Raw genomic sequence first — 55,297 nt, forward strand, 5'->3', positions numbered from 1 at the left:
AGCATCGGCTCGGCCTCAGGGAAAGGCGTGAGCTGATGGCGGGCGTGAATGAACGCTTCGAAACACACATCGGCCATTTCCGTGGCCTCAGGCTGTGGATAACCGGCCTCTTCAAACGCATGTATCAACACCCGATGGCGCAGGATACTGATGCGGTGTTTGAGTTCGGGATGCCGTTGCAGCACCTGTTGGCGCAGGCTGGCGAAATGCTCCAGGGGCAGGTCGCCCACCTTGGCGGCATGGGTGGCCAGCCATTCGCGCATAGACGCTTCGGCGCTGATGATGACGGGTACGTTGTCCCAGAGCGTGTCGTCCAGGTCGAAGGTGATCAGCTTGATGCTCATGAGTCGCCGTCCTTGATGCGTTTGGCCCGTGGATGGGCGCTGTCGTAGACCGTTGCCAGGTGCTGGAAGTCCAGATGGGTATAGATCTGTGTGGTCTTGATGTCGGAATGGCCAAGCAGTTCCTGCACGGCGCGCAGGTCCTGGGACGATTCCAGCATATGGCTGGCAAAGGAGTGCCGCAGCATATGTGGATGCAGGTTCTGCCCCAGCTCGCGTGCGCCGGCAGCCTTGACCCGTACCTGGATGGCGCGCGGCCCCAGGCGCCGCCCTTGCTGGCTGATAAACACCGCGTCGTCCACCGGGTTGGCCAGGGCGCGCAGCGGCAGCCACAGTTGCAGGGCTTCGCGGGCTTTCCTGCCTACCGGCAGCACCCGGGTCTTGCTGCCTTTGCCGAGTACTTGCACCAGGCCGTCGGCCAGGTCCAGTTGATCGAGGTTCAGGCCTGTCAGCTCCGACAGGCGCAGGCCTGAAGAGTAGAACAGTTCGAGGATCGCCTGGTCGCGATGGGCGAGGAAATCGTCCTCCACGGCGCCATCGAGTAATTGCAGGGCACGGTCGGTGTCCAGGGTCTTGGGCAGGCGTCGCTCGCCTTTCGGCGGGGCCAGGCCATTGGCCGGGTCGTGGTCGCAGAGGCCTTCGCGATTGAGGTAGTGATAGAGACCGCGCACCGCCGACAGCAGTCGCGACAGGCTGCGCGAGGACTGGCCCGCCTGGTGCAGCCGTGCGATCAGGCTGCGCAGGCCCTGGATATCCAAGGCCTTCCAGCTGGTGACCTGCTGCTTTTCGCAATACGCCATGACCTTGTTCAAGTCCCGTCGGTAAGCCTCCAGGGTATGGGGTGACACCTGGCGCTCGTTACGCAGGTGAGCGCAGTAAGCGTCCAGTTGCCGTTCCATGGCTAGCGCACCGCGCGCAGGGCGGTGGTGTGGCGCGGAAGGACGCGGCCCAGTACTTCGGCGATATAGGTGAGGAACAAAGTGCCCACCGAGCTCTTGTAGTGCGCGGGATCGCGGCTGGCGATGGCCAGTACGCCGTGCAGGCCTTGATGGCTGAGGGCGACGACGGCGGTAGAGCCGATCTGCTTGCGCTGTTCGGCGCCGAACAGGAAGTCCAGCTCGTGCTCGCGCAGGGTGCCGCTGATGGTCTTGCCTTCGGAAAGCAGGCCGCCGATCGCGGTTTGCGCGTCGCCGCCACTGACCCAGCGACCCACCGGCATCGGGTTGTCGCTGAACAGGATCAGGCTGACAAACGGCACCTGGAAGTCCTGGCGCAGGCTGTCTTCCACGGCGATGACCGTTTCTTCCAGGCTGGTGGCGTCCATCAGGGTAAGAATCAGGCGGCGGGTTTTCTCGAACAGACGGTCGTTGTCGCGGGCGACATCCATCAGGTGCGAGAGCTTGTGGCGCATTTCGATATTGCGCTCGCGCAGGATCTTCATCTGTCGCTCCACCAACGACACGGTGTCGCCGCGCTGGTGGGGGATGCGCAGGGCCGGGAGCAGTTCTTCGTGTTCGACGAAAAAGTCCGGATTAGCCTCAAGGTACGCCGCGACGGCAGCGGCCTCCAGACTTTCGCTCGGGGTTGCTTGTGCGGGTACTTGAGGCTTATCGGTCATTGGCTTGGCTCACTCATAGACGGACCTGTCCTTCGTATACGCGCGAGGCCGGCCCGGTCATCATCACCGGGTGGCCAGGGCCTGCCCACTCGATGGACAGGCGTCCACCGGGCAGGTCGATCAACAGGGGCGAATCCATCCACCCCTGGCTGATCGCGGCCACGGCAGCGGCGCAAGCACCGGTACCGCAGGCCTGGGTTTCGCCGGCGCCACGTTCCCACACGCGCAATTGCGCACGGGAACGGTCGATCACCTGCAAAAAGCCCACATTGACCCGCGCCGGAAAACGCGGGTGGTGTTCGATTTTCGGCCCCAGTTCATGCACGGGGGCAGTGTTGATGTCGTTGACCCGTAGCACCGCATGGGGGTTGCCCATGGACACGGCAGCGATGTCGACGGTCTGGCCGTCAACGTCCAGCGGGTAGCTGGCGGCCTGCTCGGTCGCCTGGAACGGGATATCCGCCGGCACCAGGCGTGGCGCGCCCATGTTGACGCTGATCTGGCCGTCGCTGCGGATATCCAGCTCGATCACGCCGCTCTTGGTCTCGACGCGAATCTGCCGCTTGGCGGTCAGGCGCTTGTCGAGCACAAAGCGTGCAAAGCAGCGCGCACCGTTGCCGCACTGTTCCACTTCGGAACCGTCGGAGTTGAAGATCCGGTAACGGAAATCCACCTCCGGGTTGCTTGGCGCCTCGACGATCAGCAATTGGTCGAAGCCAATCCCGGTATGCCGGTCGCCCCACTGTTTAGCGTGCTTGGGCAGGATGTGTGCGTGCTGGCTGACCAGGTCGAGGACCATGAAATCATTGCCCAGCCCGTGCATCTTGGTAAAACGCAGCAGCATGGCTTACTCCGGCAGCAGGCTTTCGCCAGCATACAACTCGGCTACCGTCTCGCGGCGACGCACTTCAAACGCTTGATCACCGTCCACCAACACCTCGGCGGTACGTCCGCGGGTGTTGTAGTTGGAACTCATGACAAACCCGTAGGCACCGGCCGAATGCACGGCCAGCAGGTCGCCTTCTTCCAGGGCCAGTTGACGATCCTTGGCCAGGAAGTCGCCGGTCTCACAGATAGGGCCGACAATGTCGTACGCGCGGGCTTGGGTGTCACGAGGCGTCACGGCGGTGACATTCATCCAGGCCTGATACAGCGCCGGGCGGATCAGGTCGTTCATCGCCGCATCGACGATGGCGAAATCCTTGTGCTCGGTGTGCTTGAGGTACTCGACCTGGGTCAGCAGCACGCCGGCGTTGGCGACGATATAGCGCCCCGGCTCGAACATCAGCGTCAGGTCGCGGCCTTCGATACGCTCGCGCACGGCCTGGATATAGTCGGCGATCGCCGGTGGCTCTTCATCGCGATAACGCACGCCCACGCCACCACCGAGATCGATGTGGTGCAGGTAGATGCCGCATTCGCCCAGGCGGTCGATCAATGCCAGCAGGCGGTCGAGGGCATCCAGGAACGGCGGCAGTGTGGTCAGTTGCGAGCCGATATGGCAGTCGACACCCAGCACTTCCAGGTTCGGCAACTGGGCGGCGCGGATGTACACGTCTTCGGCGTCGGCAATGGCGATGCCGAACTTGTTCTCTTTGAGACCGGTGGAAATGTACGGGTGGGTGCCGGCATCGACGTCCGGGTTGACGCGCAGTGAGATCGGCGCACGAACACCCATCTCGGCCGCGACGACTTGCAGGCGTTCCAGCTCGTCGGTGGATTCGACGTTGAAGCAATGTACGCCGACTTCCAGGGCCCGGCGCATGTCCTCGCGGCTCTTGCCGACGCCGGAGAACACGATCTTGTCGGCCTGGCCGCCGGCGGCCAGGACCCGTTCCAGCTCGCCACGGGAGACAATGTCGAAACCGGCGCCCAGACGCGCCAGGACATTCAGTACACCCAGGTTGGAGTTGGCCTTGACTGCGTAGCACACCAGGTGCGGTACGCCATCGAGCGGGTCGGTGAACGAGCGGTATTGGGCTTCGATATGCGCACGGGAGTACACGTAGGTCGGGGTCCCAAAGCGCTGGGCAATCGCGGACAACGCCACGCCTTCCGCGAACAGCTCGCCGTCCCGGTAGTTAAAAGCGTCCATGGAGCTCCCTTATTCGTAGGTGTCGTGCTTATGCGCTTTGGAGGGCTTTTGCGACGATTGCGCCTGTTCATTCGGGTCTTTGCTGTCATCGGGCAGGTACAGCGGGCCTTTTTGACCACAGGCACTAACGAGGCAAGCGACCGCGACGAGCGCAGCAAGGGAAGAGATCAGGCGCTTCATGGCGAAATCCTTGAATATGCATTAATTGCGCCCGAGTATACCGACCACCCGCCAGCTTGCCTATGCGCTGAAATACCCGTCCGGCGGGGGTTTGCCGAGATGGTCGGGAAGCGGACTACGCTGGTTGAGGATATTTCACGCCGTCAATCGTGTTGAAATCGGTATCCTTTGCAATCGGCGGGGCTCGTCCGTATCGTGCGGCGCTTGAGCAAAACCAGACACTTTCGAGGTTGCCACAATGAGTTTGACCGAAGCCCGTTTTCACGACCTGGTGGATGCCACCCAAGAGAAGCTGGAAGATATTTTCGACGACAGCGACCTGGATGTGGATCTGGAAAACTCGGCCGGTGTGCTGACCGTCAAGTTCGAGAGTGGCCAGCAACTGATCTTCAGCCGCCAGGAGCCGCTGCGGCAGCTGTGGCTGGCGGCGCGCTCCGGGGGCGTTCACTTCGACTACGACGAAGAAAGCGGCAAATGGCAGTGCGACAAGAGTGAGGAGTTGCTGGGCGAGATGCTCGCGCGCCTGGTCCACGAATATACCGGCGCCGAGCTGGATTTCGACGAGATTTGACCGTGACCCAGCCTGCGCCCGTACGCCCGCCCAAGCCGCTGTTCAGTAATGTCAGCCCGGCGGTGCCGTCACCTTGTATCAGTTTGTGTCGCCTGGACGAGCAAAAAGTCTGCCTCGGCTGCTTCCGTCATGTGGAAGACATCCGTGAATGGCGCTCCGCCGATGATCAGCGGCGTCGAGTGATCGTGGCCCAGGCCGAGCAACGCAAGGCCGCGCTTTGAGCCCGTCTTGTTTATTTACGGTGCTGTGGTAGTGTCCGGATACGCCTCAACTCATCGAGGCCCGTGAGAACCCCGCCTTTTCCTGGCGGGGTTTTGCTTTTTTGTGCAGAAAAAAGGAGTCTGCCTGAATCATGACCACCGCACCTTCCATCATTCTTACCCGTCTTGACGTGCAGCGTCTGGAGCAACTGATCGACCGCTTGGGCGACGAGTCTCCCGGCGTCGAAGCGTTGCAAGCCGAACTCGACCGCGCCGACGACGTGGTTGGTCACGATGAAGTACCTGCGGGTGTCGTGACCATGAACTCCAGCGTGCATTGCCGTGAGCAAGGCAGCGGCAAGGACTACCACCTGACCTTGGTCTATCCGAAAGACGCGAATGCCGATGCAGGCAAGATCTCGGTCCTGGCCCCGGTGGGCAGTGCCTTGCTCGGCTTGCAGGTGGGTCAACACATTGATTGGCCAGCACCCGGCGGCAAGACCCTCAAGCTTGAACTGCTCAGTGTTGAAGGCCAGCCCAAAGACGGCGGTGCCTTCCCGCTCTAAACCTGATTCAACGCCGCATTGAGTGCCTGTTCCAGCTCGGCCTTGTAGCGCAGGTACAGGTTGCTCGGGCTTTGCACATCACCGAGCAGGCCCGACAGGTCGAGGTCGGTGATGTAGCAGCGATAGCGTTCGGTTTCCCGGCGTTGACCGACGATCTCCTGGGCGACCACCGCAAACAGTTGGTCGCCAAACTCCAGCTCGGAAAACTCCCGCTGATTGCAGTACAGGGTAATGCCCACCTGGCCCGGCGCCGCCTTGCCGATAATCGCCTGCACGTCATAAAACGGTTTGTTGGCAGGGTTCTGCGGGGCTGGCCGCGGCTCCACCCCACGCGCGCGCGTGCTGCCTGACGGCAGCAGTTGGTAGTACAAGATTTGCACCTCACCCAACGGTTGTTGCGTGTCCAGGGGCGACAGTGCTTCCCGGCGATAGATGATCGACTGCAAAAAGCGCTGCAACGGCGCCAACAGGCTCTGCTCATCATGAAACGGCAAGCGTTGCTGCCAGAGCGCGTTGAATTCATCCAGCACATACAGCTCGGCGAAGCCTTCGTTGACCCGGTAGAACACCTGCACGCAATTGGCCATGCCCATGGGCAGCAACAGCGCCAGGTCGTGGTCTTCCAGGGCCATGGCGTCCAGATGCAGCGGGCTGTAGCTGGCCAGTTCTTCGCTGAGGTAGGCCACCAGCGCATCCTGGGTCGCCAGTGAGACGTGGGTGGCCTGGCCCGGCATCAACTCCATCACGTGATAGTGCTGCTGCACCTGGAGCACGTAGCGGTGATTGCCCTGTCCCAGCAACAGGTGCTGCGCGGTATTGAAGATTTCTTCCACGCGCTGGGCAATGAACTGCGCACGGTTGTGGCAGAAGCAGCGCACCCGCAGCCGAGGCAGATGATCCGGCGGCAATTGGTTGAGGTAGTCGCGCAGGCAGTCGAGCAGCGCATGGGGGCCGTCGTAGCGGCTCACCATCACCTCGTTCCAACTGTTGAGCGTGACCTGGTCCAGGGTCAGTACCAGGTTGTCGCGCACACCGGCATAACTCAGGGAGTCGGTGCGCTCGGTGGTCATCAGGATATTCAGGTCGCGATGATGCTTGAGTGGGTCGACGCCGACGTTGATCAGCAGCAACACTTCCTCGGGCACCGCCGAGCGCAGCAGGCGCGCTTCATCAACGCTGGCCAGGGGCAGGGCGATAGCCTGCTGCAGGCTGCCCAGCAGGTTGAACAGCTCGAACTCGGTCATGTCGCTGGTGCCGGGGTGCAGCGCCAGGCGTGTGCTGCTGTCGATGACGCCGTTGCGGTGGCACCAGGTGAGCATCTCCAACAGGTCGCGGCTGCGCTTGATCGGCGCGAAGTGCTCCCATTCCAGGGCCGTGAGGTTACCGTTGTACAGGCCCCAGTGGTGCTGGCCGGGCTCCTTGCGGTTGGGCGATTGCACCAGGGTCAGGGTGTCTTCGGCCAGGTCCGGGGTGATGCCGGGGTTGATGAATTCAACCTTGCCGGCCTTGCGTTCAAAGGCGGCATACAGGCGCCGCCCCAGCACATTGAGGTCGCGCTTGTTGATCAGGCTGACCGTCTGTTCGGTCCGGGCGAACTGGGTCAGGAAGCGATAGCTGTAGTTCAGCTCGCTGACCAGGGCGCGGCGCTCGGAGGCCACCTGCCGCACTTTCCACTGGCTGCGGCTGTCCAGCAGCGCCAGTTGGCGTGGGTCCCAGCCCCACTCGTGGGCCAGGCGCTCCAGCAGCAGGCGTTGCCAGCCGGTGGCGCGCTGGCCCGTGCTGAGCTTGCGGTTGACCTTCAGGTACAGGGCACGACGCACCAGCTCCAGGCGCTCCGGTTCGTTGCGTGCCTTGAGGTATTCCTCGATACGGCGGTACACCACGATGTACGGGTCCAGCTCATCCAGGTCCATGTGGTTGGCGAACACCGCGCGCTTGAAGCGCAGGCTCAGGCAGTGCACGTTCGGGTGTTCGCTGGCGTAGACCTCGGTCAATAACAGCTTGAGTACCGACTTGTAGGGCGACTCGATGCCCTTGAACAGTTGCCACAGCCCGGCACCGATGAATTCACCGGGAGGGATACGCGCCAGGTGGCCGAGGTCGAGGGTTTCATCGGCGCGGATAAAACGCTTGGAGAGCAGCGTGTGGGTGAACTCCGCATAGCGGGTCTCTTCATACACCGGCACCAGCCACCAGATCGGCGTACGCCCGGCCAGCCAGATCGCTGTGCGGTAGAACTCGTCCAACAACAGGTAGTGCTGGGTCGTGCCGCAGTCGTCGGAGCTGAGTTGGGTATCGCGCTCGCCAAGCACAAAGCGAGTCGGCTCGATCAGGAAGAAGTGCGCTTCTGCGCCCATGCCCAGGGCCCAGGCTTCCAGCAGTTGGCATTTTTTGCGCAGCTCGGCGAGCTCGTTTTCGCCCAGGTCGGGGGCGTGGCACACCCACACATCCATGTCGCTCTGGTCGGCCTGGGCGAGGGTGCCGAGGCTGCCCATCAGGAACAGGCCGTGGATCGGCTTGGGTTGATTGACCGGGCGCGGCTTGTAGGAGAACGAGCGGGTCAGGCGCTGGGCTTCCGTGAGTGCCTGGGCGTCGGGCTCGAAATTCGACAGCCCGGCCGGTGTACTGCCCGATACATAACCCGGCAACAGTGGATGATTGACGTGAAAAAACAGCGGCAGCAGGGTCAGTACGCTTTGCTGGCGCGGCGTCAGCCCTTCGATGGCACGAGCCATGCGACCTTCATTGAGAGCCATGAAGCGCGCGCGCAATTGGGCCAGCACCTTGCGGTCGATGCCTTCGTCCAGGTCAGGGCGGATTTCATGGGTGCGGGTCATGTCGAACTCGGTGGCTCGCAGGGCCCGACGCGGGCGGCCATGTGGGAGTTTACAGCCAGTCGCGTAGGAGGTTTAGAGGGAAATGGTTTTTGACGTCAATAATCGGGCCATTCCACAGCAGCGCCCTCGGAATCCGCGAGAGGCGGACTCCATGGGCGGTATACGGTATCAGGCGGCTTCTTTGGTGTTGGCGGTGCTCAGGATGGTCAGCAGGGTTTGGGCCTGCTCTGCAGCGTCCCGGCCAAGGCTGGTCAGGTAGCCTCCGTCCGGTTGGTCGATAAGCCCTTTCGCATGGAGACGCTTGGCAGCGGCGATGGCAGAGGGAGCAGCGGTCTGATGGACTTTCAGACCTTCCTTGGTGCTGTCCAAGGGGAAGAGTACAAGGATTTCCAGTTCGGCAACCAACTCAGGGGTATACGACATAAGGACTCCAGACTTTCTAAAATTTATTAGAGGCTAGCAGGCCATAAGGTGAACGCACTTTGCCGAACTGTCCAGCGTGTTGCGGTGTGCCGGGATTATTCCTTTTCGGGCGGCAGCTCAGGCAGTGCCCGCAGCGCTGTTTCATACCATTCGGTATTGAAGGCGCGGTCCTCATCCAGCATCGCGTCGATTTCGAAAGCCAACACGTGAGCCATGAGATTCAGGATCTCTTCACGCTCATAGCCCACCAGGGTCAGCTTATTGAACGTGGCCTTGGCGGCAGGCGGATTGTCGCTTTCGATCTGGTTTTCGATCGCTTCGATCAAGGTGTTTTCGGTGAACGCTTCTTCGTCGCTGTCGATATCGGTCGGCTCGCTCATGGCAGGCTCCTCAAGGAAAGGGCGCCAGTCTACCCCCATTCAGGCAGGTGATGCTGCTGGTCAGGCTGGCCCCGGGGATCTATAACTCCTGCAGCCAACCCCGCACACGGCCTGGAGGCTTTGCGATGCTCAAGCTTTACGGATTCTCGGTCAGCAACTACTACAACATGGTGAAACTGGCACTGCTGGAGAAAGGCCTGGCTTTTGAGGAGGTGCCCTTTTATGCCGGGCAAACCCCTGAGGCCCTGGCGGTCAGCCCGCGTGGCAAGGTGCCGGTGCTGGGCGTGAAGCAGGGGTTTATCAACGAAACCAGTGTGATCCTCGAATACATCGAGCACTCCCAGGAAGGCCCGTCGCTGTTGCCGGCCGACCCGTTCCAGCGTGCCCAAGTGCTGGCATTGTGCAGGGAAATCGAGCTGTACATCGAATTGCCCGCCCGCGCGTGTTTTGCCGAGGCGTTTTTCGGTATGCCGGTGCCGGAGGCGATCAAGGAGAAATCCAGGGCTGAGTTGCTGCTGGGGATCGGCTCTTTAGGCCGTCACGGCAAGTTCGCGCCTTATGTGGCGGGGGAGGGCTTTACGATTGCGGATCTGTATTTCATGTACAGCGTGAACCTCGCCTGTGCGGTGGGCGAGAAGCTGTTTGGCCTGGACCTGTTGGCTGAATTGCCGGCGGCCAGAGTGTTGCTGGAGCGACTGCATGCCATGCCTAATGCGCAGAAGGTGGCGGCGGACAGGGAGGCCGCGATGCCGGCGTTCATGGCGATGGTTGCGGCCAAAAAGTGATCAAATGTGGGAGAGGGTTGCCCCCCTCCCACCTCTTTCAGCGGCTGGCGAGCAGGGCCTGGCCGCGAGCGACCGCAGCCTTCACCTGTGCCGGCGCGGTACCGCCCACGTGGTTACGGGCATTCACCGAGCCTTCCAGGGTCAACACGGCAAACACGTCCTGTTCGATCTGGTCACTGAACTGGCGCAGCTCTTCCAGGCTCATTTCCGCCAGGTCCTTGCCGGTGTCGACGCCGTATTTCACCGCATGGCCAACGATCTCGTGGCAGTCGCGGAACGGCAGGCCACGGCGTACCAGGTAGTCCGCCAGGTCAGTCGCCGTGGAGAAACCGCGCAGGGCCGCTTCACGCATGATCGCGTGCTTGGGCTTGATCGCCGGGATCATGTCGGCAAACGCGCGCAGCGAGTCGCGCAGGGTGTCGGCGGCGTCGAACAGCGGTTCCTTGTCTTCCTGGTTGTCCTTGTTGTAGGCCAAAGGCTGGCCTTTCATCAGGGTCAGCAGGCCCATCAGTGCGCCGAATACACGGCCGCTCTTGCCCCGCACCAGTTCGGGCACGTCGGGGTTTTTCTTTTGCGGCATGATCGAGCTGCCGGTGCAGAAGCGGTCCGGCAGGTCGATGAACTGGAATTGCGCACTGGTCCACAGCACCAGCTCTTCGGAGAAACGCGACAGGTGCATCATCGCGATGCTGGCGGCGGCGCAGAATTCGATGGCGAAGTCGCGGTCCGACACGCCGTCCAGGGAGTTGCCGCCGACGGCATCGAAGCCCAGCAGCTGCGCGGTGTATTCGCGGTCGATCGGGTAAGTGGTGCCGGCCAGGGCAGCGCTGCCGAGCGGCATGCGATTGGCGCGCTTGCGGCAATCCACCAGGCGCTCGTAGTCGCGGCTGAGCATTTCGAACCAGGCCAGCAGGTGGTGGCCGAAGGTCACGGGTTGTGCGGTTTGCAGGTGGGTGAAGCCAGGCATGATGGTGTCCGCCTCACGCTCGGCCTGCTCCAGCAAGCCTTTCTGCAAGCGGGTGATTTCGGCCAGGATCAGGTCGATTTCATCGCGCAGCCACAGGCGGATGTCGGTGGCCACCTGGTCGTTACGGCTGCGACCGGTGTGCAGTTTCTTGCCGGTCACACCGATACGGTCGGTGAGGCGCGCCTCGATGTTCATGTGCACGTCTTCCAGGTCGACACGCCAGTCGAACGTACCGGCTTCGATCTCACCGCGGATGGTGGTCAGGCCATCGATGATGCTGTCGCGCTCGGCGTCGGTCAGCACGCCGACCTTGGCCAGCATCGTCGCGTGGGCGATGGAGCCCATGATGTCGTGGCGGTACAGGCGCTGGTCAAAGGTGACGGAGGCGGTGAAGCGGGCGACGAAGGCGTCGACGGGTTCACTGAAGCGGCCGCCCCAGGACTGGTTGGTCTTGTCGGTGCTCATGGGTTCGCTCGTGGTCTGCTTATTAAGAGGCATGAAAGTGTGGCGGCGATAATAACAGGGTTGCCCTTGGAGGCGGTGCTGCGGGCCGTCGGCATTTTTATTTGTGCAAAGGATGGCTAAGTGCCTTGCCGCCGACCGCGTCCGGGACGAGACTGGAGGCAGCTGCTTATTGATACGATATTTGACGATTGAGCAATATCGTCTCGGCGAGCGTCTACAGTTGGACTGATAGTGTGTGAATGCACCAAAGTCGGGTAATGCGGTCAGAGCCTGACTATCCATTTAAAAGGGGGGTATTCGGATTGTGTATCAGCAAACCCTACGACGATGCCCGAAGGCAGCAGGTCTTGGGCGCTATTGAACAGGTCCGGGTAAATATGGGTGCCGCTGTCAGGGCACTTTTTGCCGCTCGCGCTAGTCTTAGCGTGGATCGCTGTGACGCAAGTCACCGCACCTGTCTACGCTATCCTTGTGCGAGACTCACGCAGGAATCCAGCGCTATATGAATGTCCTGATCGTTGATGACGAACCCCAAGCCCGCGAGCGACTGAGCCGTTTGGTCAGTGAACTCGAGGGTTATACAGTCCTTGAACCGAGTGCCACCAGCGGCGAGGAGGCGTTGACGTTGATCGACAGCCTCAAGCCGGACGTGGTGTTGCTCGATATCCGCATGCCGGGCCTCGATGGCCTGCAAGTTGCTGCCCGCCTGAGTGAGCGCGAATCGCCACCTGCCGTGGTGCTGTGCGCCGCTCAAGAAGAGTTTGCCGCGCAGACACTGGAAGCCAGTGGTGTCAGCTTCGTAGTCAAGCCAGTGACTGCCGAGGCCTTGCTCAGGGCCCTGAAGAAAGCCGAACGTCCCAATCGCGCCCAACTCGCTGCCCTGACCCAGCCGGCCGCCCAAAGCGGCAACGGGCCGCGCAGCCATATCAGCGCCCGCACACGCAAAGGCATCGAGTTGATCCCCTTGGACCAGGTGGTCTACTTCATTGCCGATCACAAGTACGTGACCCTGCGGCATGAGGCTGGCGAAGTGTTGCTCGATGAGCCGCTCAAGGCCCTTGAGGATGAATTCGGTGACCGCTTCGTGCGAATCCACCGGAACGCGCTGGTGGCCCGTGAGCGAATCGAGCGCCTGCAGCGCACGCCCCTCGGGCACTTTCAGTTATTCCTCAAAGGGCTTAACGGGGATGCGTTGATCGTCAGCCGTCGCCATGTCGCCGGCGTGCGCAAGATGATGCAGCAGCTTTAGCCCGAGGGTTTTGGCAAGCCTGCATTCATTATCCCGGTGCGACGTGGCCAGGGAGGCCCCGCACTTGCTGATTCAAATCAAAGCGTATTTGCCTGAGCTGTTATTATCTGCCGTATCTATTCAGTACGGATTGATCCATGTCCTCTCGCGAAATCCGCATCGCCACCCGTAAAAGCGCCCTGGCCTTGTGGCAGGCCGAATACGTCAAAGCACGCCTTGAGCAGGCCCATCCCGGCCTCAAGGTGACCCTGGTGCCCATGGTCAGTCGCGGCGACAAGCTGCTCGACTCGCCGCTGTCGAAGATCGGCGGCAAGGGCCTGTTCGTCAAGGAGCTGGAAACCGCGCTGCTGGAAAACGAAGCCGACATCGCCGTGCATTCCATGAAAGACGTGCCCATGGATTTCCCCGAAGGCCTGGGCCTGTTTTGCATCTGTGAACGTGAAGACCCGCGTGACGCCTTCGTTTCCAATACCTTTGCGTCTTTGGATGATTTGCCTCTGGGCAGCATTGTCGGCACCTCCAGCCTGCGTCGCCAGGCACAACTGTTGACCCGTCGTCCGGACCTGCAGATTCGCTTCCTGCGTGGCAACGTCAACACCCGCCTGGCCAAGCTGGATGCCGGTGAGTATGACGCGATCATCCTCGCCGCCGCCGGCCTGATCCGTTTGGGCTTCGAAGACCGTATCACCTCGGCCATCAGCGTCGAAGACAGCCTGCCTGCTGGCGGGCAAGGCGCCGTGGGCATTGAATGCCGTACCGCCGATAGTGAAATCCACGCGCTGCTCAAACCCCTGGATCACCATGAGACCGAAGTGCGTGTCACGGCCGAGCGCGCCCTGAACAAGCACCTCAACGGTGGCTGCCAGGTGCCGATCGCCTGCTACGCCGTGCTCGAAGGTGAAAACCTGTGGCTGCGTGGCCTGGTTGGGGATCCGGATGGGGGCACTCTGCTGACTGCCGAAATCCGTGGTCCGCAGCGTGACGCCATCGCCCTGGGTGTCCAGGTGGCTGAAGAGCTGCTGGACAAGGGCGCTGGCGCCATTCTGCAAAAAGTCTACGGCGAGGCCGGCCCGCAGTGACCGATTGGCGCGTGCTGCTGACACGGCCTGCCGAGGAATCGGCGGCCCTGGCGGCGGCGTTGTCCGAAGCCGGTATCTTCAGCAGCAGCTTGCCTTTGCTGGACACCGAACCGTTACCCGTTACCCCCGAACAACAGGCTGTCTTCGGTAATCTTGGCCGCTACTGTGCGGTGATCGTGGTGAGCAAGCCGGCCGCGCGGCTTGCCGTGCAGCAGTTGGATCAAGCCTGGCCGCAACTGCCGTGGTTCAGCGTCGGTGCGGCCACCGCGCAGGTCCTGGCTGATCACGGCCTTTGCGTTCACTATCCCCAAACCGGCGACGACAGCGAGGCCTTGCTTCAATTGCCTGCGTTGCGCGAGGCTATCGCACGGCCCGGTGCGCGGGTGTTGATCCTGCGCGGCGAGGGGGGGCGGGAGCTGCTGGCTGAGCGTTTGCGCGAGCAAGGTGCTAGTGTCGACTACCTGGAGTTGTATCGCCGTTTCCTACCGGATTACGACACGGGCGTACTGACCCAGCGCATCCAGTTGGAACGCTTGAACGGCCTGGTGGTCAGCAGTGGGCAGGGTTTTTTGCACCTGCAGGCCCTGGCCGGACCCGATTGGCCACAGGTGGCGCAGCTGCCGTTGTTCGTGCCCAGCCCGCGAGTCGCCGAGATGGCGCGGGCCGCTGGCGCAGAAAAAGTTGTGGATTGTCGCGGCGCGAGTGCCGCGGCTTTGTTAGTGGCGTTACGGAGTCATGCCGTTCCCACTCTCTGATACGCAAAGGACGGATACGTGAGCGAAACAGCCTTGCCTAAAGATGAAACCCAACCCGCACTTGATGCGCCGGTTGAGTCACCGGTCACCGCGCCGCGCCGCGGCAATGGCCTGGCAGTTGTCGCCCTGCTGCTTGGCGCTGCGGGTGTTGCGGCCGGCGGTTGGGGTCTCTGGCAGGTTCGTGCCCTGCAAGCCAGCAGCCAGCACCAGCTGGGCCAAGTGCAGACCCTGGATGACCAATCCCAGGCCCTCAAGCAAAGCCAGCAACAACTGGCTGCACGCCTGGCGCAACTGCCGGGTGCGGATGAGCTCGAGGAGCGCCGTCGCCTGGTGGCCCAGTTGCAGGGTGACCAGCAGCGCTTGAGCCAGCGCCTGGAAACCGTGCTGGGTGCCAGCCGCAAGGATTGGCGCCTGGCTGAGGCCGAGCACCTGATTCGCCTGGCGAGTTTGCGCTTGTCTGCCTTGCAGGACATCAACAGCGCCCAGGCGTTGGTCCAGGGCGCCGATGAGATTCTTCGCGAGCAAAGCGATCCGGGCTCCTACGCCGCGCGCGAGCAGTTGGCCAAGAGCCTTGCTGCGTTGCGCAGTACTGAGCAGCCGGATCGCACCGGGCTGTATCTGCAATTGGCAGCCTTGCGTGATCAGGTCGTGCAACTGGCGGCCATCGCCCCTGAGTACCAACTGACTGAACCCGCATCCCAGGGGCGTCCAAGCACCGATACGGACAATCGCTGGAGCCAGTGGTGGGAGCAGATTTCCCGGTACTTCCGCATCGACTTCAACCCCGACGACAACATTCGTCCACTGCTCGCCGGTCAAGGCCTGAACCAGGTACGCCTGGCCCTAAGCCTGGCCTTGGAGCAAGCACAATGGGCGGCGCTCAATGGTGAATCGGCGGTGTACAGCCGCTCCCTGGGTGAGGCACGCAGCGTGTTGCAGGACAACTTCAACCAGGACAACCCGCAGAGCAAGGCGATGCTGGCGCGTATCGCCGAGCTTGAGCCCAAGGCTGTCTCGGTGGTGACACCGGACCTGGCGGCGAGCCTGGCTGCGGTACAGGCGTACCTCGAACGTCGTCATCTATCTGCCGACGAAGCCAAGGCAGCTGCCACGCCGGCGGCCACGTCGGCGAAGCAGGAGTAGAGCCGATGAAGCGTTTCTATGTGATCCTGGTGCTGGCGATTGCAATCGCCCTGGCACTGGCTGTGGGCATTTCGAAACACACCGGCTATGTGTTGATTACCTATCCTCATGTGCTGCACTACGAGTCGAGTCTATGGGCTACCGTGGTGGCGGTGTTTGTCTTCGGCCTGGCCATCTACTTGATCCGCGTATTGCTGAGCCTGGTTACCACCTCGGGTGGCGTGGTCAACCCGTGGTCGCGACGTAACCGCAGTCGCCGTGTGCAGATCGCCATCGAACAGGGCCAGATGGACCTCGCCGAAGGCCGTTGGGCCAGTGCCGAACGTCACCTGCACCGTGCCGCCGAGGCGGAGCGCCAGCCATTGCTGTACTACCTGGGCGCGGCCCGGGCGGCGAATGAGCAGGGCCGTTATGAAGAATCGGACGGCTTGCTCGAGCGCGCCCTGGAGCGTCAGCCCCAGGCCGAGCTGGCGGTTGCCTTGAGCCATGCGCAGTTGCAATTGGACCGTGGCGACACTGATGGCGCCCTTACCACCTTGCAGGCCATGCACGAGCGCCATCCTCACAACGGCCAGGTGCTGCGCCAATTGCAGCGTCTGCACCAGCAGCGTGGCGACTGGTCGTCGGTGATCCGCCTGTTGCCGGAGCTGCGCAAGGACAAGGTACTGCCCGCCGGCGAATTGGCCGAACTGGAGCGACGTGCCTGGGGGGAGAACCTGAGCCTGGCGGCCCAGCGCGAAGAGCAGGGCGAAGCCGGCTTGCAGTCTCTTGAGCGGGCCTGGCAACAACTGACTTCCGCCCAGCGCCAGGAGCCGCAACTGGTCCTGGCCTATGCCGAGCAACTGCGTCAACTGGGCGCCGATGCCAACGCGGAGGAAGCATTGCGCGGTGCCATCAAGCGCGGCTACGACAGCCACCTGATTCGTCTCTACGGCCTGCTGCGCGGCAGTGACCCTGCCCGGCAATTGAAGTTTGCCGAAGGCTGGCTCAAGGATCACCCGGGCGATGCCAGCCTGTTGTTGACATTGGGTCGTCTGTGCCTGCAAAACAGCCTGTGGGGCAAGGCGCGGGATTACCTGGAAAGCAGCCTGCAGGTGCAGCGTAATCCCGAGGCCTGTGCCGAACTGGCGCGGCTGTTGGCCCAGTTGGGTGACACTGAGCGCAGCAACCAGCTGTTCCAGGAAGGCCTGGGCTTATTGGATAACCGCTTGCTGGCGTCTCCGCTGCCAGCTCCTGCCCGAGTTTGATGCAGGAAGAAGTCTAGGGTTGGCTCAGATATTTCTGATGGCCAGCCCTTCAATGCTGAGCGTATGCCGGCCCTGAGGGGCTTTGAAGCAAACTCCTACGTTCATGCGCTTCAAGTCTTCCATTCTCTGACGGGATGTCCCTACGTTCTCACGGAATCGTCTGCTCTGGCGCGTATTGAAAGGGGTCAGGCCTTTCCTCTAACGTAACGACCTATCTCTCGCGATGCGGATAAAGCATGTCTTTGGCCCCTTCACGCTCCTTGTTTTTCCTTGCGTTCATGGCGGGTGCGCTGACGTTGGGTGCGTCCTTCTATCTTGAGTTCGGTGCCTCGTTACGCCCTTGTTTCCTGTGCCAGATGCAAAGGGCCTTTTTGGCTGCCTTCACGCTGATCAATCTGGTCGCCGCCATCCACAACCCCAGGCGTTCCACTTTTTACCTATATGGGGTTACGAGCATGGTCTGTGCGTTGCTGGGTGCCATCACCGCAGTACGCCAAGTGCTGCTGCAAAATGCCGCAGCGGATCAGGCCGCCGAATGCTGGCCCAGTCTCAGTCACATGCTCGAGAACCTGTCGCTGTGGCAGGCGTTGCAATTGACGGTCAAAGGCACGGTCGATTGTATGGAAATAAGCTGGACGCTATTTGACCTGAGCCTTCCCGAGTGGAGCCTGTTGTTCTTCCTGAGCATGTTGATCCTCGGTGTCATGCAATTTTTCCGACTGTTTTTGAGCCGTCCATTGCGCTCAGCGAGGCGCTGATCGGAGGCCGCAGTTTGTAGGACGGGATTAAACACTTGTATGAACTTTCTCTCCTGCGTACCTTGAAGCCATAGTCATGGGGGCATAATCTGGCCCGCACGCGTTATTGAAACCGTTTGTCAGACGCGGCCTTGTCCCGCTGCTGTTTTATCCTTGAAGTGTTGCGCGGGCATCAGGCGGCAGCGCCCCTATAGGGAAGAGAGATCATCATGTTGGAACGTTGCAAGAATGCTCGGGAACGCTGGGGTGGGGTGCATACCCTGATCGACAAATGGCTGGATGCACGACGCAAATTGGTGCTGGCCTTTGATGACCTGGGTGCCGAGCCCGAAGCATTGAGCCAGAAGCGTGAACCGCTGCAAGATTTCTGTGTTGTGTTGGTGGATTACGTATCCGCAGGGCACTTGAGCATTTACACCCAGCTAACCAAGGAGGCGGAAGCCTTCAAAGACCAGCGCGGTCTGGATTTCGCCAAGACCCTTTACCCACGTATCGATGTGATCACTGAGAAGTTGCTAGCGTTTACCGACCTGTGCGATCAAGGCAAGTGTGTCGCCGAGAAATTCAAAGAGTTGGGCGTGCTGCTTCACGAGCGTTTCGAGCTGGAAGACTGCCTGATTGAAGTGCTGCACAACGCTCACAAGGAACACACTGTCGCCCAGGCCTGACCGAGGGGGATGCGATAAAGAACGGTGCACAGGTTGCACCGTTTTTTATTGGGTTAAGAACGGGTATCTAGCAATTCGATCTCAAAAACCAATGGCGTATTAGGCGGGATCAACTCTCCAGCACCGTCGGCGCCATAGGCCTGCGCCGATGGAATCACCAGGCGCCACTTCGCACCTACCGGCATCTGCTGCAACGCGCTGCTCCAGCCGCTGATCACACTGTCCAGGCGAAACCACTGGGGTTGTGTGCTCTGATCGAAGACCGTGCCATCGGGCAGTCGTCCGATGTAGTTCACCTGAACCTGATCATTCGCGCCAGGCTTGTTACCCGTGCCGGGTGTCAGTTCCGTGAGCAGGATGCCATCGGCCAACTCACGCACTCCTTTCGCGGCTTTTTCCTTGGCTAAAAACTGTTGCTCGGCGGCAAGTGCCTTTTCACTTTTAGGCGCTTGGGCATCGGCTTCGGTCTGCGCTTCGTGCTTGGCAAGAATCTGTTCGATGCGCGCGTTATCCAACGCCAGCGGCTTGCCTTGATAGGCTTGCTTGAGGCCGTCGATCAAGGCCTGGATCTGCAGGTTCGGGACTTCCTGGCGCAGGCGCTCACCGAGGCTGGCGCCCAGGCTGTAGGCGAGGTCGTGCTGGTCTTGGGGCGTGGTTTTTGACGGTGATTGCTCGCTCGCATTGGCCGCGGAAATCGCCAGGCCCAGCACAAGGAAAAGGTAACGCGACATGGGCATTCTCCTGCCGAAAGTGCGACGGATTATGCCAGTGCGTGTACGTAAAAAGTGCCGTGTGTTTTCGTTATATCGATAAGAATTTTCGCACGTTGCAACGCAACGCAAACGATACTGTCAACATGCCCTAGCGGCGGTAAGAGCAGAGGGCTAGTATGAGCCGCACCCACGTCAGCCAGGAGGTAAACCATGTCGGCCAAACAGAAGCCTGTAAATACCCCGTTGCATTTACTCCAACAATTGTCGGGCAGCTTGCTCGAACATCTGGAAAGCGCATGTTCCCAAGCGTTGGCCGATGCAGAAAAACTGCTCGCCAAGCTGGAAAAACAACGCGGTAAAGCGCAAGAAAAACTGCATAAATCCCGCACCAAACTGCAAGACGCCGCCACTGCCGGCAAGGCCAAGGCACAAGCCAAAGCCAAAGACGCGGTAAAAGAACTCGAAGACCTGCTGGACGCTCTCAAGGATCGTCAAGCTGAAACCCGCACCTACATTTCCCAACTCAAAAAAGATGCTCAAGAAAGCCTGAAACTGGCCCAGGGCGTTGGTCGTGTGAAGGAAGCCGTAGCTAAAGTGCTGGGTGCCCGTGCACCGGCTAAAGCGCCAGCCAAGCCAGCGGCTAAAGCCACTGTTGCAAAACCCGCTGTGAAGCCAGCTGCCAAAACTGCTGCTGCAAAACCGGCTGCCAAGCCAGCTGCTAAAACCGCTGCTGCAAAACCAGCCGCCAAGCCGGTTGCCAAAACTGCTGCTGCAAAACCAGCCGCCAAGCCAGCTGCCAAAACCGCTGCTGCAAAACCAGCCGCCAAGCCGGTTGCCAAAACCGCTGCTGCAAAACCAGCCGCCAAGCCAGTTGCCAAAACCGCTGCTGCAAAACCGGCTGCCAAGCCAGCTGCTAAAACCGCCGCTGCAAAACCAGCTACCAAGCCAGCTGCCAAAACTGCTGCTGCAAAACCAGCTGCGAAGCCAGTTGCCAAAACGGCTGCAGCAAAACCAGCTGCGAAGCCAGTTGCCAAGACCGCTGCAGCAAAACCAGCTGCGAAGCCAGTTGCCAAGACCGCTGCAGCAAAACCAGCCGCCAAGCCAGTTGCCAAAACCGCCGCTGCAAAACCAGCCGCCAAGCCAGCTGCCAAAACCGCAGTTGCAAAACCAGCCGCCAAGCCGGCTGCCAAACCTGCAGTTGCAAAACCGGCCGCCAAGCCAGCTGCTGCGAAACCAGCACCGGCCAAGCCAGCAGCACCTGCTGCTACCCAGGCAGCGACCACCGCTCCAACCGCATCGCCCAGCAGCACCCCTGCACCGGTCGCGCCAAGCACTACCCCAACCAGCGCTTCCTAAGTGCCGGTGACCATGACGCGCAGCTGCTGCAGCGCGTCATGGTCAAGGTCGGCGGCATCCTCAGCCGCCAGTCCTTCCAGCCACCGCGGTTGAGTCATCTCCCCTTTCGGCCATGCCTGCGTCAACGCTTCCAGGCGCGTCAGCAATTGCCGTTCGGCATCCAGTTCCAGGGCTTTGACCCGTTCGCGCAGCGCCGCCAGTTGCTCATCCTGCTGCACCATGGCACGCCATTGCACCCGCAACTGCCGCAAGGGTTCGATCACCTGCGCCTGCCACGGTCGCGCCAGCTGTTGCAGGGTGCGCATACGCTCCGGCTCGAGTGCCACACCCCGCTGTTCCAGCCATGCGCCGCAGAGCAACAGGCACACGTCCGCCCCTTGCTCCTGCAAGCGCAGGCAGGCGGCTTCGACGCCCGGGCGGGCGTAAGTCGAGAGAGCAAAGCTCCATAGGTCAGCGTTCATATTCACACCCAAGCCAGCGGCCAACGAAGCTGGTAGACTCCGCCGCCATTATGATCCGACTTCAAAGCCTAACATTACAGCGTGGCCCGCAACGTCTTCTCGAAGACGCCGAGCTGACCCTGCACGCCGGTCACAAAGCCGGCCTGATCGGTGCCAACGGCGCCGGCAAATCCACGTTGTTCGCCCTGTTGCTGGGTGAGCTGACCCCGGATTCCGGGGACTGCTTGCTGCCGGCCGACTGGCGCATCGCCCATATGCGCCAGGAGATCGACACCCTGGACCGCATCGCGATCGACTACGTGCTCGATGGCGACCTGCGCCTGCGCCAGGTGCAACACGACCTGGCCGAGGCCGAGAAAGCCCAGGACGGCGCCGCCCAGGCCCGCCTGCACGCGGAACTCGACAGCGCCGACGGCTACACCGCCGACGCCCGCGCCCGCAAGATGCTCGCCGGCCTTGGCTTCACCAACGAACAGATGGATCGTCCGGTCGCCGACTTCTCCGGTGGCTGGCGCATGCGCCTTAATCTGGCCCAGGCGCTGATGTGCCCCTCGGACCTGCTGCTGCTCGACGAACCGACCAACCACTTGGACCTCGATGCGATCCTGTGGCTGGAGGACTTCCTCAAGAGCTATCAGGGCACCTTGCTGCTGATTTCCCACGACCGGGATTTCCTCGACGCCGTGGTCGACAACATTGCCCACGTCGAACAGAAGAAGATCACCCTCTACCGTGGCGGCTACACCGCGTTCGAACGGGCGCGTGCCGAGCGCCTGGCCCAACAGCAGCAGGCGTTCGAGAAGCAGCAGGCGCAGCGCGCGCACATGGAAAGCTACATCGCCCGGTTCAAGGCCCAGGCCACCAAGGCCCGGCAGGCCCAGAGCCGGATCAAGGCCCTGGAGCGCATGGAAGAACTGTCGGCGGCCCACGTCGATTCGCCGTTCGACTTTGTGTTCCGCGAATCGGTGAAAATCTCCAGCCCGTTGCTGGACCTCTCCGATGCACGCCTGGGGTATGGCGAGAAAACCATCCTGGAGAAGGTCAAGCTGCAGCTCACCCCGGGTGCGCGCATCGGTTTGCTCGGTCCGAACGGCGCGGGCAAGTCGACGCTGATCAAGAACCTATCGGGCGAGCTGCAACCCCTGGCCGGTCGTTTGACCCGTGGCGAGAACCTGGTGGTGGGCTACTTCGCCCAGCATCAGTTGGACTCCCTCGACGCCAAGGCCAGCCCGCTGCTGCACCTGCAACGCCTGGCGCCGACCGAGCGCGAGCAAACCCTGCGCGACTTCCTCGGTGGCTTTGACTTCCGTGGCGCGCGCATCGATGAGCCGGTGCTGAACTTCTCCGGTGGTGAAAAAGCCCGCCTGGCCCTGGCGTTGATCGCCTGGGACCGCCCGAACCTGCTGCTGCTCGACGAACCGACCAACCACCTCGACCTGGAAATGCGCCTGGCGCTGACCATGGCCCTGCAGGAATTCAGCGGTGCGGTCCTGGTGGTGTCTCACGATCGCCACTTGCTCAAGAGCACCACCGACAACTTCCTGCTGGTAGCGGATGGCAAGGTCGAAGAGTTCGACGGTGACCTGGACGACTACGCACGCTGGCTCACGGACTACCGCCTGCGCAATGCGCCGGTCAGCAACACCCCGGTCAACCCGGACAAGACCGACAAGAAAGCCCAGCGCCAGGCCGCTGCCGCACTGCGCCAGCAGTTGGCGCCGCACAAGCGCGAAGCCGACAAGCTTGAGGCCGAGTTGGGCAAGGTCCACGAGCGCCTGGCCAAGATCGAAGCCAGCCTGGGCGACAGCGCCGTGTACGAGGCTGCGCGCAAGGATGAGCTGCGCGACCTGTTGGCCGAGCAGGCCAGGCTCAAGGTGCGCGAAGGGCAATTGGAGGAAACCTGGATGGAAGCCCTCGAACTGCTGGAAACCCTACAAGCGGAGCTGGAGGCGCTGTCCTGATGGAGGCCTTGCAACTGCCGTTGCCTGCGCAATGGATCGAGCCTGTATGGATCGGCGTGCAAATCCTGCTGATCCTGCTGGCCGGCTACCTCGCCCAGCGGTTTGTCGCCAAGGGCCTGACGCGCCTGGGTGAGCGCTACCCGTTTCCGCCGCAACTGCTGATGCCCCTGCGTGGCGGATTGCGTTGGCTGATCATGGGCAGTGCGTTGATCTTTGTGCTGGGCCGGCTGGGTGTTTCCGCTACGGTGTTGTGGACCGCGCTGTCGGGGTTTGTCGCAGTGGCGGCAGTGGCGTTTTTCGCCATGTGGTCGGTGTTGTCCAACCTGCTGTGCGCGATCCTGATCTTTACCGTCGGACCGTTTCGCCTCGGTGACATCGTCGAGTTGGTGGATACCGTCGACAAGCCCGGCGTGAAGGGCAGGGTAGTGGCAATCAACTTGCTCTACACCACACTGATCGAAGTGGAAGCGGCAGGCACCGACAGCGCCATCGTACAGGTGCCTAACAGCCTGTTCTTCCAGCGCTCGGTGCGGCGTTGGCCCGGCACCCATGTGTTCCCGGGCGACCGCTAGCGTTTACATCCTGTAAAAATTTATAGCCAGCCTCTGCTCGGCGGAGTTAGCTTAAGGCACAACATTCGCTGACTCATTCCCGAGGTGTGCAATGGCACTCGACACGTGGCTGGCCTTTTTCCTGGCCAGTTGGATCATCTCCCTTTCCCCTGGCGCCGGCGCCATCGCTTCGATGTCCAGCGGCCTGCAATACGGCTTCCTGCGCGGTTACTGGAACGCCATTGGCCTGCAACTGGGCCTGGCCATGCAGATTGCCGTGGTGGCGGGCGGTTTGGGTGCCATTCTGGCGGCGTCGTCGACCGCGTTCTACGCGATCAAGTGGTTTGGCGTGGCGTACCTGGTGTACCTGGCCGTCAAGCAATGGCGTGCCTTGCCCATGGACATGGCCGATGACGCGGCGATACGCCCGCTCGGCAAGCCGATGGCGATGATGTTCCGTGGTTTCCTGGTCAACGCCAGCAACCCCAAGGCCCTGGTGTTCATGCTGGCGGTGCTGCCGCAGTTCGTGAATCCCCAGGCGCCGTTGCTGGTGCAGTACCTGATCATCGGTGCGACGATGATCAGCGTCGATATGATCGTGATGGCCGGGTATACGGGGTTGGCGTCCAAAGTGCTGCGCCTGTTGCGCACGCCCAAGCAGCAGAAACGCGTGAACCGGACGTTTGCCGGATTGTTCGTAGGGGCCGCGGGTTTCCTGGCCAGCTTGCATCGCGCAACGGCGTAAACCTCGGTACTTGAACGTGTGGGAGGGGGCTTACCCCCGATGGCGGTGTCTCAGCTACAGCTAGGCTGACTGACACCCTGCTATCGGGGGCAAGCCCCCTCCCACATTGGTTTGTGTTGCCTTGAGGATTACCGTTCAGTGCAAGATCTTCGGCGCTTCATCCCGTGGCAGGTGGTTGCGCGGCACCGGCTGGCCCGGGTCCTGATACCCACCGCCCAACTGTTCCGCCAACTGCCTGGCGACGTCCTCACCCAGCGCCTTCGACACCTCCTTCACCACCCGCGGCCGGTTCAGGCTTACGCGTATGTCGCGGCTGTTCACCAGCTTGGTGTCCTGGCCTTCGCCCATGGCGGTAAACGCCGAGGTGATTTCGTAGGTGCGCGTATTGATCAGGCTGAAATCCGCCACCAGCGTCAGGCCCAGCACTGCCGAGTAGCTGTTGGTGTGGTCCAGGGCGTTGATGTCCTGGGTGAAGTCGATGTCCGACAGCGTACCGAACAGCACATAGTCCGCGCCCTTGAAGTGACCGGCCTTGATGCGCTTGATCACGTCATAGACGTCACCCTTGGCATCGGCGGTGTAGGGCGTGCCCTGTACCAGCTGGAACTGGCGGGACTTGAGAATCTCCCCCTTGATATCACCGCTGAACTTGCGCAGCTCGATCTGCTCGATGTAGCTGCTACGGCTCTCGTACTCGCTGTAGTTCGATGCACCGCTGGCGTTATAAGCGCTGGCCTGGAAGTTGTTGCTGGCCGAAACCTGGTGGATGTATTCCTCGACCTGCGCCTGGTAGGCCAGGTCGGTCACCGCGATCTTGGGGGCGGCCGAGGCGCCAAAGGCACACAACAGGCCGATCAAACCAATCCATGCACGCATTGCCTAGCGCTCCGTGGTCTTGCGGATTTCTTTTTCGTCCATCCATTCTGCCAGGCCGCTCTCGACGTCGATCAGCTGCAGGCTGAACTTGTAGAACACGTCCTTGTAGTCCGAACTGCGCTTGACGATGGAACTGATGGAGCCTTCCAGGCGGTACTTGGCGGCGACCATGTTGCCGGTCTTGCTGACGCTGGACTTCTTGTACAAGCCGCTCTGGTTCTGCAGCTTGAGCTGGTCGACCTGGCTCTGCATGTCGGTGTTGTCGCTGGCGAAGCGGGCGGTGCCCGTCTTCATCAGCTGGGTCTTGATCGACGTGGTGATCTCGCGGGTGTCGATGTACTCGCTGGTCTTGTTCTTCACGTCATACACCTGCACCACCGGGCGGCCTTGCAGGATGCCGGACTGGGCCAGGGAGCGGGTCATGCTTTCGGCGATCATCTGCAGGTCGGTGGAGCCGAACTCGTTGGTCACCAGTTCCACCGCCTTGGTGTCGCCGTAGCTGATGTTTTTACCCCCCAGTACCGGGGAGGTATTCGCGCAACCGTTGGCCAGGACGGCAACCACGGCGAGGATCGAGAAACGTGCAAGCATGGGGAAATCTCTCAGCAGCAAAAAGAATGAACGGCTCAAGGGGTTTTGACTTCAAGGCGGAAGTCCGCGGCCTGGGGCACATTGGCAATGGCGGGCAGGAAGGTCGCCTGGTTGGCGTACAGGTTCAGCACCTTCCAGGTCTCTTCATCGCCCACCGGGAAACCATCGGCGCCCAGCCAGGCGAAGCGGTAATACATCATCTGGTTACTACTGGTGATGTTGCTCAGTTGCACCTTGGCGGTGAGGAAGCCGTTCTCGCGGGCTACACGAATGGCGCCGACCGCGATGCCCTTGAACTTGCCCATCACCACGATCTTGCTCGCGGCGCTGCCAGGTTCCGGTGGTGGCGGGGTGGCGCAGCCGGCAAGCAGGACCAGCGCCAGTGCGCCGAGGATAAAGTGACGCATAGGGTGCTCCTTAAGGTTGTTTGAGGGCGATGGCCTGGGTTGTCGAACCGGGCAGCACATGGGCGGCGAGGCCACCGGCGAACACTTGGTTGCCGACCATGCGCAGGGTGATCACCTGGTAGCGCTGGTCGGCCTTGATCGTTACCAGCGTGCCACCGAGGGCGTTGGGCAGGCTGACCTGGTGTTCACCGCGCTTGAGGCGCAGGCGCGTGACTTGGGTCATGTCCGGCAGGGTGCGCCAGGTGCGGGTGTCGGCGCCTTCGGTTACGGCCGAGGCGATACCCAGTACCAGGCCTGCCATGGGGTTGGTCTTGTTCAGGTTGTTCTGCGCCACACCACGGCTTACCGCACGCACGGTGGTGCGCAGGATGATCCCCGGCATGTCGTCACGCAGGGCGCGGCGGGACATGGCTGTGGTGCTGTTGAGCGCCGTGAGGTTCTGTTGCTGGCCGTCGACACCGATCTGGGCGAGGGTCGCCGTGGAGGTATCGGCCTTGATCACCGGGAACGACAGTGGGGTGATCACCAGGTTGCCATTGATCGGGATCGGCAGCGGCAGGCGGATCGAGTCGCGGGCGGGTGCGAGGCCGCTCTGCACCACGATCAGCACGTCGGTTTCATCGCTGCCGACCTTGGATTTGTCCAGGTCGAGCAGCGCTTTTTCCAGCAGTGGCGTGTTAGGGCGCAGCTCGATGGCCTTGCGATAACCGGGGGCGGCCAGGTCTTTTTCGCCCAGGGCTTCGTAGACGAAGCCGGCCAGGTAATGGCTGAACGCACTTTGGTAACTGTTCTTCAGGCCGACCACTTCCGGCGCGTCGAGGGCTTGCACCGGGTAGCCGTGCAGGTCCTTGATCTGGGTAGTCACGCCCTGGCGCTCGGCTTCGTCTTCGCGGTTGAGGTATTCCTTGTCGCGCAGCTCGGCGATCACCGCTTCGCGTTCGTGGGTCTTCTTGATTTCGGTGCGTGCGCCGTCGAAGTCGTTCAAGGCCAGCAGGTTCAGGGCCATCTGCGTGGTCAGCATGACTTTTTCGTAGTCATAGCCTTCGTAGCGACGCACCTTGTCATTGGCCAGGAAGCTGCCGAACTGGGACAGGTATTTTGCGCTGTCGAACTTGACCGACTCTTCCCACTTGTAGACTTGCAGGTCGGCATTGCGCCAGGCGGTCTGGCTGCCGGTCAGGTCGCCCTTGGCCCGCAGCAACTCGCCCTTTTCGAAGAAATACAGCAGGTCTTTGTCTTCGCCGGTGTTGTTCTTTTCCAGCAGGGTCAGGGCGGCGTCGACATTGCCGGTGGCGAGTTGCTGGTTGGTGGCTTGCAGCTCGGCGTCGTAGCTGCGGAACATTGAACAGCCGCTGAGCAAAGTGACTGCCGCGAGCGCGAGCGGAGGTAAGGCGCGAAAAACCATGTCACTTCTTCCCTGAAAGTAGTCAACCAATATGGTTATTCCTCATAAAACCGAGGAATGAAATTCCCTTTCGCACTAACAGGGCCGGCATTATAAGCATCGTTACTGGCAAAACAATGGCTTTTTGCCTCGTTTGAGCTGGCCAAGATGCCACTAGCGTATCTCTCAAATGCCCGTTCTCCCAAACGACAAATCACTAACGCCTTGAGTCAAACCCTTTAACGCTTAACAATGTGTTACTTCGTATTTCCACTTGAGATTCGTTCATGATTGCGCCCTTCCGTTTTCTCGCCTGGCTGCTGTTGCCGGCATTGATGTCGTGCAGCTTCAACCTGATGGCCGCGACGGCCGAGGGCGCGCCACAAGCCCTGCATCTGCTGGACTACATTGGTGCCGACTACCCACCGACGGTGGCGTCGGGCAAGGTGGTGGATGATTCGGAATACCGTGAGCAGGTAGAGTTTCTCGGGGTATTGCAGGGGTTGGTGGCGGATTTGCCGCAAAAGCCCGAGCGCGCGGAGCTGGTAAAGGGGGTCGAGGACCTGCTGGCGGCTGTCACCGCTCATGCAGACGGCGCGACCGTCGCTCGCCAGGCCCGCCAGTTGGGCGCCAAGCTGGCAGTCGCGTATGAAGTCAGCCAAGCCCCGGCCATCACGCCCGACCCGACGCGCGGCGCACCGCTCTACGCCCAGCACTGTTCGGTGTGCCACGGCACTGCCGGTGCCGGCGATGGTCCGGCCGGCGTGGGGATGACGCCGCCTCCGGCCAATTTGACGGATGCTGCGCGCCTGGATCGCCTGAGCCTCTACGCGATCTACAACACCCTGGGTCTGGGTGTCGAAGGCACTGACATGCCGTCCTTCGCCGACCAACTGGACGACCGCCAGCGTTGGGACCTGGCCACCTACATTGCCGGCTTCACCGCCGACCCGGCTGCGGCGAAAAGCGAGCAACCCTTCAACCTCGCCGACCTGGCCCGCCAGACGCCTAATGAAGTGCTGGCCGCAAGCGGCCCAACCGCTGCCGCGACCTTCCGCGCCCAGCGTGCGCAACCGCCGCAGGTCAAGCGTGGCCCGGCGCAGTTGCTCGATTACACCGCGACCACCCTGGACAAAAGCCTCGCGGCGTTCCGTAACGGAGACCACGAACAAGCCTATGACTTGTCGGTAGCGGCCTACCTGGAAGGCTTCGAGCTGGTGGAAAGCTCACTGGATAACGTCGACGCCAACGTACGCAAGGACACCGAGAAGGCCCTGATGGCTTACCGGCAGTCGTTACAGGACGGTCTGCCGATCGAGCAGGTGCAGCAACGCCTGGACGTGGCCAAGGGCAAGCTCACCGAATCCGCAGGCTTGCTGGGCAGCGATGGCCTGAGCTGGTCGTTGAGCTACATCTCGGGCTTGCTGATCCTACTGCGCGAAGGCCTGGAAGCGATCCTGGTGCTGGCGGCGATCCTCGCGTTCCTGCGCAACACCGGCCAGCAATCGGCGGTGCGCAGCGTCAACGTCGGCTGGGGCCTGGCGCTCTTGGCCGGCTTGGCCACCTGGGCGCTGGCGGCGTATGTGATTGATGTCAGCGGCGCCCAGCGCGAATTGCTCGAAGGCTGCACGGCGCTGTTCGCCAGCGTAATGGTGCTGTGGCTTGGCGTATGGATGCACGACCGCCGCCATGCTGCGGCGTGGCAGGACTACATCAAGAGCAGCCTGGTGGGCGGCGGTGGGCGTTTCGGTTTTGCGATATTGGCGTTCTTCTCGGTCTACCGCGAGCTGTTCGAAGTGATCCTGTTCTACGAAACCCTGTGGCTGCAAGCGGGCCCGGCCGGGCACAACGCGGTGCTGGCGGGTGGCGCCACGGCGTTGGTGCTGCTGGTGGGCCTGGCCTGGGTGATCCTGCGCGGTTCGGCGAAACTGCCGCTGGCGCTGTTTTTTGGCATCAATGCGGGGCTGCTGTGCGCGTTGTCGGTGGTGTTCGCCGGGCATGGCGTCAAGGCGTTGCAGGAAGCCGGCATCTTCGGCACGCGGCCGGTGGCGTTCTTTGATTTCGACTGGCTGGGCATCCACGCCGATGCATACTCGTTGAGCGCACAGGCCGTGGCGATCCTGGCCATTGTGGTGCTCTACGGTCGCAGCCGGCTGGCAGAAAAGCAGCGAGTGGCGGCATAACATGCGCGTATGGATCGATGCGGACGCCTGCCCCAGGGCCGCCAAGGACCAGGTGGTGAAGTTCGCCCTCAAGCGCCAGTTCGAAGTTGTATTGGTGGCCGGGCAGAGCCAGATCAAGCCGAGCTTCTCGTGCGTGAAGTTGATCGTGGTGCCCAGCGGCCCGGACGCAGCAGATGACTACCTGGTGGAGCACGCCGTGCCCGGCGAACTGGTGATCTGCAGCGATGTGCCCCTGGCCGACCGCCTGGTGAAGAAGGGCGTCACGGCCCTCGACCCACGGGGCAAGGAGTTCAGCCCGGCAAACATGAGTGAGCGGTTGGCGGTGCGCAACCTTTTTACCGACCTGCGCGAGCAGGGCCAGATGGGCGGTGGACCACCGCCCCATGGGGAGAAGGACAAGCAGGCGTTTGCCAACTCGCTCGACAGGATACTGACGCGGTTAATGCGCCAGTCCTGATCCGGTGGAGAGGGAGCCCGGCATCCCCGCTAATCGTTCTCGTGGGTCAGCTCCAGCACACGGTCCACCAGCTTGTTGATGCCTGAGGCCACTTCACTGATGCTCTTGCCGAGCATATAGGCGGGCGTACTGACCAACTTGCGTGCGGTGTCCTCGACAATGTCTTCCACGCTGCATTCCTGGTGGGTGGCGCCCATCTTGTCCAGGGCTGCGGCAGTGTCGGTGTCATTGCCGATGGTGCAGGTCACGCCCGGGCCGTAGATCTTCGCGGCCAGGGCCGGGGAGATGCAGATCAGCCCCACCGGCTTGCCCGCTTCGGCAAAGGCCTCGGCCAGCTCCAGCACTTGCGGGTTGACGCTGCAACCCGCGCCTTCGACGGCAAAGTTCGACAAGTTCTTCGCCGCACCAAACCCACCGGGTACGATCAGCGCATCGAACTCGTCGGCGTTGGCGTCTCGAATGTCCTTGACCTTGCCCCGGGCAATGCGGGCCGACTCCACCAGCACGTTGCGCGACTCGGGCATTTCTTCGCCGGTCAGGTGGTTGATCACGTGCAACTGGGCAATATCGGGTGCAAAACATTGGACCTGAGCGCCGCGCTGATCCAGGCGCAGCAGGGTGATCACGCTTTCGTGGATCTCTGCGCCGTCGTACACGCCGCAGCCGGAAAGGATCACTGCAATCTTTTTGCTCATGGGCATTTCTCCTGGAGTCTTGGCGTTAAATGTCTACTAATTTGTCACCTGTTGCCAATGGGATCTCGCGCCGCTGCACCTAATCTTGATGTAACAAAAATAGACCGGACCAGACCATGGACTTCGTGCCTTACGCGGTACCGTTTTTCATTGCCTTGATTGTGGTGGAGCTGCTCGCCGACCGCTGGCGTGGCCAGCGCAACTACCGGGTGGCGGACGCCATCAACAGCCTCAGCACCGGCGTGCTGTCCACCACCACCGGGCTGTTGACCAAGGGGGTGGGGCTGCTGACCTACGCGTTCGCCCTCAAGCACCTGGCGTTGATCGAGCTGCCTGCCCAGAGTGTCTGGACCTGGGTGTTCGCGTTTGTGTTCTACGACTTCTGTTATTACTAGCTGCACCGGATGGGGCACGAGCGCAACATCCTGTGGGCTGCGCACTCGGTGCATCACCAGAGCGAGGACTACAACCTCAGCACCGCCCTGCGCCAGACCAGCACCGGCTTCCTGCTGAGCTGGATCTTCTACCTGCCCCTGGCCGTGCTTGGCGTGCCGCTGGTGGTGTTTATCAGCGTGGCGTCCCTCAATCTGCTGTATCAATTCTGGGTGCATACCCGGCACGTGCCCAAGCTTGGCTGGTTCGAATGGTTTTTCGTCACGCCATCCAATCATCGGGCCCACCATGCACAGAATGCTCTCTACATGGATCGCAACTACGGCGGTGTGTTCATTCTTTGGGACCGGCTGTTCGGCACCTTCCAGGAAGAAGACGACAACGAACCGGTGATTTTCGGCGTGACCACACCCTTGGCCAGCTGGAACCCGCTGTGGGCCAACCTGCAGTTTTATGCACAGCTCTGGAGTGATGCACGGCGTACCGAGAGTCGGTGGGACAAGCTGCGCATCTGGTTTATGCGCACCGGTTGGCGCCCGGCGGACGTGAAGGCCAAGTATCCATCGGCCAAGCCCGACTTGAGCCAGTTCCGCAAATTCGAGGTGCCGCTGGACACGCGCCAACAGGTCTATATCGCCCTGCAGTTCGCGGCGTATGTGGGGTTTGGCAGCTACTTGATGAATTTCGGCGAGGGGCTGCCCAGTGCAGCGCTGATCGTCGGCTGGAGTGCGATGGCGCTTGGGTTGTTTACCCTCGGCGTGGCCCTGGAGAATCGCTCATGGGCCTTAAAGGCCGAGCTGATACGGCTGGCGCTGAATGTGCCGTTGGTGTGGCTGGCGCCGGTGGTCGGGCTGTGGCCGGCCAGCAACCTGGGCTGGCTGGGCCTGGTGAGCTACAGCCTGCTCAGCGTGATTGGCCTCTACTGTTGCAGGGGCCGGCTTACTCGACTGGTGTCTTAGGCGCTTCTACCGGGACGGGCTCGGCGGAGGCGAGCCGTGCCTTGGCATCGGCACAGGCCTGGCGGGCGATGCGTGCGTTCTTTAAGCGGCGGCGCAGCCACAGGCCAAAGCCCAGCAACAGCAAGGCGCCCAGTACCCACAACTCGTATTTCTTGACGCTGCCAAGCATGCCTTCCAGCACCGCGCCAAAGTGATAAGCCGCAGCCCCCAACGCGGCAGCCCAGATCGCGGCGCCGATACCGTTGAGGATCAGATAGCGCATCGGTGGGTAACCGGAAAGACCAATGGCCACCGGCATCACCGTGCGCAATCCATAGACAAAGCGGAAGCTCAGCACCCAGATATCCGGGTGCCTGCGGATATGTTCCAGGGCCTTGTCACCCATCAATTGCCAGCGCGGCTTGCGCGCCAACAGTTTGCGGCCGTGCTTGCGCCCCATGTAATACCAAAGCTGGTCGCCGGCGTAGCTGCCGAAGAAGGCAACGACCACCACCAGGTTGATATCCATGTACCCACGGAACGCCAGGAAGCCTGCGAGAACCAGGATGGTTTCGCCTTCGAAGAACGTGCCTAGGAAGAGGGCAAAGTAGCCGAAGTCATGCAGAAATTGTTGAAGCATGGTCTGGGTGCTGGCGAAATGAACGCGCAGCCTACGCCTTCGTGAACATTCATGAAAGTATCGAGATGTGTCACGAAGTGAACAATTCCTACATTGGGCGACGAATGCGACTACAGGTCGCATCGTTAAGCACAACTGTCATACCTTCGTCATAATGCCCGCTTATAACTGCAACGCTCGCCCGTGAACCCGGGCTCAGGAGTCTGTCGTGAGCTTTACCCCTGCCAATCGCCTGTTCCCTGCTACCCGCCTGCGCCGTAATCGTCGTGATGATTTTTCTCGCCGCCTGGTTCGTGAAAACGTACTGACCACGGATGATCTGATCCTGCCGGTGTTTGTGCTCGACGGCGAAAATCGCCGGGAAGCGGTGGCGTCGATGCCGGGTGTAGAGCGTCTGACCATTGATCTGCTGCTTGAAGAGGCGGCTGGCTGGGTCGACCTGGGGATTCCGGCGTTGGCGTTGTTTCCGGTCACGCCATCTGAACTCAAGTCCCTTGATGCTGCCGAAGCCTGGAACCCGGACGGTATTGCCCAGCGCGCCACCCGCGCCCTGCGCGAGCGTTTCCCGGAGCTGGGGGTGATCACCGACGTGGCGTTGGACCCGTTCACTACCCACGGGCAGGATGGCATTCTTGACGAAGACGGCTATGTTCAGAACGACATTACCGTCGATGCGCTGGTCAAGCAGGCCTTGTCCCATGCGGCAGCAGGCGCCCAGGTGGTTGCGCCGTCGGACATGATGGACGGCCGCATCCAGGCGATTCGCGAAGCCCTGGAACTGGCCGGCCACGTCAATGTGCGGATCATGGCCTACTCGGCCAAGTACGCCAGCGCCTACTACGGCCCGTTTCGCGATGCGGTGGGCTCGGCGCTGAACCTGGGCAAGGCCAACAAGGCTTCGTACCAGATGGACCCGGCTAACAGCCATGAAGCCTTGCACGAAGTGGCGGCCGATTTGGCCGAAGGCGCCGACATGGTGATGGTCAAGCCGGGGATGCCGTACCTGGACATCCTTTACCGGGTCAAAGAGGAATTCAAAGTGCCGACCTTTGTGTATCAGGTCAGTGGCGAATACGCCATGCACATGGCTGCAATCCAAAATGGCTGGTTGAGTGAAGGGGTAATCCTAGAATCCTTGACGGCCTTTAAACGTGCCGGGGCTGATGGCATCCTGACCTATTTCGCCGCCCGCGCCGCCCAATTGCTTAGAGAGCAACAATAGCCCTCACAGGAACATTCGATGAATACCGAAGGACTCTCCGAAGTTGCCGTAAAAGACGCTCACCCGGTGGTGGAACAAGTCACCGAGACCCCGCCGGAGCACGAGCCGGCCGCGCCTGTGGTGGTCGCCGAAGCGCCAGCCCCGGCCCCGGTGGCCGCCGTGGTGACCAACCTGGATGACAGCAGCCTGTACATCCACCGCGAGCTGTCACAACTGCAATTCAACATCCGCGTGCTTGAACAGGCACTGGATGAGTCCTACCCGTTGCTGGAACGCCTGAAATTCCTGCTGATTTTCTCCAGCAACCTGGATGAGTTCTTCGAGATCCGCGTCGCCGGCCTCAAGAAACAGATCACCTTCGCCCGTGAACAAGCTGGCGCGGACGGCCTGCAGCCGCACCAGGCGCTGGCGCGCATCAGCGAGCTGGTGCACGGTCATGTGGATCGCCAGTACGCGATCCTCAATGACATCCTGCTGCCGGAACTGGAAAAGCATCAGGTTCGCTTCATCCGTCGCCGCCACTGGACCACCAAGATCAAGACCTGGGTGCGTCGCTACTTCCGCGACGAAATCGCGCCGATCATCACGCCGATCGGCCTGGACCCTACACACCCGTTCCCGCTGCTGGTGAACAAGAGCCTGAACTTCATCGTCGAGCTGGAAGGGATCGACGCCTTCGGTCGCGATTCGGGCCTGGCGATCATCCCGGCGCCGCGCTTGCTGCCACGGATCATCAAGGTACCCGAAGAGGTGGGGGGCGCTGGCGACAACTATGTATTCCTGTCGTCGATGATCCACGCCCACGCCGATGACCTGTTCCAAGGCATGAAGGTCAAGGGCTGCTACCAGTTCCGCCTGACCCGTAACGCCGACCTGGCGCTGGATTCCGAAGACGTCGAAGACTTGGCCCGCGCCCTGCGCGGCGAGCTGTTCTCGCGGCGCTACGGGGATGCGGTGCGCCTGGAAGTGGCCGACACCTGCCCGAAACATCTGTCGGACTACCTGCTCAAGCAGTTCAACCTGGGCGAGACCGAGCTGTACCAGGTCAATGGCCCGGTGAACCTCACGCGCCTGTTCAGCATCACCGGCCTGGACAGCCATCCGGAGCTGCAATACACCCCGTTCACCCCGCAGATCCCGAAACTGCTGCAAAACAGCGAGAACATCTTCAGCGTCGTGAGCAAGCAGGACATCCTGCTGCTGCACCCGTTCGAGTCCTTCACCCCGGTGGTCGACCTGCTGCGCCAGGCCGCCAAGGACCCGCACGTATTGGCCGTGCGCCAGACCCTGTACCGTTCCGGTGCCAACTCGGAAATCGTCGACGCGCTGGTAGACGCCGCGCGCAACGGCAAGGAAGTCACTGCGGTGATCGAGTTGCGCGCACGCTTTGACGAAGAGTCGAACCTGCAACTGGCCAGCCGCCTGCAAGCGGCCGGCGCGGTAGTGATCTATGGTGTGGTTGGCTTCAAGACCCACGCCAAGATGATGCTGATCCTGCGCCGCGAAGCCGGTGAGATCGTGCGTTACGCTCACCTGGGTACCGGCAACTACCACGCCGGCAACGCCAAGCTCTATACCGATTACAGCCTGCTGACTTCCGACGACGCCTTGTGTGAAGACGTCGGCAAGTTGTTCAGCCAGTTGATCGGCATGGGCAAGACGTTGCGCATGAAGAAGCTGCTGCACGCGCCGTTCACCCTCAAGAAGGGCATGCTCGACATGATTGCCCGCGAGACCCAGTTCGCCCTCGAGGGCAAACCGGCGCACATCATCGCCAAGTTCAACTCGCTGACCGATCCGAAGATCATCCGCGCGCTGTACAAGGCCAGCCAGTCCGGCGTGCGTATCGACCTGGTGGTGCGCGGCATGTGCTGCCTGCGTCCGGGCATTGTCGGCGTGTCGCATAACATCCATGTGCGCTCGATCATCGGCCGCTTCCTGGAACACACGCGGGTGTTCTACTTCCTCAACGGCGGCGAGGAGCAGATGTTCCTCTCCAGTGCCGACTGGATGGAGCGCAACCTCGACAAGCGTGTGGAGACTTGCTTCCCGGTCGAGGGCAAGAAGCTGATCATGCGGGTCAAGAAGGAGCTGGAAAGCTACCTCACCGATAACACCCACAGCTGGAGCCTGCAGTCGGATGGCCGTTATGTGCGTAACACGCCGACCGGCAACCAGAACCCGCGCAGCGCCCAGGCGACCTTGCTGGAAAAGTTGGGTAGCCCGATTCTGTCGGTGAACTAACAGACAACACGCTCTGAAAATGTGGGAGGGGGCTTGCTCCCGATTGCGGTGGTTCAGTCAAAGTATTCGCGACTGACACACCGTAATCGGGGGCAAGCCCCCTCCCACATTTGTTTTCGCAGTGTTCATGAGTTCGGGTTAGCGCAGGTTCAGGCTGAACCCCACCCGCGTCAGCCACTCCGCTTCCTGGGCGAAGTCCGCCTGGGTCAGCTGGTTCTCATCCAGCCAGCCTTTGGGGAATACGACATCCAGGCTGTCGCCATTGGCGCGCAGGGTCACCTGGGGCATCTGCTGGGTGCCACGAATGTGGTGGAACAGGATCGCGAAGCGCAGCAGCACGCACAGGCGGATCAGCTTGATGCCTTCATCGCCGAACTCGGCAAACTTGTCCTTGGGAATGTTGCGACGATGGCCGCGCACCAGCAGTGCGAGCATCTGCTGGTCTTCCCTGGAGAAACCCGCCAGGTCGGAGTGCTCGATCAGGTAGGCGCCGTGCTTGTGGTAGTGGTAATGGGCGATATCCAGGCCCACTTCATGCACCTTGGCCGCCCAGCCGAGCAGTTCGCGCCATACGCCGTCTTCCAGGTCCCAGTCTTCGGCGACCTGGTCGAAGGCATGCAGGGCTTTACGCTCCACGCGAGCTGCCTGCTCCTGATCGACGTGATAGCGCTCCATCAGCGAGGTGAGCGTGCGCTCTCGTACGTCTTCATGATGATGGCGGCCCAGCAGGTCATACAGCACGCCTTCGCGCAGGGCGCCGTCACAGTGGTCCATGCGTTGCAGTTCGAGGGCGTCGAAGATCGCCTCGAGAATCGCCAGGCCGGCCGGGAAGATGGTGCGACGGTCGGGCTTGATGCCGTCGAAGTCGATCTTCTCGGCATCCCCCAGCTTGAACAGCTTGCGCTTGAGCCAGGCCAGGCCTTCGGCGTTGACTTCACCGGTGCCATGGCCGCCGGCCTTGAGCGCCAGGCCGATGGCACGGATGGTGCCGGACGAGCCGATGGCTTCATCCCAGGTCAGGCGGTGCAGGGCGTGCTCGATGCTCATGATCTCCAGTCGCGCTGCCGTGTAGGCCTGGGCGTAGCGCGCCGGGGTGATCTTGCCGTCCTTGAAATAGCGTTGGGTATAACTGACACAGCCCATCTGCAGGCTTTCGCGCAGCAGCGGTTCGAAGCGCTGGCCGATGATGAACTCGGTACTGCCACCGCCGATGTCCGCCACCAGGCGCTTGCCAGGGGTATCGGCCAGGGTATGCGACACGCCGAGGTAGATAAGGCGTGCTTCTTCACGGCCGGAAATGACTTCCACCGGGTGACCGAGGATCTCCTCGGCGCGACGGATGAATTCGCCCCGGTTACGGGCTTCGCGCAGGGCGTTGGTGCCGACGATTCGCACGGCGCCGAGGGGCATGCCGTTGATCAGCTGTGCAAAACGCTTGAGGCAGTCGAGGCCGCGTTGCATGGATTCTTCATTGAGCTGGCGCTCGTCGTCGATCCCGGCAGCCAGCTGCACTTTTTCGCCGAGCCGCTCAAGGATGCGGATTTCGCCGTTCTGGGCCTTGGCCACGACCATGTGAAAGCTGTTGGAGCCCAGGTCGATGGCGGCGATCAGGGACAGATTCTTGGCTTGGGATTGCGGCATGGTTAGGGGGTCTCGGTCGATAACCTTACCATCGTGCCACGATCGACCGCTGACGCCAACGCGTAGTGCTCCGTGAATTTCTCTGCGCTCGTCTGTAGGGGATTTTTATGGAAAGTGTAGGGTGTCTTTCCATGGTTCTGTTGGCGCATACGCGTAGTTCTGTAGGGGAATTTAACTTCGGATTTTTATAAGGCGATATTTGATTTCGCCTACAACTTTTGAGACGGAGCGCTATTGGTTTTTATGTTCAGGACTACTGCCGTGGTGGGTTGTGCCGACAATTTGTTTTTATCGCTCCCACACTAAACACGGTATTGCCTTATTCTTCATTCGGGCCTTGAGGCGACAGACTGTCATTCGGCAATCGTGCCGTGGTGTTATTTATTTATGGCTTGTGTCTTCAAGGCAAAAATAAGTACGCCTGACAACTTTAAGTGACAGGTCGACTATGAAAAAAATTGTTGGATTGACTCTCGGTATTGCTTGGCTGGCCGCCGCCCTCAACGTCCATGCATCCACCAGTGCCGAGCTGATCGTCAGGGGGACGATCAAACCAGCCGCCTGCAACCTCAGCATGACCGGTGGTGGCATCATCAACTACGGCGACATTCCCTCTGGCCAACTGCTGCCAACCGCGTTCAACCCACTGGCGGAAAGAACCGCCCCGTTGACCGTCACTTGCGGCACCACGCCTGCCACGTTCGGACTGAAATTCGTCGACCTGCAGGCGGCCAGCAAGGTCCCGGGCATCCTCAATGTGCTCGGCGCAGGCTATACCGAGGTGCACAACTATGGCCTGGGTACTGCGAACGGCCGGCGAACCGGCGGCTTTGCGGTCACCCTCAGGGACCTCAGGTCGTCGAGTACGGTACTGTCTCCCATCATGCGTATCGGTAGCGGTGCCTGGCAGAACAGCGACGGCAAGGTCGCCCAATCGCCCACTCAGTATTCGTGGCGCAGCGGCACAACCATCACCCCGGCCTCAATCGCTCAATTGACCGGAACCATCGCGGTGCGGGCGGTGATCAACAGGGGGCAGGATCTGGACCTGAGTCGTGACATTACCCTGGATGGGCGCGCGACACTTGAGTTGAGTTACATCTAAGCGCTCGAACTACAGCCGATAAAGAAGCTGTGTGCTTCTTGTCGGCTGTTTTTATGTGGATGTCTGGATAAAAACAACTTAAAGGTCGTGGGGAACACTGAGTGCTTAGTCTTTCATTAATAAATAATGCACGGTTGTTTTGTGTGGGCGCGTGTCTGTGTTTTACCGGTATTGCATTCGCCGACGGTATGTTGCCCGAAACTACGGTAGTTGTGCTTTATGAAGCCCAGGGCGAAGCCACGCTGAACATCAAGAATACCGACGCGGCGCCAGCGCTGCTTCACTCGGTCGTAGAGAATGTGCCCGAGGATGTGGAGTCGCTGTTAATTGTGACGCCACCCATTACCCGCGTGGAGGCGGGGGAAACCCAATTGGTGCGTTTCATCAGCACCTTGAAGGAGCCACTGAAGACCCAGCGGTTGAAACGCGTGTCTTTCGAAGGCATCCCCCAGGCGCGCGCCGCAGGCGGTGCGACTATCGGCATCACGCTGCGACAGAATTTGCCGTTGATTCTTCACCCGAAAGATCTGCCGGTTCATCACACGCCCTGGGAGCTGCTGAAGTGGACGCGCGCAGGGGCGGGGCTGACGGTTCACAACGACAGTGCCTATGTAGTGCGCCTGATTCCGGAGGTGCGGCTGTTGCCACAAGGCGCCCTGGCAACCTTGCCGCGCACTTACGTGTTGCCGGGGGAAACGCTGACGCTGAAGGTGGATGGCGTGATGGAAGGGGTAACAGGCGTCGAGATCCAGCCGGCTACGCTCTACGGCTTTTCGGCGGACAGCTTCCGGGCCCCGATCAATGCCGACAGGGGGTGATCGACCCATGGCCAACCTGTCGAATAACAAACGAGTGGCCCCTTTGTGGCCGTGTCGGCCCACTCTACTGATGGGGGTGGCGACACTGTGGGGCTTGCCTTGCCTTGCCCCCGCGATTGAGCTGGGGGAGGGTTTCGACCTGGCGGCCCTGACTACCCACGGCATTGATCCGAAGGTCTCCGATTACTTTCGCAGTGCGGCGCGCTTTCGCGAAGGTGTCCATGTGGTGGGGTTGCGGGTCAATGGTAACCCGCTGGGGTTGGTCGATGCCCGGTTCGACTCACAAGGGCAGCTGTGTTTCACCCCGGGGCTGCTTGATAAAGCCGGATTGGTAAAGCCCGAAGGCATTATCCGCAAGGGGGCTACTGCAGACCAGGCCTGCCATGACTTCCTGGGTGCTTTCCCGGCCACGATGGTGCGGCTGCGCCCAGGAAATGACGAAGTGGCGCTGGTAGTGCCGACCGGATCACTGCGTGAACCGCAGTGGGAGGCTGGCCAGTTTGCCCGGGGCGGGGCGGCGGCGTTGTTCAACTATGACGTGCAAGGATTCGACAGTTATTCGAACAGTGGAAGCAATCGTTTTGTTTCGACCTACACCGAGGCGGGTTTCAACCTGGGCGATTGGGTTGTCCGCAGCCGCCAATTTTATGTGTCCGACAACGGCGTGACCCGCAACGAGCATCTTTATGCTTATGCGCAGCGGGATATTGCCGCGTTGCAATCGACTTTTCAGGTAGGCCAGCTCTCCAGCAACAACCCACTGTTTGGCGGTGTTCAGCTGTCCGGTGTGCAGTTTTTTCCTGACGGTCAGTCGCGCACGCCGGCGGGCAGTAACAATGCTGTGGTGGAGGGGCTGGCGCAGAGCCAGTCGCGGATTGAAGTCCGTCAATCGGGAGTGTTGATCCACAGCACACTGGTGCCCGAGGGACCGTTCCGGCTGACGGGCCTGCCATTGCTCAACGGCACCAGCGACCTGGAGGTCAGCGTCATCGATGTGCGAGGTGCCAAGCGCAGCTTCGTGGTACCTGCGGCTTCATTTGCCGGGAGCGCGCCGGCGGAGCCTGGCTACTATTTCTCCCTGGGCAAGGTGCGTAGAAATGCGCATGAGGAAGGCCCGAGTCCGGTCGTTGCCATGGGCAGCGGCACCTGGGGCTTGGGACGAGACTCCTCGGCAGGCTTCGGCTTGTTGAGCGCCGATGAGTATGGGGCGGCAGGAGGCACCCTGGGCAGCGTGTTTTTCCAACGGGTGTCTGTTGGCGCACGTCACAACGTGTCCCGGGACAGCCGTAATGCGGTGTCCGGATCACGCAGCAGCGTGTCCGCAAGCAGCCCGGTGTACGCCAATATCGATCTTAACCTCAGTGCCACTACGCAAAGCCGTGGTTATCGCGAGGTCCTTGAAGCGGGCCGATCGACCAGGGCCGACGAGTTGGACGCACGCTTCAAGAGTCAGTACACGGCGGGTGTGAGCTGGGTCGACAACACGCTGGGTGCATTTTCCGTGGGGTATACCCGCAGTTCCCAGTTTGATGGGCAATCGGCCGACCATGTCTTTGCGGCATGGAACAAGTCGTTCCGCTATGCGGACGTCGCATTGGTCGCTGACTCTCAGGTAGGCGGTACTTCGGCACGCCGCGACGCCCTGTATGAGGGCCGTCGGCGCGATACGGTCGATGACAGCGATCTGTCCGTGCGGCTGCAGGTCAGCGTACCCCTGGGCAGCGATCGGCGGGTGAACAGCTACGTCAGCCGGCGTGGCAATCAATCCCGAGCCGGTACGGCGCTCAGTGAGCGGGTCAATGAATATGTGAATTACGAGGTCGGTGTCGAGCGCGACCTCAGCGCTCGGGAGCAGTCGATACGCGGCCAGGTGGACCTGGTGCCACGCTACACCCGCGTGGGCCTGGGGGTCAGTCGCGACCCATCGGGCACCAGTTACACGGGGCAACTGCAAGGTGGCGTAGTGGCCCACACGGGTGGCGTGACCTTCTCGCCGTATGCCATCCAGGACACCTTTGGCATCGCCTCGGTAGGGAATATCGGCTCTGCAAAACTCGACACGCCCTACGGTCCGGTGTGGACCGACTTCAGCGGGCAGGCCGTGATCCCAGGCTTGCCCGCCTACACGAACAGTCGCATCGAAGTGCAGACCCAGTCCTTGCCCAAGCGCGTTGACCTGAAGAACGGCACCCGAGTGCTTGCCCCGGGGCGAGGGTCCGTCAATACCGTCGCATTCGATGTGGTGACAGTGCGTCGTGTGTTAGTCACGGCCACTGATCAACAAGGGCGAACACTGCCTCAGGGCGCTTCGGTGTTCGATAAAAACAATCGCTTCCTGACCAGCGTGGTGGGTGACGGCATGATCTTTCTGAACGACCTCAATGATTCGCAGCACCTGCGCGTTGCGTTGCCGGACGCTTCCTCTTGCCTGCTCAACCTTGCTCCCGAGACCGAGGCCGACCATGACAAGTTCTATGAGACTACATCGGCGGTGTGCCATGGTCGTTAAACTGAAAATCGCGGGTTTTTTCGCATTGCTCTGCACGCTGTCGATGGCCGGTGGAGTACGTGCCGAAAACTGCCAACTGTCCGTCAGCCAGCCGTATATCGACTATGGCGTCATTCGCCGGGAGGCGCTTGTCGAGAGCCGTTCAATCGCACTGGGTACGCGCAGGGTGCACCTGAACGTACTGTGCGCAGAGCCGGCAGCCGTCGCATTGCGATTTACCGGCGTGGCCGACGGGCAAGGTTTTCGGTTTGGGCATCATGGGCGGTTCAGCCTGACTCTCAAGCACGCCCAGGTGGATGGGCGTGCCGTCGAATGGGCGCAGGCCCACCTTCCGGGTAAGGCCTTCGACGGGCAGTTGTTGCCGGGCCAGGTCCTGGTCGCTCGGGCGATGGGAAAGCGATTGACTGCCCAGGTTGAAGTCGACACCGATCTGCCCGCCAACGCCCTGCAAGTCACCAATCAAGTGGTGCTGGAGGGGCGTGGCAGTTTCGAACTGGTCAGTCCGGCTGTTCCACCGAGCCGATGAAGTTGGCGAACTCAGGGGTTTGCGGGTTGGCGAACAGTACCTTGGGATCGCCGACTTCGTGCACCTTGCCTTGGTGCATAAACACCAGCTTGTCGCCCACTTCCCGGGCGAAGCGCATTTCGTGCGTCACCATGATCAAGGTCATGCCGTCCTTGGCCAGTTGGCGCACCACGCTGAGTACTTCATTGACCAGTTCCGGGTCCAGGGCCGAGGTAATTTCATCGCACAGCAGCACCTTGGGCGACATGGCCAGGGCGCGGGCGATGGCAACGCGTTGCTGCTGGCCGCCGGACAGGCGATCGGGGAACGCGTCGAATTTCTCACCCAGGCCCACGCGTTCCAGCATTTGCCTGGCCAATTGGGCGGCCTTGGCCTTGGGCACTTTCTGCACCACTTGCGGTGCAAGCATGACGTTCTCACCCACTGTCAGGTGCGGGAACAGGTTGAACTGTTGGAACACCATGCCGACTTTCTGCCGCAGGCTGCGCAGGTCGGCGCGGGCGGCGTCGAGGTATTCGCCATCCACCTCGATCACGCCGTCGTTGATCGATTCCAGGCCGTTGAGGGTGCGCAGCAGGGTGGACTTGCCCGAGCCGCTGCGGCCGATGATTGCCACCACCTGGCCTTCTTCAACGGTCAGGTCGATGCCCTTGAGGACGTGGTGATCGCCGTAATACTTATGCAGGGCGGAAATTCTAAGCAGAGGCATGCAGTCTCCTTTCCAGGTAGCGCGCACTGAGGGACAAGGGGTAGCAGAGCAGGAAGTAACCGAGGGCCACCAGGCCGTAGACCATGAAGGGCTCGAAGGTGGCGTTGGCGAGCATGCCGCCGGTCTTGGTCAGTTCGGTAAAGCCGATGATTGAAGTGACGGCGGTGCCTTTGACCACCTGCACCGAGAAGCCCACGGTAGGCGCCACGGCGATCCGCAGGGCCTGAGGCAGGATCACGTAGCGCAGTTGTTCAAGCGGGTTCAACGCCAGGCTGGCCGATGCTTCCCACTGGCCATGGGCGATGGAGTCGACGCAGCCGCGCCAGATTTCGGCGAGGTAGGCGCTGGTGAACAGCGTCAAGGCGATTGCGGCCGCCAGCCAGGGCGAAATATCCACGCCGAGCAGGGCAATGCCGAAAAACACCAGGAACAGTTGCATCAACAACGGGGTGCCCTGGAACAGTTCGATATAGGTGCGCGCAACATTGCGCGCGAATGCCTTGCGGCTGATGCGCAGGGTCATCACCAGCAAGCCGATCAGGCCGCCGCCGATAAACGCCACGATCGACAGCAACAGCGTCCACTGCAGGCCCGTAAGCAGGTTGCGCACGATGTCCCAGAAGGAAAAATCACTCATCGGCTATTCCTCATCACAAAACGGCGGCCGATCCAGTTGAGCAACTGGCGAATCATCAATGCCATGCACAGGTACACCAGGGTGGTCAGGGCATAGGTTTCGAACGCGCGGAAATTGCGCGACTGGATAAAGTTGGCGGCAAAACTCAGCTCCTCGGTGGCGATCTGCGAACACACCGCCGAACCGAGCATCACGATGATGATCTGGCTGCTCAGCGCCGGCCACACCTTGCCCAGCGCCGGCAGCAGCACCACATGGCGAAACGCTTCGAAACGCGTCATCGCCAGCGCGGCGGCGGCTTCCAGTTGCCCGCGCGGGATGGCCTGGATGCCGGCGCGGATGATCTCCGTGGAGTAGGCCCCCAGGTTGATCACCATCGCCAATACGGCTGCTTGCCACTCGGTGATTTTCAATCCCAGGGAGGGCAGGCCGAAGAAGATGAAGAACAACTGCACCAGGAACGGCGTGTTGCGGATCAACTCGACATAGACGCCGAAGAACCAGGCAAATGGCTGGATTTTCCACGCCCGCACCACCGCGCCGACGGTGCCCAGGGCCACCCCCAGGATCGCACCGATGGCCGTCAGCTCAAGGGTGAACAGCGCGCCGCGCAACAGCAGATCGGTATTGGCCAGCACCGGCACAAAGTCGAATTGATAGGCCATGAGTCAGCTCCGTCGTATCAAAGATCGGCGGGCAGCGGCTCTTTCAGCCATTGCATCGCGTTTTTTTCCAGGCTGCCGTCAGCCTTGGCCGCGACCAGGATCTGGTTGACCTTCTCCAGAAGCGCCGGCTCGTTCTTGTTCACGCCCACGTACACCGGCGAGTCCTTGAGCTTCACTTTCAGCGCCGGCACGCGTTTCGGGCTGCGTTCGCTGATCGCCACCATGACCACGTTGCCGCTGGCGATCAGGTCGACCTGGCCGGCCAGGTAGGCCGCGATGGTGGAGTTGTTGTCTTCGAAGCGCTTGATGGTGGCTTCCTTCGGCGCTACGGCGGTCAGCTCGATGTCTTCGATGGCGCCACGGGTCACGCTGATGGTCTTGCCCTTGAGGTCGTCGGTGCTGCTGATGGCGGCATCAGGCGGGCCGAACACGGCCAGGTAGAACGGTGCGTAGGCCTTGGAGAAGTCGATGACCTTTTCGCGCTCGGGGTTCTTGCCCAGGCTGGAGATCACCAGGTCGACCTTGCCGGTGGTGAGAAACGGGATGCGGTTGGTGCTGTTGACCGGGGTCAGCTCCAGCTTGACCTTGAGTTGGTCGGCCAGCAGTTTGGCGGTGTCGATGTCCAGGCCGCGGGGTTTCATGTCGGGGCCGACCGAGCCGAACGGTGGGAAGTCCTGGGGCACGGCGACCTTGAGGGTGCCACGGGCGACGATATCGTCCAGACCGTTGGCCTGGGCGGGTGCCTGGCTCAGCATCAGGCTGGCAAACAGGGCAGTGAGCAGGGCGCTGTAGCGCTTGGTCATGGCAACTCTCCGAGAAGGGCGAAGGAATTTTCTGGATTTGCTCAGTGCACAGCCCATGCCAGTACTGCGCGGATCGTCTGCGAGGCGCGAGTTTGTTGAGCTTTGGTGGTCTTACTGGTCTGAACAGTTGTGCGGGTTTTCGCACCCTTTTCGAGCGTCGGTAAAACTGCGCGAGCCCCTTTGGGGCGTGGCTTGCCGTGGCTCCTGAATAGCTTTACAACTAGCCGCTCTGTTGACGCAAACCTTGAGTTTTTTATGAATTCCATCGCCCAAGCCGTACCGGAAGCGGCCCTGCAGGCCATCCGCAAACTGATCAAGGAGCAAGGCTTCGGGCCGGGCGATGCACTGCCGTCCCAGCGCGACCTGGCGGTGCAATTGGGCGTCAGCCGGGCGTCGCTGCGCGAGGCGCTATCGTCCTTGAGCGCCTTGGGTGTGGTCAGTGTGCAGCCGGGCAAAGGTGTGTTCGTGCAGGCGGTGGAGGATGCGCCGGGCTTTGTCTGGCCTTTTGCGGCCCAGGCCACGCCGCTCGATATCTTCCAGTTGCGCTATGCGCTGGAAGGGTTTGCGGCGGGTTTGGCGGCGGTCACGCTGACGATCGATGAGCTGGACAGCCTGGAAGACAACGTCGAGGCCATGCGCAAGGTGCTCAAGGCCGGCGACTTCGAAGCGGCCGCACGGCTGGACTTCGAATTCCACCAGCGCATCCTGCTGGCCAGCGGCAACCAGGCGATGGTGAGCATCCTGAGTGCCCGTGCCGAGGTGTTTCTGGAAAGCCAGAAACTACCGTTCATCCGCCCGGAGCGGGCCATGGAAACCTGGCAGGAACATCGCAAGATCCTGCGTGCCCTGGCCCGGCGGGCCAGTGCGTCGGCGCAGAAAACCATGCAGGAGCACGTACGCAATGCGGCGTTGCGCACGGGGATTGCCTTCGTGACTCCTGTTGCGCCCTGAGTTGGGCTATATCCAAACTCATGCACCATCATAGGAAGACTCAATCAGAGGCGGCTTCCTGAACGGGGGAAGGGCGGCTATGATGGGCAACGTTTTTTTTGCTTACAATCCGGAGACATCCATGAGCAACGATCTTATCAAGCACGTCACCGACGCGACCTTTGAGGCCGAAGTACTCAAGGCTGCTGGCCCGGTGCTGGTTGACTACTGGGCTGAATGGTGCGGCCCTTGCAAAATGATCGCTCCGGTCCTGGACGACATTGCAACCACCTACGAAGGCAAGCTGACCATTGCCAAGCTGAACATCGACGACAACCAGGAAACCCCGGCCAAGCATGGCGTGCGCGGTATTCCTACGCTGATGCTGTTCAAGAACGGCAACGTCGAAGCCACCAAGGTGGGCGCGCTGTCGAAGTCCCAGCTGCAAGCTTTCCTCGACGCCAACATCTAAGCGTCGTCAAAAAGCCCCGCAAATAGCGGGGCTTTTTCGTGAAACAGGGCTAGACGCTCCGAAACTCAGGTGGTACATTCGGCCCCGCACTGGTTTCTCCACTGCCCCCTGCAAGCCGTCGCCGACGCATTCCTTTTCGATTAGTACGCGATCCTGTCGCCTTCTCCGCGGCGCGGCCTCATTAAGCCAAAAGCTTAATTTCCCCCCCTCCATAAATGATTACGTCATTCCTATATGAATCTGACTGAACTCAAGCAAAAGCCGATTACCGACCTGCTCCAACTGGCCGAAGAAATGGGCATAGAAAATATGGCCCGTTCGCGCAAGCAGGACGTGATTTTCTCCCTGCTGAAAAAGCACGCGAAAAGCGGCGAGGAAATCTCCGGTGATGGCGTGCTGGAGATTCTCCAGGACGGCTTCGGCTTCCTCCGCTCTGCAGACGCCTCCTATCTCGCCGGCCCCGACGACATCTATGTCTCGCCGAGCCAGATCCGTCGTTTCAACTTGCGCACCGGTGACACCATCGTTGGCAAGATCCGCCCACCGAAGGAAGGCGAGCGTTACTTCGCCCTGCTCAAGGTCGACACGATCAACTTCGATCGTCCCGAGAACGCGAAAAACAAGATTCTCTTCGAGAACCTGACGCCGCTGTTCCCGACCGTGCGCATGAAGATGGAAGCCGGTAACGGTTCCACCGAAGACCTGACCGGTCGCGTGATCGACCTGTGCGCCCCGATCGGTAAAGGCCAGCGTGGCCTGATCGTCGCACCGCCGAAAGCCGGTAAGACCATCATGCTGCAGAACATTGCAGCGAATATCGCACGTAACAATCCTGAAGTTCACCTGATCGTATTGCTGATCGATGAGCGTCCGGAAGAAGTCACCGAAATGCAGCGCACCGTGCGCGGCGAAGTGGTTGCCTCGACGTTCGATGAGCCGCCGACCCGCCACGTGCAGGTTGCCGAAATGGTGATCGAGAAGGCCAAGCGCCTGGTCGAACACAAGAAGGACGTGGTGATCCTGCTCGACTCCATCACCCGTCTGGCCCGTGCCTACAACACCGTGATCCCGAGCTCCGGCAAGGTGCTCACCGGTGGTGTCGATGCCCACGCCCTGGAGAAACCGAAGCGTTTCTTCGGCGCTGCGCGGAATATCGAAGAAGGCGGTTCGCTGACCATTATCGCCACCGCACTGGTTGAAACCGGTTCGAAGATGGACGAAGTGATCTACGAAGAGTTCAAGGGTACCGGCAACATGGAACTGCCCCTGGACCGTCGCATTGCGGAAAAACGCGTGTTCCCGGCGATCAACATCAACCGCTCCGGCACCCGCCGCGAAGAGTTGCTGACCGCCGACGACGAACTGCAGCGCATGTGGATCCTGCGCAAGCTGCTGCACCCGATGGACGAAGTAGCGGCCATCGAGTTCCTGATCGACAAGCTGAAAACCACCAAGACCAACGACGAGTTCTTCCTGTCGATGAAACGTAAGTAATCACGACGTTTCAGGTCCAAAAGAATGGCGCCCCCAGGGGCGCCATTCTTTTTGCACGTTTTTTAAGCATGTTCCTGATCCAAAAGCACCTCGATAAGCTGCCAGCAGCCCTCAGAGCAGGTAGGATGTACGCCTATTTTACGGGTGGCATGGTTAATGAAATTCAAGGATCTTCGGGATTTCGTGCAGCAACTTGAGCAGCGCGGAGAGTTGAAACGTATCCAGATGCCGATTTCACCGGTGCTGGAAATGACTGAGATTTGCGACCGCACCTTGCGTAACAAGGGCCCGGCGCTGCTGTTCGAGAACCCGACCGGCTTTGACATACCGGTGCTCGGCAACCTGTTCGGTACCCCCGAGCGTGTGGCCTTTGGCATGGGCGCCGAGGCGGTCAGCGAATTGCGCGAGATCGGCAAGCTGCTGGCGTTCCTCAAGGAACCCGAGCCGCCCAAGGGCTTGAAGGATGCCTGGTCGAAGCTGCCGATCTTCCGCAAGATCATTGCCATGGCACCCAAGGTGGTCAAGGACGCGGTATGCCAGGAAGTGGTCATCGAAGGCGATGATGTCGATCTGGCCATGCTGCCGGTGCAAACCTGCTGGCCCGGCGACGTCGGCCCGCTGATCACCTGGGGCCTGACCGTCACCAAGGGTCCGAACAAGGACCGCCAGAACCTGGGTATTTACCGCCAGCAAGTGATCGGCCGCAACAAGGTGATCATGCGTTGGCTGAGCCATCGTGGCGGTGCCTTGGACTTCCGTGAATGGTGCGAGAAGCACCCCGGCAAGCCGTTCCCGGTCTCCGTGGCCCTGGGCGCCGACCCTGCGACCATCCTCGGCGCCGTGACCCCGGTGCCCGACAGCCTGTCCGAATACGCCTTCGCCGGGTTGTTGCGTGGCAACCGTACCGAACTGGTGAAGTGCCGTGGCAACGACCTGCAGGTACCGGCCACCGCCGAAATCATCCTGGAAGGCGTGATTCACCCCGGCGAGATGGCCGATGAAGGCCCTTACGGCGACCACACCGGCTATTACAACGAAGTCGACAGCTTCCCGGTGTTCACCGTGGAGCGCATCACCCATCGGATCAAGCCGATCTACCACAGCACCTACACCGGCCGTCCGCCAGATGAGCCGGCGATTCTGGGTGTGGCGCTGAACGAAGTGTTCGTGCCGATCCTGCAAAAGCAATTTCCGGAAATCACCGACTTCTACCTGCCGCCGGAAGGCTGCTCGTATCGCATGGCCATCGTGACCATGAAGAAGTCGTATCCCGGCCATGCCAAGCGGGTCATGCTGGGTGTGTGGTCGTTTTTGCGACAGTTCATGTACACCAAGTTCGTTATCGTCACCGACGACGACATCAATGCCCGGGACTGGAACGATGTGATCTGGGCCATCACCACGCGCATGGACCCCAAGCGCGACACGGTGATGATCGACAACACGCCGATCGACTACCTCGACTTCGCGTCGCCGGTGTCGGGGCTGGGCTCGAAGATGGGCCTGGACGCTACCCACAAATGGCCGGGTGAAACGACCCGCGAGTGGGGCCGGGTGATCGTCAAGGATGAGGCCGTCACGGCACGTGTCGATGCGATTTGGAAAGAATTGGGAATAGATTGATGCGTGTAACCCTGCAACCTTCCGGCGCCGTGCTGGAGCTGGTCCCCGGCGAGCGAATCCTCGAAGGCGCGCGCCGCCTGGGCTACGAATGCCCCCAGGCGTGTCGCAATGGCGTGTGCCACGTGTGCGCCGCACTGCTGGTGGAGGGCCGGGTGCAGCAAGCCGGTGAGGTGTGCGACCATGGTGAGTTCTACACCTGCATCGCCGAGCCGCTGGAAGATTGCATTGTGTTGTGGGATGGCGTGCTGGCGCCGGGAGAGTTGCCGTTGCGCAAGTTGTCGTGCCAATTGAGCGAGTGCGTGGAAGTGGGCGGCGATGTGTGGCGCGTGCGCCTGCGGGCCCCGGCCGGCAAGACGGTGCGTTACCACGCCGGGCAATACCTGATGATTGAGCGGGAGAATGGCGAGAAGTCGGCATTTTCCTTGGCGTCGGCGCCCCACGCCGGTCGCGAGCTGGAACTGCATGTACTGGCCCGCGAGGACAGCGCGCGCAACTTGCTGGAACAATTGCAGCGCAACCAGATGGCGCGCATCGAGCTGCCCTTTGGCGACACCCACCTGGCCGAGCTGCCGGACGGGCCATTGGTGCTGATCGCCGCCGGTACCGGCATGGCGCAGATGCACAGCCTGATCGAGCATTGCCGCGCGTCCGGCTTCAAGCACCCGGTGCACCTGTATTGGGGCGTGCGTCGCCCGGAAGATTTCTACGAGATCGAGCACTGGGACCAATGGTTGCAACTGCCCAACCTGTTCCTGCACAAGGTGGTCAGCGACCTGTGTGGCTGGGAAGGGCGCTGCGGTCTGCTGCATGAAGCGGTGTGCGAAGACATTGCCGACCTCAAGGCGGTGCATGTCTACGCCAGCGGTTCACCGGCGATGATCTACGGCACGCTGGATGCATTGGTCGATGCCGGCATGGATGCGCACCAGATGCGCGCCGACGTATTCGCCTACGCCCCGCGGCCATGACGCAACGGAACGGTGGAACGGGGCATGCGCACGCTCAGAAACGTACTCCGGTCGTCACCATCGCGGCATTGAACCCCAGCAGCACCAGCTCCGCTGCCACCGGCCCGTAATGGGTGCCTACCGACGGGATGATCACCGGCGCCACACCGAAACGATTGAGGGGGATCTTGTCGCGGTATTTGCCGCGATAGCCCTGGATCGCCCCGCCTGTGATCTTCAGGTACACCGCAGAGTCGCCCATGTCATAGCGCTTGCCTGCATAGGCGTAGTAAGAGCGCTGGCTGAACGAGTTGCGAAACGTCGCCCCGCCATACACCAATCCTGATGCCTCATTGCGCTCCAGGCCGATCAGGTCCTGGTTGTTGTTGTGGTCTTTGTCCGGCACGAAGTGCCGGGTATAGACGCTGGTCTGCGCGTACCAGAAGCCTTTGTCATCCTCGGCAGGCGGTGTTTCGCCAGCCAGTGCGGTGGTGGCCTGGGCCAGGAACAGCAGGCCAGGCAGTCGAAATTTCTTCATGGGTGCGACCTCGATAGGCGGTTTGATGGGCGGCTAGGTGGGTCGTGATGTGCGCGCCAGTTTGACGGTTTGGCGTGCTCCCAGGCTGAACCGGGCCTGAAAGTAGCGGGATTGCCCTGTGTAATCCTGACGAAAGGGGCATCGGGCTTATGCATTCGCTTATGCTTTAAAGGTATTTAATTTGTTACATAAATATCTTTAAGCTATATCTCAACGGACTACCGATTTTCTTCCAATAACCATTAACTGACCGCCACCGCCCGCCAGCCGGATCGATCTTGCGAACTCAGAACACTGACGTTCTGATTCTTGATTCAAAGGGGAGCGGTATGGGGAGCTACACGCAACACGCGCTGTACACGGCGATTTTGTCGGCTAATTTGCTGGCCGCTGTGGGCTTCAATCCTGTCCTGGCGGCCGAAGCGCCCGCCACCGATGCACCCAAACTCGACACCGTGATCGTCACCGGCACCCGCGCCCAGGAGCGTACCGCCAGTGCTTCGCTGTCACCCATCGATGTGATTTCCGGCGATAGCCTGCGCAGCACGGGCTCTGATGAGTTGGGGGCGGTGCTGGCGCGCCTGATTCCGTCGATCAACTTCCCGCGCCCAAGCCTGGTGGATGGCGCCGAGCTGGTGCGCCCCGCGCAGTTGCGCGGCCTGTCGCCCGATCAGGTGCTGGTGCTGGTCAACGGCAAGCGCCGCCACACCAGTGCCTTCGTCAACCTGGGCGGCGCGGTGGGCCGTGGGTCGGCACCGGCGGACCTGAACGCGATCCCGCTGTCGGCGGTGGACCATATCGAAGTGCTGCGTGACGGTGCTTCCGCGCGCTACGGCTCGGATGCGATTGCCGGGGTGATCAACGTGATCCTCAAGCATGCCGACCATGGCGGTTCGATCTCCACCAAGTTCGGCGAATACAAGAAGGGCGATGGTATCCAGCGCAATGTCAGCGGCAACACCGGCCTGGCACTGGGCGACAACGGTTTTATCAACCTGTCGGCCGAAGGGGCCGATAACGATTACACCAACCGTGCCGGTAAAGACTTCCGGCCTGGCAGCGTTGGCTCTACCACTTACGGCCAGCAGGTGTTCCGCCAGGGTGAGCCGGCCACCAATGAAGGCAAGTTCCAGTTCAACTCCGAATATTCCTTCAACGATGCGGCCGAGTTCTACACCTTCGGCGGCTATAGCAAGCGGCGCGGCGAGACGGCGGCGTTCTTCCGCGCGAGCAATGCGTCCAACAACATCCCGGCGCTCAACCCCAACGGTTACCTGCCGCTGATCAAGGGCAACCTTGAAGACACCTCGTTGGTGGTGGGCCTGCGCGGTTTGCTGGCCTACGACTGGCATTACGACCTGTCGGCCAACTATGGCAAGAACCAGTACGCACTCAGCACCGAAACCATCAACACCTCCCTGGGCCTGGCCACGCCGCGCAAGTTCGACAACGGCACCCTGAGCAACGACCAGAAGCAAGTCAGCCTGGACCTGTCCCGCGAGTTCGACGTGGGCTGGCTGCCTTACCCGGTGTCCGTGGCGTTTGGCGGTGAATACCTGCACCAGGGTTATGAAATCGAGGCGGGCGAGCCGGCCTCCTACTACCAGACCGGCAGCTCTGGCCTGGGTGGTTTCCGTGATGCCGACGCGGGCACCAGCACGCGCCACAACTGGGCCCAGTACCTGGACCTGGAAACCAACTTCACCGAAAAACTCAGTGCTTCGGCGGCGGTGCGCCACGAGGACTACAGCGATTTTGGCTCGAATGTCAGTGGCTCGCTCTCAGCCCGTTATGACTTCACCCCGCAGGTGGCCGTGCGCGGCAGTGTTTCCAACGGTTTCCGCGCGCCATCCCTGGCCCAGCAGAACTTCGCCTACACCTCATCGCAGCTGATCGGCAGCACCATCCAGGAAGCCGGCACGTTCCCGGCCAACAGCCAGGTCGCGCGTTTGCTCGGCGCCGAAGACCTCAAGGCCGAGAAGTCGCGCAACTACAGCCTTGGGCTGGTGCTGGAGCCGGCCGATGACCTGACGGTGACGGTGGATGTGTACCGCATCGACATCCGTGACCGTATCAGCCTGTCGTCCAACCTCGGTATAAACGCGGCGACGCGCGCCTATTTGCAGGCCAACGGTGTTGGCAATATCGACTACACCACCGCCCGCTACTTCACCAACGCCACCGACACCAGCACCGACGGCGTCGACCTGGTCGCCAACTATCGCTATCAGTTCGACAGCGGCATCCGCTGGAACAGCACCGTGGGCTACAACTACAACCACACCAAGGTGACGGATGTGAAGGCCAACCCGGCCATTCTCGACAGCCTGGGCGCGAACCTGGTGCGAGTGGACCGCCGCGAACGCATCGGTTTGCTGGGGGATACCACGCCGCAGCACAAGCTGAGCCTGGGTAACGACTTCACTTACGGCCATTGGGCCCTGCACAGCAACCTGGTGCGCTATGGTGAGTTCACCAGTTACCAGGCGGACAAGGTCAACGATCAGACCTTCAAGGCCGCCTGGGTGCTGGACCTGTCGGCGGACTACAGGCTGAAGAATTGGACCTTCACCCTGGGCGGCGACAACGTCACCGATAAATACCCGGAGAAGGTCAACGCCTTCGCCAGCAGTGGTGGCAATCTGGCCTATAGCACTTTTTCGCCGTACGGTTACAGCGGCGCGTTTTATTACGGTAAAGTTGCTTACAACTGGTAACACACAGGAGGCGCACCGCTTTTCGCCATGACCGCCATTGAATCCGATCTTTTGCAATTGGCTTACCCTCCGCGGCTCGATCTGGGGCCGCAACTCACTCACGAACAGTTAATGAGCTCGATGCAGGCCACCATGGGCCGGCACAAGGGTGGGCCGGTCTGGCTATTTGCATATGGTTCGCTGATCTGGCGCCCGGAATGTTCGTCGACTGAGCGGGTGCGGGCACGGGTCCACGGTTATCACCGGGGTTTGTACCTGTGGTCCCACGAGCATCGGGGCACGCCGGAGTTGCCGGGCCTGGTCTTTGGCCTGGATCGCGGAGGCTCGTGCAGCGGCTTTGCCTACCGCTTGCCGGAAGATCAACTGGAGGCTTCGCTTTACGCCTTGTGGCAGCGCGAGATGCCTTACCCGTCCTACCGGCCGCACTGGCTCAGTTGCCGCCTTGAAGATGGCAGCCAGGTGCAGGCGTTGGGGTTTGTGTTGGAGCGGCACTTGCCCAGCTACGCCGGCAACCTGCCCGATATCGTGCTGAACCACGTGCTGCAAAGCGCTTGCGGGCGTTACGGCACTACTCGCGATTATGTCGAGCAGACCGTCAACGCCCTGCGTAGCCACGCCATGCCAGATAAAAACCTGGAGGCGCGGCTCAAGCGTTGTGCCAAGGATTGCTCAGGCGATTAACGCGCCGAGCTGACGCTGTTGGTGTGTCGCAGCGTTGGGATCAGGAACGCGATGGCCAGCAGGCACGCGCCGATCAGCAGCACGAAACCACCGTCCCAGCCAAAATGGTCCACGGTGTAGCCCATGGCCGCACTGGCTGCCACCGAACCGCCCAGGTAGCCGAACAGACCGGTGAAGCCCGCAGCCGTACCGGCGGCTTTCTTCGGTGCCAGTTCCAGCGCCTGCAGGCCGATCAGCATCACCGGGCCGTAGATCAAAAAGCCGATCGAGATCAGCGCGATCATGTCGACCATCGGGTTGCCCGGCGGGTTGAGCCAGTACACCAGGGTCGCCACGGT

General features: G+C 61.3%; 55 protein-coding genes and 2 pseudogenes (2 of these 57 only partly in view). 32 read left to right on the forward strand and 25 right to left on the reverse strand.

What is annotated here, in order from left to right; all coding sequences use genetic code 11:
- The 6 genes in view from BB029_RS01585 to BB029_RS31730 are tightly spaced (at most 13 nt apart) and all read right to left on the reverse strand, a layout consistent with a single transcriptional unit that may run on beyond the window.
- A protein-coding gene (locus tag BB029_RS01585; RefSeq protein ID WP_065938005.1) for an HAD family hydrolase crosses the window boundary here: on the reverse strand, nt 1-344 show its 5' portion. Its footprint begins 352 nt before the window's first position; only the first 344 of its 696 coding nucleotides appear in the window; its start codon is at nt 342-344; its stop codon lies beyond the left edge, outside the window.
- A complete protein-coding gene (xerC, locus tag BB029_RS01590; RefSeq protein ID WP_065938006.1) occupies nt 341-1,240 on the reverse strand; it encodes a tyrosine recombinase XerC in 900 nt (299 codons plus the stop codon). The genes BB029_RS01585 and xerC overlap by 4 nt, the downstream gene beginning before the upstream one ends.
- A gap of 2 nt (nt 1,241-1,242) precedes the next feature.
- Entirely contained in the window at nt 1,243-1,959 is a 717-nt protein-coding gene (locus tag BB029_RS01595; protein WP_065938007.1) for a DUF484 family protein, read from the reverse strand.
- A 13-nt stretch (nt 1,960-1,972) separates the two neighbouring features.
- Nucleotides 1,973-2,803, reverse strand: coding sequence for a diaminopimelate epimerase (gene dapF, locus BB029_RS01600; RefSeq protein WP_065926685.1), 831 nt, complete (start codon nt 2,801-2,803; stop codon nt 1,973-1,975).
- Between the two features lie 3 nt (nt 2,804-2,806).
- Nucleotides 2,807-4,054 carry a diaminopimelate decarboxylase gene (lysA, locus tag BB029_RS01605; RefSeq protein WP_053127711.1) on the reverse strand — a complete coding sequence of 416 codons (1,248 nt, stop codon included), beginning with the start codon at nt 4,052-4,054 and terminating at the stop codon, nt 2,807-2,809.
- A gap of 9 nt (nt 4,055-4,063) precedes the next feature.
- Nucleotides 4,064-4,234: a lipoprotein gene (locus BB029_RS31730; protein WP_010207449.1), complete on the reverse strand. Its 171-nt coding sequence runs from the start codon at nt 4,232-4,234 to the stop codon at nt 4,064-4,066.
- A 238-nt stretch (nt 4,235-4,472) separates the two neighbouring features.
- On the opposite strand from BB029_RS31730, the gene cyaY reads away from it, so the two are divergent.
- The 3 genes from cyaY to rnk all read left to right on the forward strand — a co-directional run bounded on the left by cyaY (nt 4,473) and on the right by rnk (nt 5,571).
- Nucleotides 4,473-4,805: an iron donor protein CyaY gene (gene cyaY / locus BB029_RS01610; RefSeq protein WP_065926683.1), complete on the forward strand. Its 333-nt coding sequence runs from the start codon at nt 4,473-4,475 to the stop codon at nt 4,803-4,805.
- 2 nt (nt 4,806-4,807) lie between these two features.
- A complete protein-coding gene (locus BB029_RS01615) occupies nt 4,808-5,026 on the forward strand; it encodes a DUF1289 domain-containing protein (protein WP_065938057.1) in 219 nt (72 codons plus the stop codon).
- Between the two features lie 131 nt (nt 5,027-5,157).
- Nucleotides 5,158-5,571 (forward strand): nucleoside diphosphate kinase regulator, encoded by a 414-nt coding sequence (rnk, locus tag BB029_RS01620; RefSeq protein WP_065938008.1) that lies wholly within the window; start codon nt 5,158-5,160, stop codon nt 5,569-5,571.
- Here rnk and BB029_RS01625 read toward each other — a convergent pair.
- The 3 genes from BB029_RS01625 to BB029_RS01635 form a co-directional block, all read right to left on the reverse strand.
- Nucleotides 5,568-8,408 carry a class I adenylate cyclase gene (locus tag BB029_RS01625; protein ID WP_065938009.1) on the reverse strand — a complete coding sequence of 947 codons (2,841 nt, stop codon included), beginning with the start codon at nt 8,406-8,408 and terminating at the stop codon, nt 5,568-5,570. The two genes, rnk and BB029_RS01625, sit on opposite strands and share 4 nt — an antisense overlap.
- Before the next feature lie 168 nt (nt 8,409-8,576).
- On the reverse strand, nt 8,577-8,831 hold the full coding sequence (locus BB029_RS01630; RefSeq protein WP_027608325.1) for a TIGR02647 family protein: 255 nt from the start codon (nt 8,829-8,831) through the stop codon (nt 8,577-8,579).
- 95 nt (nt 8,832-8,926) lie between these two features.
- Complete coding sequence (locus BB029_RS01635; protein WP_027608326.1) at nt 8,927-9,211, reverse strand: hypothetical protein; 285 nt, start codon at nt 9,209-9,211, stop codon at nt 8,927-8,929.
- Nucleotides 9,212-9,336: 125 nt separating this feature from the next.
- On the opposite strand from BB029_RS01635, the gene BB029_RS01640 reads away from it, so the two are divergent.
- On the forward strand, nt 9,337-9,996 hold the full coding sequence (locus BB029_RS01640; RefSeq protein ID WP_065938010.1) for a glutathione S-transferase family protein: 660 nt from the start codon (nt 9,337-9,339) through the stop codon (nt 9,994-9,996).
- 37 nt (nt 9,997-10,033) lie between these two features.
- Here BB029_RS01640 and argH read toward each other — a convergent pair whose 3' ends face one another.
- Nucleotides 10,034-11,428, reverse strand: a complete 1,395-nt coding sequence (argH, locus tag BB029_RS01645; RefSeq protein ID WP_065926679.1) for an argininosuccinate lyase — start codon at nt 11,426-11,428, stop codon at nt 10,034-10,036.
- A 389-nt stretch (nt 11,429-11,817) separates the two neighbouring features.
- On the opposite strand from argH, the pseudogene BB029_RS34085 reads away from it, so the two are divergent.
- From BB029_RS34085 to BB029_RS01680, 8 genes and pseudogenes are all read left to right on the forward strand, one after another.
- Nucleotides 11,818-11,934, forward strand: a pseudogene (locus BB029_RS34085) (sensor histidine kinase); the annotation flags it as partial.
- Nucleotides 11,931-12,677 carry a LytTR family DNA-binding domain-containing protein gene (locus tag BB029_RS01650; protein ID WP_065926678.1) on the forward strand — a complete coding sequence of 249 codons (747 nt, stop codon included), beginning with the start codon at nt 11,931-11,933 and terminating at the stop codon, nt 12,675-12,677. The pseudogene BB029_RS34085 and the gene BB029_RS01650, both read left to right, overlap by 4 nt.
- A gap of 137 nt (nt 12,678-12,814) precedes the next feature.
- A complete protein-coding gene (hemC, locus tag BB029_RS01655) occupies nt 12,815-13,756 on the forward strand; it encodes a hydroxymethylbilane synthase (RefSeq protein WP_065938011.1) in 942 nt (313 codons plus the stop codon).
- Nucleotides 13,753-14,511 (forward strand): uroporphyrinogen-III synthase, encoded by a 759-nt coding sequence (locus tag BB029_RS01660; protein ID WP_065938012.1) that lies wholly within the window; start codon nt 13,753-13,755, stop codon nt 14,509-14,511. Before hemC ends, BB029_RS01660 begins: the two co-directional genes overlap by 4 nt.
- 18 nt (nt 14,512-14,529) lie before the next feature.
- A complete protein-coding gene (locus BB029_RS01665) occupies nt 14,530-15,654 on the forward strand; it encodes a uroporphyrinogen-III C-methyltransferase (protein ID WP_065938013.1) in 1,125 nt (374 codons plus the stop codon).
- Between the two features lie 5 nt (nt 15,655-15,659).
- A complete protein-coding gene (locus tag BB029_RS01670; protein WP_065938014.1) occupies nt 15,660-16,901 on the forward strand; it encodes a heme biosynthesis protein HemY in 1,242 nt (413 codons plus the stop codon).
- A 236-nt stretch (nt 16,902-17,137) separates the two neighbouring features.
- Complete coding sequence (locus tag BB029_RS01675) at nt 17,138-17,659, forward strand: disulfide bond formation protein B (protein WP_065938015.1); 522 nt, start codon at nt 17,138-17,140, stop codon at nt 17,657-17,659.
- A gap of 209 nt (nt 17,660-17,868) precedes the next feature.
- Nucleotides 17,869-18,327, forward strand: a complete 459-nt coding sequence (locus BB029_RS01680; protein WP_065938016.1) for an Rsd/AlgQ family anti-sigma factor — start codon at nt 17,869-17,871, stop codon at nt 18,325-18,327.
- A gap of 53 nt (nt 18,328-18,380) precedes the next feature.
- Here BB029_RS01680 and BB029_RS01685 read toward each other — a convergent pair whose 3' ends face one another.
- Nucleotides 18,381-19,058 (reverse strand): FKBP-type peptidyl-prolyl cis-trans isomerase, encoded by a 678-nt coding sequence (locus BB029_RS01685; RefSeq protein WP_065938017.1) that lies wholly within the window; start codon nt 19,056-19,058, stop codon nt 18,381-18,383.
- A 192-nt stretch (nt 19,059-19,250) separates the two neighbouring features.
- Here BB029_RS01685 and BB029_RS31740 point away from each other — a divergent pair, with 192 nt between their 5' ends.
- Nucleotides 19,251-20,396 (forward strand): AlgP family protein, encoded by a 1,146-nt coding sequence (locus BB029_RS31740; RefSeq protein ID WP_083236319.1) that lies wholly within the window; start codon nt 19,251-19,253, stop codon nt 20,394-20,396.
- Here the strand turns inward: BB029_RS31740 and BB029_RS01700 are convergent.
- Nucleotides 20,393-20,857: a TIGR02444 family protein gene (locus BB029_RS01700; RefSeq protein WP_065938019.1), complete on the reverse strand. Its 465-nt coding sequence runs from the start codon at nt 20,855-20,857 to the stop codon at nt 20,393-20,395. The two genes, BB029_RS31740 and BB029_RS01700, sit on opposite strands and share 4 nt — an antisense overlap.
- A 50-nt stretch (nt 20,858-20,907) precedes the next feature.
- Between BB029_RS01700 and BB029_RS01705 the strand changes: the two genes are divergently transcribed.
- The 3 genes from BB029_RS01705 (at nt 20,908) to BB029_RS01715 (ending at nt 24,114) form a co-directional block, all read left to right on the forward strand.
- Nucleotides 20,908-22,818, forward strand: a complete 1,911-nt coding sequence (locus BB029_RS01705) for an ATP-binding cassette domain-containing protein (RefSeq protein WP_065926670.1) — start codon at nt 20,908-20,910, stop codon at nt 22,816-22,818.
- Nucleotides 22,818-23,390 (forward strand): mechanosensitive ion channel family protein, encoded by a 573-nt coding sequence (locus BB029_RS01710; RefSeq protein WP_003176850.1) that lies wholly within the window; start codon nt 22,818-22,820, stop codon nt 23,388-23,390. The genes BB029_RS01705 and BB029_RS01710 overlap by 1 nt, the downstream gene beginning before the upstream one ends.
- A gap of 91 nt (nt 23,391-23,481) precedes the next feature.
- Nucleotides 23,482-24,114, forward strand: a complete 633-nt coding sequence (locus BB029_RS01715; RefSeq protein ID WP_027608340.1) for a LysE family transporter — start codon at nt 23,482-23,484, stop codon at nt 24,112-24,114.
- Between the two features lie 135 nt (nt 24,115-24,249).
- Here the strand turns inward: BB029_RS01715 and BB029_RS01720 are convergent, their stop codons facing one another.
- From BB029_RS01720 to BB029_RS01735, 4 genes are read right to left on the reverse strand one after another with little or no spacing between them, the layout of a single operon-like run.
- Nucleotides 24,250-24,990 (reverse strand): penicillin-binding protein activator LpoB, encoded by a 741-nt coding sequence (locus BB029_RS01720; protein WP_065938020.1) that lies wholly within the window; start codon nt 24,988-24,990, stop codon nt 24,250-24,252.
- A gap of 3 nt (nt 24,991-24,993) precedes the next feature.
- The gene (lpoB, locus tag BB029_RS01725; RefSeq protein WP_065938021.1) at nt 24,994-25,581 is read right to left on the reverse strand and encodes a penicillin-binding protein activator LpoB; all 588 of its coding nucleotides are present in this window, start codon (nt 25,579-25,581) and stop codon (nt 24,994-24,996) included.
- 35 nt (nt 25,582-25,616) lie between these two features.
- Nucleotides 25,617-25,988, reverse strand: coding sequence for a YcfL family protein (locus tag BB029_RS01730; protein WP_015886478.1), 372 nt, complete (start codon nt 25,986-25,988; stop codon nt 25,617-25,619).
- Between the two features lie 10 nt (nt 25,989-25,998).
- A complete protein-coding gene (locus BB029_RS01735) occupies nt 25,999-27,393 on the reverse strand; it encodes a COG3014 family protein (protein ID WP_065938022.1) in 1,395 nt (464 codons plus the stop codon).
- A 266-nt stretch (nt 27,394-27,659) separates the two neighbouring features.
- Here BB029_RS01735 and BB029_RS01740 point away from each other — a divergent pair, with 266 nt between their 5' ends.
- Together BB029_RS01740 and BB029_RS01745 are read left to right on the forward strand one after the other, a co-directional pair.
- Nucleotides 27,660-29,555, forward strand: coding sequence for a cytochrome c/FTR1 family iron permease (locus BB029_RS01740; RefSeq protein ID WP_065938023.1), 1,896 nt, complete (start codon nt 27,660-27,662; stop codon nt 29,553-29,555).
- A 1-nt stretch (nt 29,556) separates the two neighbouring features.
- Nucleotides 29,557-30,012: a YaiI/YqxD family protein gene (locus BB029_RS01745; protein WP_065938024.1), complete on the forward strand. Its 456-nt coding sequence runs from the start codon at nt 29,557-29,559 to the stop codon at nt 30,010-30,012.
- A gap of 29 nt (nt 30,013-30,041) precedes the next feature.
- Here BB029_RS01745 and elbB read toward each other — a convergent pair whose 3' ends face one another.
- Entirely contained in the window at nt 30,042-30,707 is a 666-nt protein-coding gene (elbB, locus tag BB029_RS01750; RefSeq protein WP_065938025.1) for an isoprenoid biosynthesis glyoxalase ElbB, read from the reverse strand.
- Between the two features lie 116 nt (nt 30,708-30,823).
- On the opposite strand from elbB, the pseudogene BB029_RS01755 reads away from it, so the two are divergent.
- A pseudogene (locus BB029_RS01755) lies at nt 30,824-32,059 on the forward strand (sterol desaturase family protein).
- Here BB029_RS01755 and BB029_RS01760 read toward each other — a convergent pair.
- On the reverse strand, nt 32,040-32,678 hold the full coding sequence (locus BB029_RS01760; RefSeq protein WP_065938026.1) for a DedA family protein: 639 nt from the start codon (nt 32,676-32,678) through the stop codon (nt 32,040-32,042). The pseudogene BB029_RS01755 and the gene BB029_RS01760 sit on opposite strands and share 20 nt — an antisense overlap.
- A gap of 208 nt (nt 32,679-32,886) precedes the next feature.
- Here BB029_RS01760 and hemB point away from each other — a divergent pair, with 208 nt between their 5' ends.
- Nucleotides 32,887-33,900 (forward strand): porphobilinogen synthase, encoded by a 1,014-nt coding sequence (gene hemB, locus BB029_RS01765; RefSeq protein ID WP_065938027.1) that lies wholly within the window; start codon nt 32,887-32,889, stop codon nt 33,898-33,900.
- A gap of 18 nt (nt 33,901-33,918) precedes the next feature.
- Nucleotides 33,919-36,144, forward strand: a complete 2,226-nt coding sequence (gene ppk1, locus BB029_RS01770) for a polyphosphate kinase 1 (RefSeq protein WP_027608351.1) — start codon at nt 33,919-33,921, stop codon at nt 36,142-36,144.
- A 138-nt stretch (nt 36,145-36,282) separates the two neighbouring features.
- On the opposite strand, the gene ppx is transcribed toward ppk1, so the two are convergent.
- On the reverse strand, nt 36,283-37,785 hold the full coding sequence (gene ppx, locus BB029_RS01775; protein WP_027608352.1) for an exopolyphosphatase: 1,503 nt from the start codon (nt 37,783-37,785) through the stop codon (nt 36,283-36,285).
- A 448-nt stretch (nt 37,786-38,233) separates the two neighbouring features.
- On the opposite strand from ppx, the gene BB029_RS01780 reads away from it, so the two are divergent.
- From BB029_RS01780 to BB029_RS01795, 4 genes are all read left to right on the forward strand, one after another.
- A complete protein-coding gene (locus tag BB029_RS01780) occupies nt 38,234-38,890 on the forward strand; it encodes a DUF1120 domain-containing protein (protein ID WP_065938028.1) in 657 nt (218 codons plus the stop codon).
- A 101-nt stretch (nt 38,891-38,991) separates the two neighbouring features.
- Nucleotides 38,992-39,708 carry a fimbria/pilus chaperone family protein gene (locus tag BB029_RS01785; RefSeq protein ID WP_083236320.1) on the forward strand — a complete coding sequence of 239 codons (717 nt, stop codon included), beginning with the start codon at nt 38,992-38,994 and terminating at the stop codon, nt 39,706-39,708.
- Nucleotides 39,709-39,715: 7 nt separating this feature from the next.
- Nucleotides 39,716-42,217, forward strand: a complete 2,502-nt coding sequence (locus tag BB029_RS01790; protein ID WP_083236321.1) for a fimbria/pilus outer membrane usher protein — start codon at nt 39,716-39,718, stop codon at nt 42,215-42,217.
- Nucleotides 42,207-42,743, forward strand: coding sequence for a hypothetical protein (locus BB029_RS01795; protein WP_065938031.1), 537 nt, complete (start codon nt 42,207-42,209; stop codon nt 42,741-42,743). Before BB029_RS01790 ends, BB029_RS01795 begins: the two co-directional genes overlap by 11 nt.
- On the opposite strand, the gene BB029_RS01800 is transcribed toward BB029_RS01795, so the two are convergent.
- From BB029_RS01800 to BB029_RS01815, 4 genes are read right to left on the reverse strand one after another with little or no spacing between them, the layout of a single operon-like run.
- Nucleotides 42,715-43,452, reverse strand: a complete 738-nt coding sequence (locus BB029_RS01800) for an amino acid ABC transporter ATP-binding protein (RefSeq protein WP_065938032.1) — start codon at nt 43,450-43,452, stop codon at nt 42,715-42,717. The genes BB029_RS01795 and BB029_RS01800 overlap by 29 nt on opposite strands.
- Entirely contained in the window at nt 43,439-44,089 is a 651-nt protein-coding gene (locus tag BB029_RS01805; protein WP_065938033.1) for an amino acid ABC transporter permease, read from the reverse strand. The genes BB029_RS01800 and BB029_RS01805 overlap by 14 nt, the downstream gene beginning before the upstream one ends.
- On the reverse strand, nt 44,086-44,754 hold the full coding sequence (locus BB029_RS01810) for an amino acid ABC transporter permease (RefSeq protein ID WP_017736949.1): 669 nt from the start codon (nt 44,752-44,754) through the stop codon (nt 44,086-44,088). The genes BB029_RS01805 and BB029_RS01810 overlap by 4 nt, the downstream gene beginning before the upstream one ends.
- 17 nt (nt 44,755-44,771) lie before the next feature.
- Nucleotides 44,772-45,557, reverse strand: coding sequence for a transporter substrate-binding domain-containing protein (locus tag BB029_RS01815; protein ID WP_046381688.1), 786 nt, complete (start codon nt 45,555-45,557; stop codon nt 44,772-44,774).
- Between the two features lie 255 nt (nt 45,558-45,812).
- Here BB029_RS01815 and BB029_RS01820 point away from each other — a divergent pair, with 255 nt between their 5' ends.
- From BB029_RS01820 to BB029_RS01840, 5 genes are all read left to right on the forward strand, one after another.
- Nucleotides 45,813-46,508, forward strand: a complete 696-nt coding sequence (locus BB029_RS01820) for a FadR/GntR family transcriptional regulator (protein WP_065938034.1) — start codon at nt 45,813-45,815, stop codon at nt 46,506-46,508.
- 121 nt (nt 46,509-46,629) lie between these two features.
- Nucleotides 46,630-46,959, forward strand: a complete 330-nt coding sequence (trxA, locus tag BB029_RS01825) for a thioredoxin TrxA (RefSeq protein ID WP_015886460.1) — start codon at nt 46,630-46,632, stop codon at nt 46,957-46,959.
- 234 nt (nt 46,960-47,193) lie between these two features.
- Nucleotides 47,194-48,453 carry a transcription termination factor Rho gene (rho, locus tag BB029_RS01830; RefSeq protein WP_003176825.1) on the forward strand — a complete coding sequence of 420 codons (1,260 nt, stop codon included), beginning with the start codon at nt 47,194-47,196 and terminating at the stop codon, nt 48,451-48,453.
- 156 nt (nt 48,454-48,609) lie between these two features.
- On the forward strand, nt 48,610-50,076 hold the full coding sequence (gene ubiD / locus BB029_RS01835; protein ID WP_027608362.1) for a 4-hydroxy-3-polyprenylbenzoate decarboxylase: 1,467 nt from the start codon (nt 48,610-48,612) through the stop codon (nt 50,074-50,076).
- Nucleotides 50,076-51,044: a CDP-6-deoxy-delta-3,4-glucoseen reductase gene (locus BB029_RS01840; RefSeq protein WP_065938035.1), complete on the forward strand. Its 969-nt coding sequence runs from the start codon at nt 50,076-50,078 to the stop codon at nt 51,042-51,044. Before ubiD ends, BB029_RS01840 begins: the two co-directional genes overlap by 1 nt.
- 34 nt (nt 51,045-51,078) lie before the next feature.
- Here the strand turns inward: BB029_RS01840 and BB029_RS01845 are convergent, their stop codons facing one another.
- Nucleotides 51,079-51,561 (reverse strand): sn-glycerol-3-phosphate transporter, encoded by a 483-nt coding sequence (locus tag BB029_RS01845; protein WP_065938036.1) that lies wholly within the window; start codon nt 51,559-51,561, stop codon nt 51,079-51,081.
- A 329-nt stretch (nt 51,562-51,890) separates the two neighbouring features.
- Between BB029_RS01845 and BB029_RS01850 the strand changes: the two genes are divergently transcribed.
- Entirely contained in the window at nt 51,891-54,278 is a 2,388-nt protein-coding gene (locus BB029_RS01850; protein WP_065938037.1) for a TonB-dependent siderophore receptor, read from the forward strand.
- 27 nt (nt 54,279-54,305) lie between these two features.
- The gene (locus tag BB029_RS01855; protein ID WP_065926652.1) at nt 54,306-54,959 is read left to right on the forward strand and encodes a gamma-glutamylcyclotransferase; all 654 of its coding nucleotides are present in this window, start codon (nt 54,306-54,308) and stop codon (nt 54,957-54,959) included.
- Here BB029_RS01855 and glpT read toward each other — a convergent pair.
- Nucleotides 54,956-55,297 carry the 3' portion of a glycerol-3-phosphate transporter gene (glpT, locus tag BB029_RS01860; RefSeq protein WP_065938038.1) on the reverse strand. The gene runs 996 nt beyond the window's last position, so the window shows 342 of its 1,338 coding nt (coding positions 997-1,338); the start codon falls outside the window, past its right edge; it ends in the stop codon at nt 54,956-54,958. The two genes, BB029_RS01855 and glpT, sit on opposite strands and share 4 nt — an antisense overlap.

Source organism: Pseudomonas sp. S3E12, assembly GCF_001702295.1.
GTDB classification, from domain to species: Bacteria; Pseudomonadota; Gammaproteobacteria; order Pseudomonadales; family Pseudomonadaceae; genus Aquipseudomonas; species Aquipseudomonas marginalis.

Coding starts and splice junctions, on each gene's coding strand:
- BB029_RS01800 (WP_065938032.1), bottom strand. CDS start 43,452: ATGCCTCTGCTTAGAATTTCCGCCCTGCATAAGTATTACGGCGATCAC.
- ppx (WP_027608352.1), bottom strand. CDS start 37,785: ATGCCGCAATCCCAAGCCAAGAATCTGTCCCTGATCGCCGCCATCGAC.
- BB029_RS01680 (WP_065938016.1), top strand. CDS start 17,869: ATGTTGGAACGTTGCAAGAATGCTCGGGAACGCTGGGGTGGGGTGCAT.
- BB029_RS01685 (WP_065938017.1), bottom strand. CDS start 19,058: ATGTCGCGTTACCTTTTCCTTGTGCTGGGCCTGGCGATTTCCGCGGCC.
- BB029_RS01815 (WP_046381688.1), bottom strand. CDS start 45,557: ATGACCAAGCGCTACAGCGCCCTGCTCACTGCCCTGTTTGCCAGCCTG.
- BB029_RS31740 (WP_083236319.1), top strand. CDS start 19,251: ATGTCGGCCAAACAGAAGCCTGTAAATACCCCGTTGCATTTACTCCAA.
- BB029_RS01810 (WP_017736949.1), bottom strand. CDS start 44,754: ATGGCCTATCAATTCGACTTTGTGCCGGTGCTGGCCAATACCGATCTG.
- BB029_RS01850 (WP_065938037.1), top strand. CDS start 51,891: ATGGGGAGCTACACGCAACACGCGCTGTACACGGCGATTTTGTCGGCT.
- BB029_RS01640 (WP_065938010.1), top strand. CDS start 9,337: ATGCTCAAGCTTTACGGATTCTCGGTCAGCAACTACTACAACATGGTG.
- BB029_RS01700 (WP_065938019.1), bottom strand. CDS start 20,857: ATGAACGCTGACCTATGGAGCTTTGCTCTCTCGACTTACGCCCGCCCG.
- rnk (WP_065938008.1), top strand. CDS start 5,158: ATGACCACCGCACCTTCCATCATTCTTACCCGTCTTGACGTGCAGCGT.
- elbB (WP_065938025.1), bottom strand. CDS start 30,707: ATGAGCAAAAAGATTGCAGTGATCCTTTCCGGCTGCGGCGTGTACGAC.
- rho (WP_003176825.1), top strand. CDS start 47,194: ATGAATCTGACTGAACTCAAGCAAAAGCCGATTACCGACCTGCTCCAA.
- BB029_RS01670 (WP_065938014.1), top strand. CDS start 15,660: ATGAAGCGTTTCTATGTGATCCTGGTGCTGGCGATTGCAATCGCCCTG.
- BB029_RS01710 (WP_003176850.1), top strand. CDS start 22,818: ATGGAGGCCTTGCAACTGCCGTTGCCTGCGCAATGGATCGAGCCTGTA.
- BB029_RS01650 (WP_065926678.1), top strand. CDS start 11,931: ATGAATGTCCTGATCGTTGATGACGAACCCCAAGCCCGCGAGCGACTG.
- hemC (WP_065938011.1), top strand. CDS start 12,815: ATGTCCTCTCGCGAAATCCGCATCGCCACCCGTAAAAGCGCCCTGGCC.
- dapF (WP_065926685.1), bottom strand. CDS start 2,803: ATGCTGCTGCGTTTTACCAAGATGCACGGGCTGGGCAATGATTTCATG.
- ubiD (WP_027608362.1), top strand. CDS start 48,610: ATGAAATTCAAGGATCTTCGGGATTTCGTGCAGCAACTTGAGCAGCGC.
- BB029_RS01635 (WP_027608326.1), bottom strand. CDS start 9,211: ATGAGCGAGCCGACCGATATCGACAGCGACGAAGAAGCGTTCACCGAA.
- BB029_RS01705 (WP_065926670.1), top strand. CDS start 20,908: ATGATCCGACTTCAAAGCCTAACATTACAGCGTGGCCCGCAACGTCTT.
- BB029_RS01630 (WP_027608325.1), bottom strand. CDS start 8,831: ATGTCGTATACCCCTGAGTTGGTTGCCGAACTGGAAATCCTTGTACTC.
- BB029_RS01730 (WP_015886478.1), bottom strand. CDS start 25,988: ATGCGTCACTTTATCCTCGGCGCACTGGCGCTGGTCCTGCTTGCCGGC.
- BB029_RS01740 (WP_065938023.1), top strand. CDS start 27,660: ATGATTGCGCCCTTCCGTTTTCTCGCCTGGCTGCTGTTGCCGGCATTG.
- ppk1 (WP_027608351.1), top strand. CDS start 33,919: ATGAATACCGAAGGACTCTCCGAAGTTGCCGTAAAAGACGCTCACCCG.
- BB029_RS01745 (WP_065938024.1), top strand. CDS start 29,557: ATGCGCGTATGGATCGATGCGGACGCCTGCCCCAGGGCCGCCAAGGAC.
- BB029_RS01855 (WP_065926652.1), top strand. CDS start 54,306: ATGACCGCCATTGAATCCGATCTTTTGCAATTGGCTTACCCTCCGCGG.
- BB029_RS01735 (WP_065938022.1), bottom strand. CDS start 27,393: ATGGTTTTTCGCGCCTTACCTCCGCTCGCGCTCGCGGCAGTCACTTTG.
- BB029_RS01820 (WP_065938034.1), top strand. CDS start 45,813: ATGAATTCCATCGCCCAAGCCGTACCGGAAGCGGCCCTGCAGGCCATC.
- trxA (WP_015886460.1), top strand. CDS start 46,630: ATGAGCAACGATCTTATCAAGCACGTCACCGACGCGACCTTTGAGGCC.
- BB029_RS01795 (WP_065938031.1), top strand. CDS start 42,207: ATGGTCGTTAAACTGAAAATCGCGGGTTTTTTCGCATTGCTCTGCACG.
- BB029_RS01790 (WP_083236321.1), top strand. CDS start 39,716: ATGGCCAACCTGTCGAATAACAAACGAGTGGCCCCTTTGTGGCCGTGT.
- BB029_RS01840 (WP_065938035.1), top strand. CDS start 50,076: ATGCGTGTAACCCTGCAACCTTCCGGCGCCGTGCTGGAGCTGGTCCCC.
- lysA (WP_053127711.1), bottom strand. CDS start 4,054: ATGGACGCTTTTAACTACCGGGACGGCGAGCTGTTCGCGGAAGGCGTG.
- BB029_RS31730 (WP_010207449.1), bottom strand. CDS start 4,234: ATGAAGCGCCTGATCTCTTCCCTTGCTGCGCTCGTCGCGGTCGCTTGC.
- BB029_RS01720 (WP_065938020.1), bottom strand. CDS start 24,990: ATGCGTGCATGGATTGGTTTGATCGGCCTGTTGTGTGCCTTTGGCGCC.
- BB029_RS01675 (WP_065938015.1), top strand. CDS start 17,138: ATGTCTTTGGCCCCTTCACGCTCCTTGTTTTTCCTTGCGTTCATGGCG.
- BB029_RS01625 (WP_065938009.1), bottom strand. CDS start 8,408: ATGACCCGCACCCATGAAATCCGCCCTGACCTGGACGAAGGCATCGAC.
- argH (WP_065926679.1), bottom strand. CDS start 11,428: ATGAGCACCGACAAGACCAACCAGTCCTGGGGCGGCCGCTTCAGTGAA.
- BB029_RS01595 (WP_065938007.1), bottom strand. CDS start 1,959: ATGACCGATAAGCCTCAAGTACCCGCACAAGCAACCCCGAGCGAAAGT.
- BB029_RS01845 (WP_065938036.1), bottom strand. CDS start 51,561: ATGAAGAAATTTCGACTGCCTGGCCTGCTGTTCCTGGCCCAGGCCACC.
- lpoB (WP_065938021.1), bottom strand. CDS start 25,581: ATGCTTGCACGTTTCTCGATCCTCGCCGTGGTTGCCGTCCTGGCCAAC.
- cyaY (WP_065926683.1), top strand. CDS start 4,473: ATGAGTTTGACCGAAGCCCGTTTTCACGACCTGGTGGATGCCACCCAA.
- BB029_RS01760 (WP_065938026.1), bottom strand. CDS start 32,678: ATGCTTCAACAATTTCTGCATGACTTCGGCTACTTTGCCCTCTTCCTA.
- xerC (WP_065938006.1), bottom strand. CDS start 1,240: ATGGAACGGCAACTGGACGCTTACTGCGCTCACCTGCGTAACGAGCGC.
- BB029_RS01715 (WP_027608340.1), top strand. CDS start 23,482: ATGGCACTCGACACGTGGCTGGCCTTTTTCCTGGCCAGTTGGATCATC.
- BB029_RS01805 (WP_065938033.1), bottom strand. CDS start 44,089: ATGAGTGATTTTTCCTTCTGGGACATCGTGCGCAACCTGCTTACGGGC.
- BB029_RS01780 (WP_065938028.1), top strand. CDS start 38,234: ATGAAAAAAATTGTTGGATTGACTCTCGGTATTGCTTGGCTGGCCGCC.